We start from the raw sequence: 56104 nt of genomic DNA, 5'->3' as shown, positions 1-56104 counted from the left end.
ACTTCGCCATCCAGACCTTCGAGTACGACGGCTACCCGGACGTCGTCAGCATCGACTTCCTTACCTTCCAGGATCTCGGCAACGGGCGGTGCCGGCTCCTGGGCCACTCCGTCTATCCGACCCAGGAGGCCCGCGACGGCATGGCACAGTCCGGCATGGAAGGCGGCATGACCGAGGGCTACGAGCGCCTCGACGAACTGCTGAGCAAATAGCGCGAACGGACACCTGGGGCCCCTCCGCCGAGTGGGCCACAGCTGTCCGTTCGCGCCGCAGTCGTACTCAACGCCGTCGTACTCACTGCAGAGGCGAACTCAACGCAAAAGCGGGGCCACCCGGTCCGTCCCGTAGGACGGCAGGTGACCCCGCTTTTTCTTAGCGGCAGAACTTAGAGGGCTGCGAAGACTTCGCGCAGCAGTTTGGCGGTCTCGGACGGCGTCTTGCCGACCTTCACGCCGGCAGCCTCAAGGGCTTCCTTCTTGGCCTGGGCGGTGCCCGCGGAGCCGGAGACGATGGCGCCTGCGTGGCCCATGGTCTTGCCTTCCGGAGCGGTGAAGCCTGCCACGTAGCCAACAACCGGCTTGGTGACGTTGGCCTTGATGTAGTCCGCGGCACGCTCTTCAGCGTCACCGCCGATCTCGCCGATCATCACGATCGCCTTGGTCTCAGGGTCGGCTTCGAAGGCCTCAAGGGCATCGATGTGCGTGGTGCCGATGACCGGGTCGCCGCCGATGCCGATGGCGGTGGAGAAGCCCAGGTCCCGCAGCTCGTACATCATCTGGTAGGTCAGGGTGCCTGACTTGGAGACCAGGCCGATGGGGCCCTTGCCCGTGATGTTTGCCGGGGTGATGCCAACCAGGGCTTCGCCCGGGGTGATGATGCCGGGGCAGTTCGGTCCGATGATGCGGGTGACCTGCTTGCCGTTGGCGTCAACCTTGGACTGCGCCAGTGCCCAGAACTCAGCGGAGTCCTGGACCGGAACGCCTTCGGTGATGACGACGACCAGGCCGATGCCGGCCTCGATTGCTTCGACAACAGCGTCCTTGGTGAACGCCGGCGGCACGAAGACGATGGACACGTCGGCGCCGGTCTCGGCAATGGCTTCCTTGACGGTGCCGAAAACGGTGATTTCGTTATCGCCGTGGAGGACGGTGGTGCCGGCCTTGCGGGCGTTGACGCCGCCCACCACGTTGGTGCCGGCCTTGAGCATCAGGGCGGTGTGCTTGGTGCCTTCGCCGCCGGTGATGCCCTGGACGATGACCTTGGAGTCCTTGTTCAGATAGATAGACATGGTGCGTCCCTTTACTTAGCTGCGTTGGCGAGCTCGGCGGCCTTGTCGGCGCCCTCGTCCATGGTGGCGGCCAGGGTAACCAGCGGGTGGTTGGCCTCGGCCAGGATGCGGCGGCCTTCTTCGACGTTGTTGCCGTCGAGACGGACAACCAGCGGCTTGTTGGCGGAGTGACCCAGTTCGGCCAGTGCACCCACGATGCCCTTAGCCACCGCGTCACACGCGGTGATGCCACCGAAGACGTTCACGAACACGGCCTTGACCTGCTCGTCGCCCAGGATGACGTCCAGACCGGCAGCCATGACCTCGGCGGACGCTCCACCGCCGATGTCCAGGAAGTTGGCGGGCTTGACGTTGCCGTGCTTTTCGCCGGCGTAGGCAACGACGTCAAGGGTGGACATGACCAGGCCGGCGCCGTTGCCGATGATGCCAACTTCGCCGTCCAGCTTGACGTAGTTGAGGTCCTGCGCCTTGGCCTTGGCCTCGAGCGGGTCAGCAGCATCCTTGTCTTCAAGGTGTGCGTGCTTGGGGTGGCGGAAATCGGCGTTCTCGTCCAGGGTGACCTTGCCGTCAAGGGCAACGATCTCACCGGCGCCGGTCTTAACCAGCGGGTTGACCTCTACCAGGGTGGCGTCTTCCTTCTTGAAGACGTCCCACAGCTTCAGGATTACGTCGGCGACTTTGCCGCGCAGTTCCTCAGCGAAGCCTGCAGCGGCGACGATTTCATCGGCCTTGGCCTGGTCGATTCCCACAGCGGGATCGATGGCAACCTTGGCCAGGGCTTCGGGGCGTTCGACGGCGAGCTGTTCGATTTCCATGCCGCCTTCAACCGAGCACATGGCCAGGTAGTTGCGGTTGGCCCGGTCCAGCAGGACGGAGAAGTAGTATTCCTCGGCGATGTCCGCGCCCTGGGCGATCATGACCTTTTTGACCGTGTGGCCTTTGATGTCCATGCCCAGGATGTTGGTGGAGTGTTCCAGCGCCTCATCGGCGGTCTTAGCGACCTTAACGCCGCCGGCCTTTCCGCGGCCACCGACCTTAACCTGTGCCTTGACGACAGTTACGCCGCCGATCTTCTCGGCAGCTGCCTTTGCTTCTTCAGGGGTGTGCGCCACGATGCCAGCAAGCACGGGTACACCGTGCGCCTCGAACATATCGCGCGCCTGATATTCAAACAGGTCCACGGTTTAGTGTCCTTCTACGTCGAAGTAGTTTCTGTACAGCCGGAAGCCACGTAATCGTGGTTACCGGGCTGCGGAATAAACGCGCCCTGCGACAGGTTTGGAAACGAGCCACACGGCGCAATGCTCCTCTGGGAACTCTAGTCCTTTCTGCGGACCGGCCCGTTCCAGAGTACCTGTTATGTGAGTAAGGACACTATTCTATGGGGCGTAGAAAATCCCCTAGATTACGGGGTTTTTGGGGCTTCTGACGGCGTCACGGAGGCGTTTTGGCTGCCCCCGGAAACTAGTTCGTAATGGTCCCGCGAAATGAAGAAGGCAATGCCCGCCGATACGTTTCCGCATGCCACGCCGTCGTGGTAGGCCGAGCAGCGCAGGCCGTTCCGTTCCAGGTTCTGGCCGTCCTCCAGTACCGGCAGCCGGGAGACGGGACCGGTCCTGGTGCCCTTGGGGCCGAATTCGGCTTCCATCTGGGTCACGCCGGAGCGGCATTCGCCGTAGTTCGCCTTGTCCGGAGTGAGCAGTGCTGCGCCGCCCAGGTAGCCGAAGCCGGTGCCGGCGCAGTCGTCAGTGACATCCCCGGCCTCAGGTTTGGGGTACACCGCCAGCTCGCAGTGCGCCACCGGGACGATCGCCAGCTTGTTGTTGGCGGTGTCACTGTACGCGTTCTGCTCATAGGGCACGTTGATGTGCTCGCCCCGTGCCGAGGTCAGCGAGCAGACGGCGCTGTGATCCGCGGTGACGAAGCTGAGCACGTCGTCGCCCGCGGAAAACCGGGCCGGGTCAGTCAGCGGGGCCTGCTTGAGCTGCTCCAACACGGGAAGCGGCGGCGGAGGAACGTAGTCGGGGTCTTCCTGGGTGATGGTGCACCCCGTGCAGGCCATCAGGAGGGCGGCCAGGATCCCCAGTACAGTCCGTCGCATGGCACCCATTATGCCCGGGCCGGCGCCCCGCTTCAGCCCGCGGTGCGCTTCAGCCCGAAGCCGGACGGCCAGCGCGCTCGACGACGGCGGCGGCCGCCTCTGCGGGGTCCCCCGTGTCGAATTGTTCACGCATCTTCTGGGCGCGCTGCTTCCAGCCGGGGTCGGCCAGGACGTCCGCAACGGCCTTCGCTATGTCCGCCGGCTTGGGGGACTCGGTTCCGAGGCTGATCCCGACGCCGGCATATTCCACCCGGGCGTTGACGTCGCTTTTGCCTTCGTTGATGCCGGCCACCACCAAGGGAACGCCCTTGGACAGGCTCAGCTGGACGCCGCCGAATCCGCCGTTGGTGACGAAGACGTCGGTGAATTCGAAGGCCTTGGCGAAATCAACGTAGTCCCGCACCACGACGTTGGGCTGCGGATACCGTGCCTGCAGGGCTTCGGTGCCGCGGCCCCCGGTGGCAACGATCACCAGTGCATCCATGTCCTTGAGGGCTTCCAGGGCCGGAACAATGAGTTTGTCCTGGTCCGCGTTGTCCACGGTTCCCTGGGTGACCAGAAAGGTCGCGGGATAGGAGCGCGGAAACTCCCCGTCGCCGTCGGGGCCGGACTGCCCGGGCGCGCGGTACGGCAGCAGAGCTCCGACGTAGTGGACTTTGGGATTGACGTGCCGCCGCGGGAAGTCCAGGGATTCCGGTCCTGTCTGGATGATGGCCGCCGAGCACCGGTAGGGCTCGTCCGTCAGCCGGCCCTGCCTCGGGACGGTCTGCCCATAGGCGGCGTGCTGCCTGCGGTAGCTTTGGCTGGCCGGCCGGAGGATGACTTTGTCCGAGAGCAGCCCTGCCAACGTTTGGAGGCCTTTTTCGAGGGGATTGCGGGGCGGCCGGAACCCGAAGAAGAGCGGCGGCACCTGCGGGTCGCTTTCCATGTTCGGGATGGCGACAAAATTCACCACCGGCTTGCCGATCAGGTGGCACACAAGCCGGTGGATGAACATGGAACTGTCAGCCACCACGACATCAAACGGGAAGTCCGCCTGCACCTCCCGGATGTCCTCAAAGAAGTTGCTGATGTTGCTGGCAAAGATCTTTTCGCCGTCGAATCCGATGGCCCTGGGGCCCTTGAGCCTGGCGCGATCCGGGTAGAGCTCGTTCAGGTTGTCCGCCCGGTGTTCAACGGCCCGGCGGAAGGGAAAAAGGGGAATGCCAAGGCTTTGAAGCTTCGCGGTGAACACGGGGCCCGTGTACCAGCGGACGTCGTGGCCGGCGTCCTTCAGGCGCATGGCAACGCCGCTCATGGGATTGAAATGCCCGTCAATGGCCTGGCTGGCGAATAGAATCTTCACGGTCCCCCTCCGAGTTCTGTTTTGCTAGGCGTCCAGCTTTGTCAGCGGGGCGTACCTCAGCAGCAGGCGCTTTTCGCCCACGCTGAACTTCACCTTGGCCACGGTCTTGTCCCCCGCACCTTCAACAGCCAGGACAGTTCCGTTGCCGAAGCTCGTGTGGTTCACCTTATCCCCCACGCTGACCGCCACGACTTCCTTTTGCGGCTGGACGCGGTTCTTGGCGACGGCGGCGGGCACGTCGGCGTTGAAGCCGGCGGTCGGGCTTGCACCATTGCCGCGGGCGGTGCCGGCGCCCCAGAACGAGCCGCCGTACCGGCTGGACCCGATGGAAGCACCGCTCCCCCAGCCGCCCACCTGCCGGCTGGTTCCTTCACGCCGCCACTCCACCAGGTCAGCCGGGATCTCCTCGATGAACTGGCTGGCCGGGTTGTACTGGCTCTGGCCCCACATGCTGCGGACTTCCGAGCGGGTCACGTAGAGGCGTTTCCGGGCACGGGTGAGGCCCACATAGGCCAGCCGCCGTTCCTCGGCGAGTTCCTTGGGATCGGTGGCCGAACGCTGGTGCGGGAAGAGCCCGTGCTCCATGCCGGTGAGGAACACCACGGGGAACTCCAGGCCCTTGGCCGTGTGGAGGGTCATCAGCGTCACCACGCCCAGCCGCTTGGCCTCCGCCACGGCGGCGTCAATATCACCGCCGGGGGCGTCCGGGATCTGGTCGGCGTCCGCGACGAGCGACACCTGCTCCAGGAAGGCGCCCAGGGAACCGTCGGGGTTCTCCTGTTCATATTCACGCACGACGGCGACAAGTTCGGCGAGGTTCTCCACCCGGGACTCGTCCTGGGGATCCGTGCTGGACCGCAGCCCGGCAAGGTAGCCGGTCTGCTCCAGGACGGCTTCCAGAGCGGCCGCAGCACCGGAACCGCTGGCCACCTCGGCGAGGTCATCGAGGAGCTTCACGAAGCCCAGCACTGCGTTGACGGAGCGGGTGGCCATGCCGGGTGCCTGATCCGCCCGTCGGGCGGCTGCCATGAACGAGGTCCGTTCGCGTTCTGCCAATGCTGCCACGGCGCCCTCGGCGCGGTCGCCGATGCCGCGTTTGGGTTCGTTGAGCACCCGGCGAAGGTTGACGTCGTCGTCGGGATTTACCAGCACGCGCAGGTAGGCGAGGGCGTCCTTGATTTCCTTGCGCTCGTAGAAGCGCGTGCCACCCACCACCTTGTACGGCAGTCCTACGCGCACCAAAACGTCTTCAATGGAACGCGACTGGGCGTTGGTGCGGTAGAAGATGGCGACGTCGCCGGGGCGCAGGTTGTCCTCGTCCTGCAGCCTGTCGATTTCCTTGGCAATGAACTGGGCTTCGTCGTGTTCGTTCTCGCCCACGTAGCCGATGATCTTCTCGCCGTCCCCCTCGGCGGTCCAGAGCCGCTTCTCCGGCCGGTTGGGGTTCCGGGAGATCACCGAGTTGGCTGCGGTGAGGATGTTCTGGGTGGAACGGTAGTTCTGTTCAAGCTTGATGGTGCGGGCGTTGGGATAGTCCTTTTCGAACTCCACGATGTTGCGGATGTCCGCCCCGCGGAACGCGTAGATGGACTGGTCGGAATCGCCCACCACGGTGAGTTCGGATGCACCGGGCCCCTCCCCCACAATCTCGCGGACCAGTGCGTACTGTGCATGGTTAGTGTCCTGGTATTCGTCCACCAGGACGTGCCGGAAGCGGCGACGGTACGACTCGGCGAGGGCCGGGAAGGCGCGGAACATGTAAACGGTTTCGGCGATGAGGTCGTCAAAGTCCATGGCGTTGGCCTGGCGCAGCCGCTGGGTGTAGCCCTTGAAGACCTCGGCCACTGCCTGCTCGAAGGGGTCGTTGTAATTGACGGAGGACGCGTAGGAATCGGCGTCGATCAGCTCGTTCTTCAGCGCCGAGATCTTGTGCTGGATGGCCTTGGGCGGAAACTTCTTGGGATCCAGGTCCAGGCCTTTGGCCACCTGGGTGACAAGCCGCAGGGAGTCGGCGGAGTCATAGATGGAGAAATTGGACTTGAGCCCAACGTTGGCGGCTTCCTGGCGGAGGATGCGCACGCAGGACGAGTGGAAGGTGGAAATCCACATGATCTTGGCCCGGCCGCCTACCAGCGCCTCGATGCGCTCGCGCATTTCCGCGGCCGCCTTGTTGGTGAAGGTGATGGCCAGGATCTCGCCGTGATGGGCGCGCTTGGTGGCGATGAGGTACGCGATCCGGTTGCTGAGGACACGGGTCTTTCCCGACCCTGCGCCGGCAACGATCAGCAGCGCGCTGCCGGCATGCTTGACTGCTTCTTCCTGCTGGGGGTTCAGGCCCTGCAGGAGTTCTTCCGCACCGGGCAGCCTGGGACGCGCCCATTCTCCCTCGGATCGCGGCCCGCCGTTCCCATAGTGCACCGCCTCGTCCCCGAGCCCGGGGCGCGACTTGGTGAGCGCTGCCGCCTTCGGGGCAGCCTTGAACGGTCCGTCGGCATAGGGGTCAAACAACATATCCATGGTGCTATAAGTCTAGGCGGTGGGGCCGACACTAACGTCCGGCTTCACTCCACCGAGCCGGATTGCAGCGCCGCACGAAGCTGCCGCACCGCCGTCGCGCCTCCCGCCATGAACCATTCCAGTCCGTTGACGCGGACGGTCTCGGCGGCTCCGCCGGCGGCGAGGACGATTGCCTTCCCCGGCAGCCAGTCCCATTCGGGGCAGCTGTGCTGGTACCAGCAGTCCAGCTCGCCGTCCGCCACCCGGCCGAGGTCGCAGGATCCGGAACCGAACATCCGCAACGCGGCGGCGGCGGTGGCGGCGGCATGCCACGGCATGGCGCACAGCGGGTCCGCGAGCCAGGTGGGGTGGATGTAGGTCGCGGCGCCCTGGTCAGCGAGCGGCTTCAGCGGCCGGGCGCCGTTGTCCGTGTGGAAGGAAGCCAGCCGGTCCCCGTTCAGGGTGGCGGGCCGCTTGGTGCCGCCCAGCCACAGCTTGTCCTCCTCGGGCTGGAAAATGGCGCCAAGAACCGTGCCGGAAGTGTCTTTGAGTGCCAGCGCGGAGCACCAGTACGTGGACCCGTGCAGGAAGTTGTAGGTGCCGTCCACGGGGTCGATCACCCAGGTCCGGCCGCTGCTCCCGCCGACGGAGGCGCCCTCCTCCCCCAGGATGCCGTCGTCCGGGCGGCAGCGCCGCAGTTGGTCGAGCACGTAGGCTTCCGCAGCGTGGTCGGCCGCCGTGACGACGTCCGACACTGACGTTTTCTGCTGGCCTTCCAGGCCGCCCTGGCGCATCATCAGTGCCAGCATTCCGGCTTCGCGTACCAGGGCTTCGGCCAGCTGGTAATCGTCCAGGCCGGCGTTCAGTTCCGCCGCGCTGTGCCTGCCAAGTTTGTGTCTTCCGAGTTCCGTCACGCGTCCCAGCCTATCTGCGGCCGCAGGCATAGAACAGGCGGGGAACAGGAGCCGAACAGGAAGCGATGCACAGGAGCGACGATAATGTACCCATGGCCAAGACCCCAGCACAGCGGATCAAGAAACACGGCGCGAACGCTTCCGTTCCCCAGCACCACCTGCCGCCGGTGATCAACCCCACCACCCGGCGGACCCCGGAGAAGGCGCAGAACAACAGCAGCCTGATCCTCATCGCGGGCGTGGTGGCCAGCCTGTTCCTGTTCTGGTACCTGCATTTGCTGACACTGAACCAGCTCACCCAGCTCTCCGGCGGCCTGCCGATGCCAGATTCGCTGGTGGGCGGCTTCGACCAGGGTTTCGTAGAGCAGCTGCGGGCAGCGATGGACGGGGACGCCAGGGGCCAGCTCAACTACCTCCACAAGACGGCGGGCACCCTGTTTCCGCTGATTTTCGGCTTTACGTGGCTGCTGCTGATCGGCACCAACGTCGCGCGGAAAGCGTTTCGCTGGGCACTCTGGGCGCTGCCGCTCCTGTTCGCTGCCGTCCGGCTCTGGGGAAACGCCGCCATCGATTCCATGATGTCCGCGGCAACGGTCGACGGCGGCCAGGTGTCGCTCGCTTCGGCCCTCACCGTTGCCGGCTGGGTGCTCCTGGTGCTGAGCCTGCTGGCGGGCGGCGCCGCGGTTTTCCTGGGTCGGCGACGGAAACAGCCCTAGTCACCCCCGCAACTTCCCGCGGACCGGCCGCGCCGGGAAGTACTCCCCATTCCGCTTTGCCTGGCCGCTGATTACTGTGGGCACCAGCTGTCCAACATCAGGACAACTTGGCATTGGGGGAACCATGGGGGGAAGTACTGTCCAGTCCGCATCTCAACATTTTCGAGATCAGCGGTCTAGCCTGGGCCACAACAGTCCACCGGGCGGCAGCTGTCATGGCACCCGAACCGGGCGGGAGCTTCGGCAGCCCGGCAGATATCGCGGCGGCCAAGGCCATCGGGGAAATAAGTCGGGAGGACTCCCGGAGCGTCGAAGCTGAACTGGCACAGGCCGGAATTGTGGATTCAGGCGGCAACATTTCCAGCCAGTGGGTGCTGGCGGCATGGATCTCGGCGTTCGCCCCCGTCAAGGTCACCACGGTCGCGCAAACGGAGGCGCTGTCCTCGCATTGCGAGCTCGCCCTCGCTGCCGGCCGCGGCGTCGGAGCCTCCTACCGGCGAACGCTAAGCCGCACTGCGGGCAGCGTTGAGGTGGCGGAAGTGCCCAACGTCGTCGAAGTTTCCTTCTTCAAGGAGGAACATGCCTGGGCGGCCGTGGCCCGCAGCCTGCCGGCCTTGTCCGAACTGCAGGCAAGCGCGTCGGAAGCGTCCGGTTTCGACGCCCGCCGCACGACAGTTGCGCCCGGCGGCGGCACGTCCTCGTCCGAGTCGGCCGGACGCGGCGGAGTGCCTGCAGCCCTGGCCAATGCGCGCTGCACGGTGCGCATGGAGGTGACTGCGTCCGCTGCGGAGGCCGAACCGAGCCGCTACAGCGCCGATGTCTGGGCACTGGCCGGGCAGCTGTACTCGCTCCGCACGGCGGCGGACCCGGCGACCCTGCTCGCCGTCGAAGTTCCACCGGGCGACATCTGCCGCGAGTTCGCCTGGCGGATCCTGGGTGTCCGCGGATTCCTGGCGAGCGCCTCGGCTCAGGCGGCATAACAATGGCACTTTACGGGATGGACACCGAGTCCGGCCGGCGCCTCAGCGAGGACTTGGCGCGGGCCAGCGAACGGCTCCTTTCACTGAGGGGCAGCCTAACGCCGCTGATCACCAAGACACCCTGGGAGGGGCCTGACGGGCGGAAGTTCCACGGTGAGTGGTCCGGACACCGGCAGCAGCTGATTGGAACTGCGCACGCGCTCAATGCGGCCTCGAACGCGGTAAAACGCAATGTCGAGGAGCAGCTTGTTGCCAGCGGACACCAAGGCCTGGAAGCCGGACCGCAAGGGAAGCCGGACCTCCCTTCATTGTTTGACCCTCTGATTGGCACCCTCGCCGGCAACGTCGATGATCTCTGGGATGGCACCGCCGGATTCCTCAGCACTGTCGATGAATCAGCCAGGGCTGGATGGAACCTGTTGCGGGACGTGGCACCGCCTCCTTGGGGAAACCTCATGGACGCCTCCGACAATGCCGGTGACAAGCTTGGCCACTTCGGCGCCATGGGCTGGCGCTGGATCACGGAAGGGGAGCCACCGTCCGTTACCGAATTCGCTTCCAACACCTTGTTGCTCGCGGGGGCGACAGCCACCCTGGTCATCACCACCGGGACTATGGGCACGCACAACCCGCACGTATTCGACGACGGAAGGCCCGTGGCCGGAGATCCGATCCGTGTGGACGTCGGATCGGGTCGCGGCTCAGACGGGCGGATGAACACGCCGGTGCCGGCGTCCATCAGCGCGATTGTGCAGACAACCAACGCAGCTTACGATGATGCAGGCCGGCCGGGAACCCCGGATACGGGTATCCGCATTACCACCGTGCAGAAGCCCGGGGAACCGCCGGCTTTCATTGTGAGCATTCCCGGCACCACCCGCTGGCTGCCGGACGGTGCCGGGAACGCAACGGACCTGACGGGCAACCTCGAACCGGCCGGCGGAAACCTCTCCACCGCGGCCGAAGCCGTCAGGATAGCCATGGAACAGGCCGGGATTCCGCCCGGCGCGCCGGTCATGCTGTCGGGACACTCCCAAGGCGGGATGATCGCGGTGGCCCTGGCCGCGGACGGGAGCTTCACGGACCGCTTCAACGTCACCAACGTGGTGACCTACGGGTCTCCGGTGGACTCCGCTCCCGTCCCCGCGACCATTGACGTCCTCGCTTTGCAGCATGCGGGCGATCCTGTGCCCAAGCTGGACCTGAACGACGTGGCCGTTGGGCCGGGAGGCGCTGTATCCGCCAGCCCCGACAATTCTGCTGTGCGGGTCACCTTGCCCAATCCTGACGTCAAGCCGGACATTGGCGGGATCGGCTATCACGCGGGTGACCTGTATGCGGAGTCGGCGGCCAAGTACGGCGGAAGCGGTCCTATTGCCGAGTACAGTCAAAAGAGCTCAACGCAGCAGTTCCTCACCCCAGATCCAGCGCAAGCGAAATCGATCGTATCCAATGTCTCCCGAAAGCAGTGACATGAGGCGTCTCAAACGACTGTTCCAGTGGGCCGCCCCCATAGTTGTTGCGGCCGTGTTCCTGAGTGGATGCGGCTTCGGGGGACCGTCCAGGGAGGAGCAGCTCAAGGCCACTCTGGACGACGCAGCCACGTCCGTACCGGGCGTCGTGTCCTCCACAGCGACGGCCAAAGTCAACACCTCCGGCAACTTCCTCGGAGCCGTTGTTGTCGCCGACACGCAGGATCCCGCTGAACTCAAGGAAATTCTTCGAACCGTCATCACCGCAATGCTGGAACGCACTGCGGACCTGGAGAGCGGCACCCTTTCCGTCAGTGTGTTCTCACCGGACAAAACGCAGTCCGTGTCAGTGGACGATCTTGGCTACACCGGGCTGGAAAACCTCAGGCCGCTGCGCGAGTATTTCGCTTCGTAGCCCAGGCCCTCACATCGCGACCCCGGTCCTCACATCACGCCGGTCGGGCGGGCGTGTGCTGCCGCCCGCGCCGCCTTCCGCACCTTCAGTTCCCTGCGGACGCGCTGGGCGATCACAAGTCCCGCCGCGGCCAGGCCGGTGGTGACGGGGTAGCCCGTAAAGCGCTCCAGCGTGCCCGGCTCCGGGACACGCATTCCGGTGATTCCGCCGAGGGCCAGCGCCACCAGGGAGACAGCTCCGCAGGACAGGATGAACCAGCCCAGGGGTGACTGCCTCAGCCACAGCGCCCCCAACAGCAGCAGTGCCAGCGCTCCGCCGAGGAAGAACATCACGGCACCGGTCAGATGCACGGCGAACCAGCCGACATCCTCGGGCACCAGCCCCACAATGACAGTCCCGGCTCCGGCCGTGAAGGTCAGGACCTTGGCCGCGAGGGCGGTGAACCAGGGACCACGGTGGCCGGCACCAAAGGCGAGCCGGACACCGGGCCGCGCTGCGACGCACAGGAGCGCCGAACTGAGGAACAGCGCCCCCAGCACCATGCCCAGGCCCTGCAGCACGAACGACGCATTCATCAGCGCGTGCAGCGGCGAGCACACATCCCTGTCTTCGTGGATACCGCACTGCACGGCACCAAGATCGCTGATGAAGCCGGTCCGGCGGTCGTAGGGTTCCGGTCCCGCCCAGGCAGCGATCACTGCCGCTTCGGCCACGAAATACTGCAGCACGCTCAGCTTGGCCCACGCCCCGAAATACTCCCGGGTGGAGGCGATGTCCGGAAGGAACCCGGCCCGGTAGGAAGTTGCTGGTGTTGCTGCGGTCATGCCATGAGCGTATACGCGCCAGCACCTTGTATGCTTGTATCCGTGCCCGAACAGGACGGCCTGGTGCCAACCGCTTCGGACGCCCGCCCTCGTAGCTCAGTGGATAGAGCACGGCTCTCCTAAAGCCGGTGTCGTTGGTTCGATTCCAATCGAGGGCACTTGAACTTTGATCTGCGCGCCTACCTGCTGGGCAGCTGGTCCGTGGAGCGCACCCTGTGGGACCGCAGCTCGGACGCCCGGGGAACCTTCACCGGCGTCGCGCGCTTTTCCCCAAAAAACGACGACGGCGGCCTCGCCTTTCACGAAGAGGGCACCATGCGCTGGCCTACTCCCGCCGGGGACACGTACACCGGCCCGGCAAGCCGGGACTACCTCCTTCATCCCGCGGACTCCCCCGATGCGATGGACATGACGTTTCCGGACGGCCGGCCGTTCCACCGGATGAGCTTCCGGACAGAAGCCAGCCAGGACCGGCACTGGTGCGACCCCGACAGCTACCGCGTCACGTATGCCCTCCGCGGGCCGCATGAATTCAGCTACGCCTGGGACGTTCGGGGGCCGCGGAAGGACCTGCTCCTGGAATCCGTGCTCCGGCGGCTGGACGCTGATGACCCGGCCCCAAATGGCCCGCCCCCAAATGAACGCGGCACGGATGGGCTAGGGTCGTAGCCGTGAAAGACCGCATAGTTGTGTCCGCCGTTTGCGTCTATGACGAGGCCGGCCGCCTGCTGACCGTCCGCAAGCGCGGCACCGACAAATTCATGCACCCTGGCGGCAAACCCGAACCCGGCGAAACCGCTGCCCAGGCCGCCTCGCGCGAACTGCTGGAAGAGGTGGGCATCAACGTGGCGCCGGACCATCTCCGGCTCATGGGCGTGTGGCTGGCCGACGCCGCCAATGAGGCCGCCACGGACATCGAAGCAACCGTCTTCAGCGCCCCGGGCACCTGGAGCGCGCGTCCTTCCGCGGAGATCGCCGAAATCCGCTGGCTGGACCTGGCCGCAGAACTCCCGGCCGACCTCGCCCCGCTGCTGACGGGCCACATCCTGCCCGCGCTGGCCGCAGACCGGGTCTAGTACTCCGGGACGGCTTCTTTGACCACCGCTGTCGCTTCCGCGAACTGCGTGCGGTAAAGCTCCGCGTACCGGCCTTCCGCCTCGAGCAGCGCGGCGTGGGTGCCGCGTTCCACGATGGCGCCGTCCTCCACCACCAGGATCATGTCCGCGGCGCGGATGGTGGACAGCCGGTGGGCAATCACGACGGCGGTGCGGCCTTCGAGCGCTGCCCCCAGCGCGGCCTGGACGGCCGCTTCGTTGGTGGAATCCAGGGCGGCCGTGGCTTCGTCCAGGATGACCACTCGGGGCTGCGCAATCAGCAGCCGGGCGATGGTGAGGCGCTGGCGTTCACCGCCGGAGAGCCGGTAGCCGCGCTCCCCCACCACGGTGTCCAGGCCGTCAGGCAGCGCACGGATCATGGACTCGAGCCGGGCCTGGCGCAGCACGTCCCACATGTCCTCTTCGGTGGCGTCCGGACGGGCCAGCCGCAGGTTGGAGGCGATGGATTCGTGGAACAGGTGGCCGTCCTGGGTCACCATGCCCAGCGTCGCCCGCATCGAATCGAAAGTGACGTCGCGGACGTCCAAACCGCTGCCGGGAACGGAACCGCCAAGTCGCACGGCGCCGGAATCGACGTCGTACAGCCGGGACAGCAGCTGGGCGATCGTGGACTTGCCGGCGCCCGAGGAACCCACCAGGGCAACTGTCTGGCCCGGCTCCACCCGGAAACTGACACCGTGCAGCACTTCCTCGCCGCCGCGGGTGTCCAGCGTGGACACGTCCTCGAGCGAGGCCAGGGACACCTTGTCAGCCGAGGGGTAGGCGAACCTGACGTCGTCGAATTCAACCGAAACGGGTCCCGGCGGAACGTCCACGGCGTCGGGTTTTTGCTGGATGAGGGGCTTGAGGTCAAGGATCTCGAAGACCCGCTCGAAGCTCACCAGGGCGCTCATGATTTCCACGCGCGCGTTGGAGAGCGCTGTGAGCGGCGCGTAAAGGCGGGTGAGCAGCAGTGCCAGCACCACGACGTCGCCCGCGGCCAGCTGGCCTGACAGCGCAAGCCAGCCGCCCAACCCGTACACCAGGGCGAGCGCCAGCGCCGAGACCAGGGTCAGCGCGGTGACGAAGGTGAACTGGAGCATCGCGGTGCGGACGCCGATGTCCCGGACTCGTCCGGCACGCACGGCGAACTCGCGGGACTCCTCATCGGGGCGTCCGAAGAGCTTGACCAGCGTGGCACCCGGCGCGGAGAAGCGTTCGGTCATCTGGGTGCCCATGGCGGCGTTGTGTTCGGCCGCCTCGCGCCGCAGGTCGGCCAGCTTCGAACCCATCCGGCGGGCCGGGATGAGGAAGATCGGCAGCAGGATCATGGCCAGCACGGTCACAAGCCAGGACTTGCCCAGCATTACGGCGAGCGTGAGCGCCAGGGCCACCACGTTGCTCACCACGCCGGAGAGCGTTCCGGCGAAGGCGGACTGCGCGCCGATGACGTCGTTGTTGAGCCTGCTGACCAGGGCCCCGGTCCGGGTGCGGGTGAAGAAGGCGATGGGCATTTTCTGGACGTGGTCGAACACTTTGGTCCGCAGGTCCACGATCACGCCCTCGCCGATGGTGGAGGACAGCCAGCGCGTCACAAGTCCCAGCCCGGCTTCCGCCACGGCCACGACGGCGATGAGCGCAGCCAGCCCGATCACGACGTCGGCCCCGACGCCGGCAATGATGGCGTCCACCACCTGCCCGGCGAGGACCGGCGTGGCCACGGCGAGGACCGCCATGGCGATGGACAGCAGCACGAAGGCGATCAGCTTGCCCCGGTGCGGGCGCGCAAAACCGAACACCCGCTTCAGCGTCGCCTTGGAGAACGGCTTGGAGCCGCTTGAGGCCCGCGTGATGTTGTAAAGGGAGCTCCAGGCAACCCGGTCCATGCTCATCGGGACTGACCTTTCGTGACGGGTCCGGCTGCGGCCGCGGAAGTTCCGGCGACGGCGAGCAGTTCGGTGACCACGCCGTCCTCGACGTTCCAGCGGACATCCAGCCGAACGTTTTCCAGCAGCCGGCGGTCATGGGTCACCAGGAGCAGGGCGCCGTCGTAGCTTTCGAGTGCTTCCTCGAGCTGCTCGATGGCGGGCAGGTCCAGGTGGTTGGTGGGCTCGTCGAGGACCAGCAGGTTCACGCCCCTCGCCTGCAGCAGCGCCAGCGCCGCGCGCGTCCGTTCCCCCGGGGACAGCGAGTCGACCGGCCGCGATGTGTGGTCCGCCTTCAGGCCGAACTTGGCCAGCAGCGTCCGGACCTCCGCCGGTGTCAGCTCCGTCAGCACGGCCTCGACGGCGTCGCCCAGTTTGAGGTGGCCAGCCAGCAGGCCGCGGGCCTGGTCGATTTCGCCGGTGGCCACCGAGGCGCCCATGGCGGCATTGCCGTCATCAGGCTGCCGCACACCGAGCAGCAGCCGGAGCAGGGTGGATTTGCCGGCACCGTTGGGGCCGGTGATGCCGATCCGTTCTCCGGCGTTGAGCTGCAGGTTCACCGGGCCCAGGGTGAAGTCCCCCTGCCGCACGACGGCGTCCCTCAGCGTTGCCACCACGGCGCTGGAGCGCGGGGCCTGGCCAATGCTGAACTGGAGCTGCCATTCCTTGCGGGGCTCCTCCACTTCGTCCAGCCGGGCGATGCGGGACTCCATCTGGCGCACCTTCTGCGCCTGTTTCTCCGACGATTCGGTGGAAGCTGCCCGGCGGATCTTGTCATTGTCCGGGCTTTTCTTCATGGCGTTGCGGACGCCCTGCGAGCTCCACTCGCGCTGGGTCCGGGCGCGGGAGACGAGGTCGGCCTTGGTGGAGGCGTACTCTTCATAACGCTCCCTGGCGTGGCGGCGTGCCACGGCCCGTTCCTCCAGGAAGGACTCGTAACCGCCGTCGTAGACCGAGACGGAGTTCTGGGCCAGGTCCAGTTCCACGATGGTGGTGACACAGCGGGCCAGGAATTCACGGTCGTGGGACACCAGGACCACACCGCCCCGCAGCCCCTGCACGAACGCTTCCAGCTTGGCCAGTCCGTTGAGGTCCAGGTCATTGGTGGGCTCGTCGAGCAGGACCACGTCGAAGCGGCTCAGCAGCAGGGCGGCCAGGGCTACCCGGGCGGCCTGTCCGCCGGAAAGTCCGGTCATGAGCGCGTCGGGTCCCACGTCCAGCCCAAGATCGGCAAGGACCGGGGCAATGCGTTCGTCCATGTCCGCCGCGCCGGAGGCCATCCAGCGGTCGAAGGCCAGCGAGTAGGCGTCGTCAGCGCCGGCTGCTCCCGAGCCCAGCGCTTCGGCGGTGGACTCCATCTCTGCGGTGGCCTGCGCGCAGCCAGTGCGCCTGGCAATGTAGGCAGCCACAGTTTCACCGGCAACCCGCTCGTGTTCCTGCGGCAACCAGCCCACGAAGGCATCGGCCGGGGCTAGGCTCACCGAGCCGGACAAAGGCTGGTCCACACCGGCCAGCAGGCGGAGCAGGGTGGATTTGCCGGCACCGTTGGCGCCCACGACGCCGACGACGTCGCCCGGGGCCACCGTGAGGGAAAGTTTTGAGAAGAGTGTGCGGTGGTCGTGACCACCGGAAAGATCTTTGGCAACAAGGGTTGCAGTCATTAGTCCATCCTCTCACTGCGGCCCAAACGGGCCGGAAATCCCCCGGGCATGGAAGAACCCGCTGGTCCGGACTTGGGGGGTGTACGGACCAACGGGTTCGACCATCTAGCATAGTTCATATACCCGCCGCCGTACAATCGGGCTGATGATACCCAGATAGCCCACCTGCAGGAAGTCGTCGATGCCACTCCCCGCCAAGGCGTTCCAACGCTGGCTGCAAGGAATTGCGCCCGAGGCGAGCACTGCCGATATCTGCAGGATTTCCGGAGTCAAGCGGACCACCCTGGCGCAGCAGCTGGTCCGGGGGAAGGTGGCGGAAAGCACCGTCGTCGCCATCAGCCGGGCGTTCAACATCAACCCGGTAGCGGCGCTCGCCACCTTTGACGCATATAGCGATCTTGCCGGGGGCCAGTTGCCGCCCACCGCCGCGGAGCTGGTCAGCCAGATCGCCACCATGGATCTTCTAAGGGCAGTCATTGCCCGCTCCGCCGCGGCAGCGGAGGGGACTGAAACAGCCCGGGCCACGCCCCCCGCCCCGCAGCTCACGCCGGCTCCGCATGCCACCTCGGTGAGGAACTGGGTGGACGCGATTGACGACGGCGAACTCCGGCATCGGGTTTCCGCAGCCACCGGGATCGCACCGCAGAATTACTCGGCGCAGCTGTCGGCCAACAGGCTGACCCCGGAACTGGCCATCGCCACGTCCAGGGCGGCCGGCACAGGCCTGACGGGCGGGCTGGTGGCCACGGGAATGATCACCGAGTCCGAGGCAGGCTGGGAGCCGGGCGCCAGGCAGGCGGCCCTGGATGCCATGTCCGACGGCGAGCTTGCCGCGTTGGCCGGCGACCGGCTCCAGGCTTTGGGAAAGACCCTTAAGCGCCAGGAACAAGACCATGAAGAAACCAGAACGATTTGGGAGAACCTCGGATGATCGAGATCCTGCAGTGGTCCACCCTTGCTGTCTGCTGCGCCGCTGCGGTGGCACGGATCCCCAGTGCCTTAAGGGGTGAGAACAGGTCGCTCTTCTACATCTTTCTGCTGGCCACGCTCGCGATCCTTCTGAGCATCGATGGCCCGTACGTTGCCATCGACAGCGTCCTTGGCGGCACTAACATCACCAACCTCATCCTGCGGTTCATCGTCTTCGCCGTCATCTTTTTCATCGGGCTGCGCAGCATGAAGGCGTTCGGTGCACATCAGTACCGGCGCTGGCTGCTGGGATGGCCCGGGATGCTGGTGTTTGGGGTGATATCCGCCGTTATGATCCTTTTCTTCATCATGATGGATTCATCCGGCTCATCTGCAGGACTCGCCGGTGTTGCCCGGCGCAGTGTCCGGGATGCCCACCTGGTGGAGTACTACGGTGCCGCAGGGCGCGCCTACCCGGCCTACGTTTCCTTGGTCCTCCTCCCCGCAATAGCGAAGGCAGTGGCCAGCCGGCTGCCGGTGCTGGTCCGGGTGGGAGCCCTGCTGCTGGGCATCGGCGGCGCCTCCCTGACGGTGAGCCTGCTGTTCCCCTTCATTCCGCCCCAGTGGAGCTCGCTGAAATTCATCATCAATTACGGGGCCGCGCTGTGCTTCGTCCTGGGCCTGGCGGTGTTCTGGACCGGGAGGGTCCGCGCCACCCGGGTTGCCGCCCGGAAGTCATCTACCGCCCAGTAGGCTAATTTCTTTCACAAAATCATTAGAACGTGAGAGAATCATGAATGTGTGAAAGTGATTTGGACGGGGAAATCCGTTGGATGCCGGGCAGTCACTGAGCGCTATTGGGGGGATGAGTGGTGGCGGGCCGTTGGGGACCGCCCCCACTCAGCCTTTTAACGGCTCTTTCCCCTAACGCCCGGTCTGCCTCAGCGGACAAACCGCAGGGTGACAAGCTGGAACGGGCGAAGCCTCAGCTTTGCCGAATCCCGACCCGCTTCAATGCCGGGGCCTTCAACAGGACGCTCAAGCAGGTCCACCGCGTGCACCTCCTTGGTGTCAAAGTTCGCCGTCACCATTCCCTCCGACCGCTCTCCCAGCGATTCGTAAAGGCGGACAATCACGTCGCCGGACCCGTCCTCCGCCAGTTTGACTGCTTCGACAACGATCCCCTGATTGAAGACCGTGAACAGCGGGCTAACCGGGTTGGCGCCTTGGACCATACGGGGGGCAAGGTTGGTCCGGTAGCCTTCTTCCACCGCATCGGCGATGGCGGCCCCGGGCATCACGGTCACCAGGAGTTCGTGCCGGCCGCGGTCCGCGGCGGGGTCCGGGTACTTGGGTGCACGCAGCAGGGAGGTGCGAACGGTCGTTGTGGTGCCGCCGTCGTCCCTGACGCTGCGGGTGACATCGTGCCCGTAGCTGGAGGCGTTGGAGACGGCCACACCGTAACCCGGCTCGCCCACGTGGATCCAGCGGTGGGCGCAGATTTCGAACTTGGCCGCTTCCCAGGACGTGTTGGTGTGGGTCGGCCGGAATACGTGCCCGAACTGCGTCTCCGACGCCGAGCGGTCGGCGCGCACATCCAGCGGGAAGCCGATCTTGAGAAGCTTCTCGCGCTCCTGCCAGTCGACTGAGGTCAGGATGCTCAGTGACCCGGACCCTGCCTCCAGCGAAATTCGCTGTGTGATCGCCGATGCTCCGGCCAGCCGTTCCACAACCACGACGGCGTCGGCGCTCTCCAAGCGGGGGTCCCGCTCCAGCGTCACCGAGCGTGCTTCAGCCAACGAGGTGACGTTCCGCCGGTAGAACTCGTCGATGTCCCAGGCGTCCCATTCGTTGGGCGTATCACGGTGGAGTTCCAGGTGGTTTCCGAACTGGCCCGGAGCAATCGCTTCGCGGCCGGTCGCGTGGTCGATCAGCGAGACAAGGAGTCCGTTGGCGTCCAGCACGGCCCTGACCCGGCCGTTGTCCAGGATGTAGCCCCCGCCCGATTCGGTGACCGCCACCGGGCTGTCGGCGCGGACCGGTTCAGCGGCAGCGAGCGCCGGTACGCCGTTCCGTTCGTGGGGTGCGGCGTTGAGCAGGAACTGACGCTCGCCCTCACCGAGCAAGGCCCGCGCGGCACCGGCAATGATGGCCTCCAGCCCCTCCGAGATGGCCGCGTAGTTCCGCTCCGCATCCTGGTGGACCCAGGCAATCGAGCTGCCCGGCAGGATGTCATGGAACTGCTGAAGCAGGACCAGCCGCCACAGGCGCTTCAGTTCCGCCGCAGGGTAGGCGTAGCCGCCGGCGGTGCGGACGGCGGCGGTGGCGCACCAAAGTTCGGCTTCCCGGAGCAGGTGTTCGCTGCGCCGGTTGCCGCGCTTGGTTTTCGCCTGGCTGGTGTAGGTGCCGCGGTGCAGCTCGAGGTACATCTCCCCCACCCACACGGGCAGCGAGGCGTATTCGTCCTGGGCCTGGGCAAAGAAGCTCGCGGCGGTGCCGATCCGCACCTTCGGGGACCCTTCGAGGTCGGCCGTGCGGCGGGCGGCGGCGATCATCTCCCGGGTGGGTCCGCCGCCGCCGTCGCCATAGCCAAAGGGGATCAGCGATACCGTGCCCCGGCCGTGATCCCGGTAGTTCCGCTCGGCGTGCGCCAGTTCCCGGCCGCTCAGCTCGGAGTTGTAGGTGTCAACCGGAGGGAAGTGCGTGAACAGGCGCGTGCCGTCGATTCCCTCCCAGTTGAACGTGTGGTGCGGCATCCGGTTGACCTGGTTCCAGGAGATCTTCTGGGTCAGGAACCATTTGCTGCCGGCTGCCTTGACGATCTGCGGCAGTGCGGCCGAGTAGCCAAAGGAATCAGGCAGCCACGCTTCGCGGCATTCCACGCCCAGCTCGTCGAGGAAGAACTTCTTTCCTTCGATAAACTGCCGCGCCATGGCCTCGCCGCCGGGCATGTTGGTGTCGGACTCCACCCACATACCGCCCACCGGCACGAACTGGCCGGCATTGACCTTCTCGCGGATCCGGCCGAACAGCTCGGGGTAGAACTCCTTCATCCAGGCCAGCTGCTGCGCGGACGAACAGGAGAAAACAAAGTCGGGAAACTCGTCCATCAGTGCCACCACGTTGGAGAATGTCCGGGCGCACTTGCGGATGGTTTCCCGGACAGGCCACAGCCACGCCGAATCGATGTGCGCATGGCCCGTGGCAACCAACTGGTGGGCCGAGGCATACGCCGGCCGGGACAGCACCTCGGCCAGGGCGGCGCGGCCTGCCGCCGCGGTACCGGCAACATCGTCCGGGTCCATGACATCCAGCATCCGCTCCAACGCCCGCAGGATCTCGTGGCGGCGCGGCAGTTCCATGGGGAGCTCGTGCATGAGCCCGCTGAGGGTCCAGACGTCCTGCTGGAGTTCCCAGACGGTCTGGTTCAGTTCGGCGATGGCGATGGTGCCGAGCCGGTATTGGGGATCGCGTCCCGCCGTTGCCTTGTCGCCGTACGGCATGGCTGCGAAGACCCAGCCCTGCGCCACATCGGGGTTGGCGGCAGCCTCCACATAAAAGTCCACTGCCATTCCGCTGCCCAGGAGCTTCAACGGAATGTACTGGTTCCGCGGCGAGATCGCCTTGATGATGGTCCCGTCCGGCCGCCACGCAATTCCCTCGCACTGGAAGCCCGGCAGCTCCCGGGTGAAGCCCAGGTCCACCACAATCTCGACGGCGGTATCAGGGGCGGTGCCCCACGAATCAGGCACTTCACCCCGCAGCCTCAACCACTTGGTGCCCCAGGGCTGACCCCACGGCGCCCCATGTTCCAGCGGGGTGAAGTCGTGCCGCAGTGCTTCCATCACGGAAACGGGCTCGTCCGGAACGTCCCAGCTGGTCAGGGTCAAGGGAACACTGCGGGTGTACACCGCGGGTTCCACGCGTTCGCGCATGAATCGGTCGAGGCGGACTTCCGTAATGCGGCGGTCGTCGTGCAATGTGGTCCTCTTTAATGCCTGTGGCTTGGAAGCTGACAGCGGGTTCGCGAAACGTGCCTGGGCCTTGTCTTCAGCTTAGGTGAACCCCTGGAACTCGGCCGAAGGAAGGGGTCGGCGCGTCCATTCGATGGATAAAATCTACTGCCCCGCGTCCGATAATCCAAGCATTTAGCGCTATCCCGGGACCGGTGCCGGAGCGATGATGCGATGCTGCCCGGCGTAGACATTCAGGGTGGTGCCCCTGCTGAAACCGGCGAGTGTCATGCCGCTGGCCTCGGCCAGTTCGACTGCCAGGCTGGATGGTGCACTGACGGCGGCCAGCACCGGAATGCCGGCGAGGGCAGCCTTCTGCACGAGTTCGAACGAAGCCCGGCCCGAAACCTGCAGGACCGTGCCTGCCAGCGGCAGCAGCCGTTCCCGGAGCGCCCAGCCCACCACTTTGTCCACGGCATTGTGCCGCCCCACGTCCTCCCGCAGGCACAGCAGCTCCGTGCCGCCGTCGTCAGTGATCCGGAAGAGCCCGGCCGCGTGGACACCTCCGGTGGCCTCGAAGACGGCCTGCGCCGCCCGGAGTTTGTCAGGCAGCCCGGACAACGTCTCCACGGGGACGGTCAGCGGGTCCTTGGCAGGGCTGAAGTGCGACGACTTGCGCACGGCGTCGATGGAGTCAGTCCCGCAGATGCCGCACGAACTGGAGGTGAAGATATTGCGTCCCCTGTCGGGAAGGACGACGTCGGGCCGCAGCTGCGCTTCCACAACATTGAAGGTCTGCACGCCGTTTTCGTCCTCGCCCGCGCAAAACCGCAGGGAAACGAGCTGCTCCGGGGTCCAGATGATGCCCTCGGACACCAGGAATCCGGCCACGAGGTCAAAATCGTCGCCGGGCGTCCGCATGGTGACGGTAAAAGGAAGGGACCCGAGCCGCACCTCCAAGGGTTCCTCCACCGCCAGCACGTCTTCACGGTGCCGCACGGGGAATTCGAGGGACTGCGGTGAGCCGTCGAGGACAAACCGGTGGATCTTGCGCCGTTGCGTCATGCGGGCCACGATGTGCTCCTTAAGGTGCGTGATACGACCATCATTGCAAGCCTGGACCGCCTTCACCAGCGGGGACGGCACTAACCCAACAGCGCGCTCCAGTCCACCGGCCCGTCCGAGGCCGCGGGCTTCCTGGCGGCCCTGCGGGGAGCAGTCTTGGCCTTCGCCGCAGCCGGTTCGGCCTGCCCGATGGCTGCGCCCCAGGGCAGGGCGAAGGCGGGCACCGCCTCACCCAGCTGGACACCGTGGGGCGGAACGACAAGGACGCCGTCCGCGGACGCAAGGCCCCGCATCATGCCTGGTCCGGCATGCTGGGCCGGGGATGCCATCCCGTACAGGAGCCGGAACGGCATCAGCCGGGTCCGCCCCGGATCAGGATCGATCATCGTTCCGGAGGGCACTTCACCCACCGGCGGAAGTGTGCCGTGGCCAAGCGCTGCCAGCAGCGGCGCCCCCACTGTGCACAGGGCCATCATCGCTGCAAGGGGGTTCCCCGGCAGGCCGAGGATGAAGCGGCCGTCCGGCAGTTCAGCGAGGACCGCCGGGTGCCCCGGGCGCATGGCGATGCCATCGATCAACAGGCGCCCACCCAGTTCCTCGACCGCCCGGCGAAGGTGGTCCGTGCCGGACCTGCCGGTTCCGCCCGTGGTGATAACGACGTCGGCAGGAGCCTCTTCGTTGACCGCCTCCCCCGCGTCTTGCACCGGTGCGGGGATATCCGGAGAGCCGGGGTCATCAGCCGGGCCTTCCACCCAGGTGCCTTCCCCCGGACCGGGGGCTTCCTCCGGCCCGTCGTCTTCCAGGGCAGCAAGCCATTCGTGATAGTGGTCCCCGATTTTCTCCTGCCCGGCGAAGATGCCGCCGAGCATCTCCACCACAGCTCCGAGCTGCGGCCCGAAGGTGTCGCGCACCTTGCCCGGGGCGGGCAGGCCGGCGGCCACCACCTCGGATCCCGTCAGCAGAATCCTCACCACGGGCTTCCCCTGGACCTGGAGGAAATCGTGGCCGGCCAGTGCGGCCAAGGCGAGGTGGGCAGGGTTGAGGACGGCGCCCTGCTTGACGAGGACGTCCCCGGCGGCGGCCTCCTCGCCTGCTTTCCGGATGTGCTGGCCGTTCTTTGGTTCGCCCGGCCGCGCTCCGCCGCCGAGGGCCAGGACGGGCAGCCCTTCGTCGTCCGTTGTTATTACGCCGCTTTCGCTTCGGAGCACAGCCTTTGCGCCCGGCGGAATAAGGCCGCCGGTCACGATGGGGCTGGCCTGGTGGGGTGCCAGCCGGTGGCCGGGCTCCGCCAGGATCCACGGCCCCGACCCATTGACTGCCCAGCCGTCCATGGCAGATGAAGGGTAGTGCGGCATGTCCTGGAGCGCGGTGATATCGGCCGCAAGCGTCCGCCCCAGGGCCTTCCTGAGCGACACCGGCCCCGGCGGGATGGGTGTTGCGCAGTCAAAGGACAGCTGCCGTGCTTCCTGCCAGGTGTGCGCCAAGTGTGCGTGGCCAGGGGAAGCCGTGTGTTCAGGCACGTCGCTGGCGGCGTCACCGCCGTCCGGCGGCGCAGGCGTCATGCGCCGGTGTTCCTGCTGTTGATGGCCTGGTCGGGTGCAAAACCTGACTGCTCTGCTCCGGAGGTCGCAGCCGGGTGGGACGCACCGGCTGCCGGGGGCTCCGCGTAGTCCATCGCCAGTGCCCGTGCGACTCCCAGGGCTGCCTGCATGGAGACCGCGTCCGGGGCCTGCCCCGAGCCTGATGCCATGCCTGCCGCGAAGCCGGCGATGAAGGTGGTCAGCGGCGCCGCCGGCCGCACAACGGAGTGGGCTGCGACGCCCGCCAGCGCCAGGACTTCATTGACGTCCACCTCGACATCCTCCAGTTGGAAGGCCTGCAGCAGCGCGCGGCACCAGTCCTCAAGCGTCTCATCCTGGCTTTTCACTGTTGCCTCCAAAACTCAAATTCAGTTGCGGTGCCACTGCGCTCCCCACCGGCGGTGGGTCATCGCTCCTGGCGGGACACCCCTAATGCGGCGGCATCGTCCCATGTGTCCACATCGTCCGTGGCACCTGCGGGGACGGTAACTGTCCGCACGTCAAGCCTAGCAAGGAGGGCGAAGACTGATGCGCCCGTTAGGCCTCCGCTCCGTTCCATTTCGCCCGCTGCGCGATGTAGCGCGGTTGTGCTATAAAAGCCGGCGAGCGGTTGTTTGCGGCCGTCCGGGGAGGTGGACATGACTCCCTCGCATTCCGGGTTTCCCAGGCCGCCGGCCGCGAGGGCGCGCTGCAGGGCGGCAACGGCCTGCCCGGCTTCAGGCATGTCGCAGGCCAGGATCAGTGTGATTGCCGCGCGGAGCGGCCCGCGGGCCCGGTCCAGAGCCGCCAGGCCTGCAGCTATGGCTGCCGCCGGTCCGGCAAAAGCAGGCTCCTCGCGGCAGATGAGGACCCCGGCGGGAAGACCGCCGGGGTCGGGACCCACCACCACCACGGACGCGGCACCGGCGCAGGCCGCGAGCGACCGCGAGAGGAGGGTCCCGCCGTCGTACATCAACTGGCACTTGGGCACACCGCCGAGCCGGGACGACCGCCCGCCTGCAAGGATTAAGGCATCAAACTCCACGGGACCAGCCTAGCCAAGGAGGCTGGTCCCGTGCACCCGGAATGCCTCAGGCAGCGGATTCAGGAAGGAGGAAAGGGTCCCACGCGGGCGTGGGCTTTTCCAGTTCCTTAATCTGCCAGATGGTGCCATGGGGAGGCGCGGGCACAAAGCGCAGCTTCCAGCCCATCTCCGCCGGCGTGTGGTCACCCTTGACGTTGTTGCAGCGAAGGCAGGCGGCCACCAGGTTCTCCCAGGAATCGGCACCGCCCCGCGATTTCGGGTGGACGTGGTCAATGGTGTGTGCTGCCTTGCCGCAGTAGGCGCAGCGGTGGCCGTCGCGGCGCAGGACGCCCCGGCGGCTCACAGCCGTGATGGTGTTGTATCTAGGCCGGATGTAACGGTTCAGGAGAATCACGGACGGACGGCCCAGAATCTCCTGCGGCCCGACGACAGGATCGTCGCCCTCGGCCACCACGCTAGCTTTTCCGGTCAGCACAAGAACCAGCGCCCGGCGGAAGGTCACAACCGCCAGCGGTTCATATCCAGCATTCAGAACGAGAGTGCGCATGCACATACCTCTTCACGGCCGCACCCGTCAGGGGCTCGAGGGCCGGCTGCCCTCTGCTTGTCCGGGCTATGGATCGACAACACAAGAGTAAACACTCAAGTGGCCGATCACCGAATTGGGTCACTACCCTACACTCCGTGTCGGCGAAAATTCATCTGCCGGAAACGCAAAAGAACCCCCGCCCGGAGGCAGGGGTTCTTCTGGCAAACGTTAGCCGGAGGCTTTAGCCGCCGACGCGGATGAAGACCGGGCCGGAGCCGACGTTGACGCTGAACAGTGCGGTGGTTCCGCCGTTCCAGCCGCCGTGTACTGCCTGGCCGTTGCCGACGTAGACAGCGATGTGGGCCAAGCCCATGCCGCCGTTTTCGTAGTAGGCGAGGTCGCCCGGCTGTGCCTCGGCGGCGCTGACGGTGCGGCCGAGGGACAGGTAACCTGCCGGCCAGCCGTGGTAGTTGATGCCGACGGCTGCAAGTGCGTTGGTGGCAAGGGCGGTGCAGTCCTGGGCAACGCCGAGCTGGGCGTAGGCCGCGGCTGCGATCGAAGCGCCGTTTCCGCTGGCGGCAGCGGCGGGGGCGGCCGGCGCGGCGGGGGCGGAGACGGTCGCGGCAGCAGCAACCGGAGCGGCTTCTGCCTCGGGAGCGGCAGCTTCCTGGACCTCAACAACGGGCTTCGGTTCCTCAACCGGAGCCGGGGAGGTGGAAACAGCCGGCTTCTCGTAGGAGATGGCGATGCTGGAAGCAGCGGAGATGTTGGCCGGAGCAGCAGACTGAACTTCCAGGGTGGAAGCGGAGGTTGCTTCGCGCTGAACGTTAGTGTCGGCAGCGTTGGCCGCGATACCACTGGTCAGGACCAGGCCGGAAGCAGCAGCGATAACCGCAGCCTGACGGCCCATGCCGCCGGCGTTGTCGCCGACAGCCTTGGCAATGACAGCAAGCGAGTTGGTCTTCGGAGCCGCGGCGCGGTGCCGCGCGATCGCACGAGTAGTCATTATTTCTCTCTTTCGTTTTCCTCAGACTGCATAGCAGGCCGCGGTTTTTGGACGCTCCGGCATCTTGGGGGTAAGCCGGAACGGCCCGAACGGATTTTTTAGCGAAGGACGCGCGCTTCAGTGAGGGAAGCGCGTGTTTTAGCGAAGCGTGTAGTACGCAGACGTGCCCGTGGCGGACACAGCGTGCAGGATGGTGCCCTGCGACGGGTTCAGCGCGCTGATCATCATGCCGTTGCCGACGTAGATGCCCACGTGCGCACCGCCGTTTTGCATGACCAAGTCGCCCGGCGCCGGAGTGGCGGTGGGCTTCATAGCGGTCCATGCGTTGACGCGGGGGATGCTGATGCCGGCCTGGGCGTAAACCCACTGCGTGAAACCTGAGCAGTCCCAGCCGCTGGGAGTGGTGCCGCCCCAGACGTAGGGGCTGCCGATTCCGGTGTACGCGATGGCGGCGAGGCCCGATGCCGCTGCAGAGGAAGCGGCGTCGGCAAGCTTGTCTGCCGTCCCTTCGCTGTCAGCTTCGGTGGTGGTCTCGCTGGCATCCGTACCGGTGGACTGTGCCCGGACGGCTTCAACCTTGGGCGCTGCCTCCGTGGTCACTGCCGGACGCTCGAAGGAAACAGTCGCTGTCGGTTCTGCGGTAACGGCCAGCTGAGCCGACTGTGAGCCGGACTCCGTGGAAGCGGAAACACCCAGGTTGGTATCTGCGGCGTTAGCCGGCATTCCAACGCTGAGGATCATTCCGGACGCGGCTGCAATAACAGCCGCCTGGCGGCCTACGGTCCCGGCGTTGGCAGTCACAGCCCTGGACACGGAGTTCAACGGGTTCGTACGAACCGTTTGCGCGCGATGGCGCGCAGAGTTGTGGCGTGAAGACACGAAGGTAGCCTCTCCCAATGCCTACGAGGTGAGCTGTCGGATTCGGATGGGAGTCACCCGGCCACTCGGCTTCCTGGGAAGCGTTGCGACTTAACCCCAAGGTCTTCTTGCGAAGACCAAAATTGGTTCCCCCGCCTCTGCCAGACGATGTAATGCGAACGGACCTTGAGCGGTGGCAGAGTTAGGCAATCCACTCAAGAGCGCCAACTTCGGAAAAGTTGGCGTGCTTTAGACGGTACAGGAATCCGGAGCGAATGTCACATTCAGGTCACGGCGTGTCACAGGAACTCGAGAGTGACCCATCATTTTTGGGATCAGAGCCAGCCGGTGGGGTCAACGACTTCGCCGTTGACCATCACTTCAAAGTGGAGGTGGCAGCCGGTGGAGGCGCCAGTGGTCCCACTGAGTGCAATAACGTCGCCCCGGCTGACCTTCTGGCCTACCTGCACGCTGGACGACGAGAGATGGTTGTACGTGGTCTCCAGGCCGTTGCCATGGTCGACCACGATGCGGTTTCCGCCGCCGTAAGGATGCCATCCCGAGAATGTCACAGTTCCGCTGGCAGCCGCCAGAACGTTTGTGCCGCACTCGGCCGCGTAGTCCTGGCCGCGGTGGAACTCTCCGGCACCGCCTGTGATGGGACTGACCCGGAAGCCGAAGGGGGAAGCCGAGACCAGGTGTTCCAGCGGAGCCCCCAGGCTGCCCGCGGACGCCGCGCGGGTGATGGTGCTTGCAGATTGCGCGCTCAGCAGCTGTTTGAGCTTGCCGTCGGGGTCGCCCTTGGTGGCAACGGAGGTTCGGTTGAAGTCGATTTTGGCGCCGGCAGCAGCGGAAACTTCCGGCTGCGGCGCAACTGCGGCAGCCCCGGCGGTGCCGGTTTCCGCTGTCGCCATCATGGGGCCGGTCGAGGGCACGGTTACCGTGAGGACCAGGCCGGTGGCGGCGAGCGCGATGCCGGCCTTCTGGCCCACACCGCTCGCCGCGGCAAAGTCTGTGATCTGACTGAAGAGGCTTCGGCGCCGCCGCGCGTCGCGATGCGCATCGCGTGGCCTGACCGTCAGAACGGCTTCGGCCACTGGGTACTCCGAAGCGGGACCTGACGCCCTGCGGCGGCCCCTGACGGTCTGCGTGGTCAAGAAAAATCCTCTCTGGATAGCCTGCGAAGTTAGCTGTCGGATTCGGGTCAGAGAGATCAAAGACCCGGTCCGCCAATGCAAGGCATCCGACACAGGGGTATCCCCTGGAATCCTTCGTCGGAATGTCTCGCCGCTGACGGACTTCACCCCAAGGCCGTCTTTCAACGGCCGATTGTGGTTCCTCCGCCTCTGCCAGGAGGTGATTCGTACGCTGATCCGCTGGCAGAGCTCGGCTTCGGATCAGGTAACGCTTTAGTATCGGCGCTAGTCCTCAACTATAGGGGATTAATCAGCGCGGTAATAATTCCGTTATCTACGTCTCAGTGGAGGAAGGTGGTCCTACAAGGTGCGCAGTTAGCTGACCGTAACAAATACATGGGCCGCTACTTCCGGCGGCAACTCGAGGGCCCCTTCGATCTCGGGCACCCGCACCGAGATGTACTCGCCCACGCGCTCCAGGGCCAGGGACGCTCCGGGCCGGATGCCACCCTCATCGAGCTGCACCAGGAGCTCCGGTTCCACCTGGATGGGCTCGGCCAGTCGGCTCACGATGACACGCGAGTCGGCCCCGTACCCGGACATGGCGTCGAGGAGGTTCACCACACCGGCCGCGAACCCCGGAGACGGCTGTCCGCCGAGCGCTGCTAGGCCGGGGATGGGATTGCCGTAGGGGGAAACCGTGGGGTGGTCCAGGAGTTCAAAGATGCGCCGTTCAACGCGCTCACTCATGACGTGTTCCCAGCGGCACGCTTCGTCGTGGACGTACGCCCAGTCCAGGCCGATGACGTCGGCCAGGAGCCGCTCCGCGAGCCGGTGCTTGCGCATTACTTCCGTGGCCCGTTTCCGGCCTGTTTCGGTGAGCTCAAGGTGGCGGTCGCCCGAAACAACAACCAGTCCGTCCCGCTCCATCCGGCCGATGGTCTGCGAAACAGTCGGCCCGGAGTGGCGCAACCGTTCTGCAATCCGGGCACGGAGAGCCACGATGTTCTCTTCCTCAAGCTCCAAGATTGTCCGAAGATACATCTCCGTGGTGTCGATCAGATCCGTCATCCAGCTCAGCTCCTCGAGCACAGTCCTTGCGTCAGTCCCACCGTACCGTGCGGAGGCGTTCCCGGTGGCCTCGGCGGGGTGGACCTGCATCCGCCGATCAGCCGTGGGAACAGCTCGCGGGGATCAGCCCGGCCGGCATTGCGGCCCCCTGTACGTCAGGGAACAGCTTAGCCTATTTTGAATTACTCCGGATAATCTTTAGCGGGACGAGCCCCGCACAACCCTCCTTGCAGCCGGGACGTCTCAGTGACTGGACTATGACGGATGCCGTTCCGTCCCGCGGAGGCGCTTCAGGCAGAATATAGGAGATTCCCCCTGCAGGATTCCCTGTACTGCCGGGGCCCTCCCACGTCCACGCCGAAAAATTGGAGCCATTGTGAGCGACACCAGCATCACTATCCCCGCCAACCTCCTGCCCAAGGACGGGCGGTTCGGCGCCGGGCCTTCGAAGGTCCGTCCGGAGCAGATCGAGGCAGTGTCCGCCGCGTCCGCCACGCTTCTGGGCACTTCGCACCGTCAGGCCCCCGTTAAGAACCTCGTGGGTTCCGTCCGCAGCGGCCTGAGCGAGTTTTTCCGTGCCCCGGAAGGCTATGAGGTCATCCTCGGCGTGGGCGGCTCCACCGCATTCTGGGATGTCGCCGCGTTCGGACTGGTTGACAGCAAGGCGCAGCACCTTTCCTTCGGCGAATTCGGCTCCAAGTTCGCGGCAGCGACCAATAAGGCTCCGTTCCTTGATGCATCCTCCATCATCAAGGCCGAGCCCGGAACCCGTCCTGCAGCGCAGGCGGAAGCCGGCGTGGATGTGTACGCCTGGCCCCAGAACGAGACCTCCACGGGCGTGGCCGCTCCGGTCAAGCGGGTTTCCGGCGCGGATGACGGGTCGCTGGTGCTGGTGGATGCCACTTCCGCCGCGGGCGGCCTGGACGTGGACGTGGCTGAAGCAGACGTGTACTACTTTGCGCCGCAGAAGAACTTCGCGTCGGACGGCGGACTGTGGCTGGGCCTTTTCTCCCCCGCCGCCCTGGAGCGCGCTGCACGGATCAAGGAAAGCGGGCGGTGGATCCCCGACTTCCTGGACCTGCAGACCGCGATCGACAACTCCCGGCTCAACCAGACCTACAACACCCCGGCGCTGGCCACCCTGGTGACGCTGGACGCGCAGGTGCAGTGGCTGAACGCCAGCGGCGGCCTTGATTTCGCGGCAGCACGCACGGCCGACTCCGCCGGCCGCATCTATTCCTGGGCCGAGGCCTCCGAATATGCCACCCCGTTCGTTGCCAAGGCCGAAGACCGCTCCAACGTGATCGCCACCATCGACTTCGACGATTCGATCGATGCAGCGGCGATCGCGAAGATCCTGCGCGCCAACGGCATTCTGGATACGGAGCCGTACCGCAAGCTGGGACGCAACCAGCTGCGCATCGCCACCTTCGTCGCGATCGAGCCGGACGACATCTCGGCTCTCCTGTCCAGCATCGACTACGTAGTAGGCCAACTGCGAAAGTAAGGAATCGACTGACGCGTTGGCGTTCGACGGCGTCGTCCGGGCTTTGGTCCCGGACGGCGCCTTTTTCGTTGAGCGCCTTTCGTTGCGGGGCTTTCGTTGCGGGGCCGGCTGGTGTGCCGCCGTTTTTTACGTGACCGGTGGCTAGTCGCCCTCGCCGGTCGAAGTGCCGGTGCCTGATTCCGGATTGCCCGCGTCAGCGCCGTCGTCGGAAACGGCCACCTGGCTGGCTTCGGCTTCGTCCTCCGGCGCCTCGCTGGTGCCGTCCTCGGAAACGGCCACTTCGCCGTCGAGCGCCGCGTCCGTTGCTTCCTCTTCCCGGGCGTCCTCAGGGCGCACGCGTTCGGCCCACGGCACCCACTCGGGCGCAAGGATCGAATCCTCCGAGGGCAACAAACCAAGTTCGTTCACGGTGATGAGCTTGGAACGCGAATTGCGGGTGATCACTGCATACCACTGCCAGCCCTGGTAACCGGTGAGCTTGGACTCAAAGAGGTGCGTGACAACACGGTCGCCTTCGGTTTTGGCGCCCAGGTGCCGTCCGATCTGCGCGGCGGGGGCAATGCCCTCGATGGCGTCCCGGGCAAAGTCCACGGCCGCCGCGAGCACCGCATCCGGCTTGCCGGTACGCCAAGCAGGGACGCCGGCACGGGGCTTTGAAACCGGTTTGGGTGTGCTCTGGTCAGGTTGGGAAGTCATGCCGGATGCCTAGGCGTCCAGCTCGTCGGCAACCTTACGGAGGGCGGCGGCTATCGCCTTGGCCTTGTTGCCTTCCGGGTACTTTCCGGCGGACAGCGTTCCGGACAGGTTGTCCAGTACGGTCACCAGGTCCTGGACGAGCGGTGCCAGGTCCTTGGCGCTGGGCCGCTTTGCCTTGGCGATGGACGGTGTCTTGTCCAGCACGCGCAGGCCGAGGGCCTGGGCGCCCTTGCGGCCGTCAGCAACGCCAAACTCCACCCGGGTGCCGGCCTTCAGCTCCGATACGCCCTCGGGCAGCGCGGATTTGGGCAGGAATACTTCCTGGCCGTCCTCGCCCGCGAGGAATCCGAAGCCTTTTTCCTTGTCATACCACTTGACCTTGCCGGTAGGCACGTAATCAACCTTCTTCGTTCTGGACTTCCTGAGACACGGCCGGCGGCCACCGCATCCGCACTGATATGCGGGTTCAAGGTATGACTGCCTGGACCATGTTGGTCTGTACCTTCAAGGTTATCCTGCCGGGCCCCTGTTTCCCGCTTTGCGGCACGGGCACGGCCGGGCTGTTAGCGTTACGTGCATGACACCCTCCCGCTACCGGCGGCCACTGATGATAGTTGCGGTGGTTATCGCCGTCCTTTCCCTGGCTGCCGTCGGCGCCGTCATGGCCGTTGCCTTTGCCGGCGGCGCCGCCCCGGTGTGGGTGACCTCCTTTGCCTTGTACGGCCTGCCGCTGGCATTCCTGCTGATGATCGTCCTGGTGATCGACGGCGTTGCCGCACGCCGCAGGGCAGGAAAGTCCGGCGGGCGGTAACGTTGGACTGATGTCCTTTATTCGCGCGCTCAGCAAGGAACTGGAGGCACGCAGCGACGACTCGTTGCGGGCCTTGTTCTCCGCGCGACCGGACCTCATTTCACCAAACGTTCCGGATTTTGCCGCCCTCGCAGCCAGGGCCAGCGCGCGGGTCAGTGTGCAACGGGCGCTGGAGCGGCTGAACCGGCCGCAGATGCAGGTTCTGGAGACCCTCCACCTCTGCACCAACACGGACACGGCTCACAGCGCGTCTGCCCCCGGACTGAAGAAGCTCATCAACGGCGCCTCGCTGTCAGCCATCGAACGGATCCTGCACTCCCTGGAGGAGCTGGCCCTGGTGCACCGCGCCGAGCCGCCGCACGGCACCCTGCTTTCCGCCGGCCCGCGCCAGCGGTTCTACCTTCCGGTGGGGAGCCTTCGTGACGTCGTGGGGATTTACCCGGCCGGACTGGGCCGGAACTATACAGAACTGGTCCGGCTGCAGCCGGCCTTTGCGCAACGGGTGGTGCAACTCGTGGGCGAACTGCACCACAGCGGCGCCGCCATCCATCCCGCCACAACACCCATGGAAGCAGCGCTGTCGCTGCAGCACTGGACAGCGACCCCCGAGGCCCTGAACCATATCCTCGCGACCGCCCCGGACCGGACCATCGCGCTCCTGGCCCGCTTCGGAAACTGGGCCATGGGCGCCGTCCCCCAGGCGCAGCGGCGGGCGTCTGTCCTGAACGAAGGGCCCGACGTCGGCCCTGTTGACTGGCTCCTGGCGCGGGGCCTGCTGGTACCGCTGGACGCCGCCCACGTGGAGTTGCCGCACAGCGTGGGGATCTCGCTCCGTGGCGGTGCCGTGATCGAGGACTTCACGCTTGCTCCTCCGGTCCCGAGGCTGGGACAGACGACGGCGGCGCTGCGCCGGAATGCCGCGCTCGGCGCCATCGCGGAAACCCTCCGCCTCACCGGCGAACTTCTGTACAGCGTCCGTGAACAGCCGCTCGTTACGTTGCGCAGCGGCGGCGTCGGGGTCCGCGAGATGAAGCGGCTGGCCGATTCGCTCCGGATCGACCTGCACAGCGCCGGGCTGCTGGTGGAGCTGTGTGCACTGGCCGGGCTGGTCCGGCTGGACGTTGACAGCTCCGCCTGGGTGCAACCCGAGCAGCTGGAGTGGCTCACGCTGCCGCGCCAGGAACAGTGGCTGTGGCTGGTGAATGCCTGGCTGGCCAGCGAGCGCGCCCCGTCGCTGGTGGGCCAGCCCGTCACCGGTCCCGGCGCAGGCCCGGCCCCGCACCGTGCAGCGGCCGGCGCCACCATCAACGCATTGTCCGCCGAAGCCCAGCGCCCTGACGCACCCGTGATCAGGAAGCGGATCCTGGAGATCCTCCACGAACTTACGCTGGAGGCCGCCGAGGCGGACGGCAAGGCGCCGGTGCTGGACGCGGCAGCGGTGCTTCAGCGGGCCGAATGGGCCCAGCCGCGCATGGCCAGGCGCTTCAGTTCGCTGATCCGCGGCGTCCTGGCCGAAGCGGAAATGCTGGGCCTCATCGGTTCGGGTGCGCTCAGCCAGCTGGGCTCGGCCATTGCGGCGGAACGGCCGGACGAAGCGTTGGACATCCTGGGCGAGCACCTGCCGGCCGCCCTCAACCATGTGTTGCTGCAGGCTGACCTGACCGCCGTGGCGCCGGGCTACCTGGCGCCCGAGCTGAGCGAAAAACTCCTGGTGATGGCCGATGCCGAAGGCCAGGGCCCCGCCACCATCTACCGGTTCTCCGTGGCGTCCGTCCGCCGCGCCCTGGACGCCGGCCACGACGCCGCCAGCCTGTTGGGATTTCTGCGCGAACACTCGGCCACCGCAGTGCCGCAGCCGCTCGAATACCTTATCGAGGACACCGCCGCAAGGCACGGCAGGCTGCGGGTGGGTACGGCCTCCAGCTTCATCCAGAGCGACGACGAGGATGCCCTCCTGGAGCTGGTCAGGGAATCCAGCGCGTCCGGGCTGGGGCTGGTCCGCATCGCGCCCACCGTCCTCATTTCCCACGCGGGCCCCAAGGAAACCGCCCAGGCGTTGCGTGCACTGGGTCTGTCACCGGCCGTGGAGGAAGCGGAATCAGCACTTCTCCGGCTGCGCCGCACCACGGCCGTTCCGGGAAGCGGACGCCCGGTGTACAGCGCACCGCGGACGGCACCGCCCCAGGCAGACCTCGACGCCCAGCTGGCGATTCTCCGCAGCCACAATGACCCGCACGGTGCCAGCGGCAACGGAAGCCACCGGCCGCCGGCAGGAACAACCGGCGAAGCAGCAACGCAGCTCGGACTCGAGACGCTGCAGAAGGCCATCCGGCTCCGGCAGGCCGTGGTGATGAGCGTTGTGGACAGCCAAGGGAATTCCAGCCGGGAAACGGTTGTTCCGGTTTCTGTGAACGGCGGCCGGGTCAGGGTTTTCGACCCCGCCCGCGACACGGAAAGAGTGCTCTCCATCCACCGGATCATCGACATTGAGGCGGAAGAGGAATTTCAACAGTGACCAGCACCCCGGGAATCCGCGGCACGAGGACTCTTAAGCCGTGAATGACGGACCCCTGATCGTCCAGAGTGACAAAACAATCCTGCTCGAGGTGGACCATGAGCAGGCAACGGAAGCAAGGCACGCGATCGCCGCCTTCGCCGAACTGGAGCGCGCGCCGGAACACGTGCACAGCTACCGGCTCACCCCCTTGGGCCTGTGGAACGCCCGCGCCGCGGGGCTGGACGCCGAACGCGTGCTGGACACCCTGCTGACGTATTCACGCTTCCCCGTGCCGCATTCACTGCTGATCGATATCGAAGAAACCATGTCCCGGTACGGCCGGCTGCGGCTGGAAAAGGATCCCCAGCACGGGCTGGTGATGCGGACCAACGACTACCCCGTGCTCGAAGAGGTCTGCCGGGCCAAGAAGATCCAGCCGTTGCTGGGGCCGCGCATCGACGGGGAGACCGTGGTGGTCCACTCCTCACAGCGGGGGCAGCTGAAGCAACTCCTTCTCAAGATCGGCTGGCCCGCTGAGGACCTGGCCGGTTACGTGGACGGCACACCGCATCCCATCATGCTTAACGAATCAGGCTGGAAGCTGCGTCCGTACCAGAAACTGGCCACGGAGAACTTCTGGGCCGGCGGCAGCGGCGTCGTCGTGCTCCCCTGCGGTGCCGGCAAAACGCTGGTGGGCGCGGCGGCGATGGCCACAAGCTCCACCACGGTGCTGATCCTGGTGACCAACACGGTGTCAGCCCGGCAATGGAAGGATGAGTTGATCAAGCGGACGTCCCTGACGGCGGACGAGATCGGCGAGTACTCCGGCTCGGTCAAGGAAGTCCGCCCGGTGACGATTGCAACGTATCAGGTCCTGACCACGAAACGCGGCGGGCTCTACCCCCACCTTGAGCTGGTGGACGGGCACGACTGGGGCCTTATCATCTACGACGAAGTCCACTTGCTTCCGGCGCCCATCTTCCGGATGACGGCCGACCTGCAGGCGCGGCGCCGGCTCGGCCTGACGGCAACCCTGGTACGGGAGGACGGCCGTGAAGGGGAGGTCTTCAGCCTGATCGGTCCCAAGCGCTACGACGCCCCATGGAAGGACATCGAGGCACAGGGCTACATCGCGCCGGTGGACTGCGTGGAAGTCCGGGTGGACCTTCCGCATGACGAACGTGTGGCGTATGCCATGGCCGAGGACGCCGACAAATACCGGCTGTGTGCCACTTCCGAAACCAAGAACGCCGTGGTGGAGCAGCTGGTGGAACAGCACCGGGGCGAGCAGCTCCTAGTGATCGGCCAGTACATCGACCAGCTGGACGAACTGGGTGAACGGCTCCAGGCCCCGGTCATCAAGGGTGACACGTCCGTGAAGGAGCGGCAGAAACTGTTCGATGCCTTCCGCTCCGGCGAAGTGAAGATGCTGGTGGTTTCGAAAGTGGCCAACTTCTCCATTGACCTTCCGGAAGCTTCGGTGGCCATCCAGGTGTCCGGCTCGTTCGGCTCCCGCCAGGAGGAAGCCCAGCGCCTGGGCCGCCTGTTGCGGCCCAAGCAGGACGGCCGTGCGGCCCGCTTCTATTCACTGGTGGCACGGGACACCCTGGACCAGGACTTCGCCGCGAAGCGCCAGCGGTTCCTGGCGGAGCAGGGCTACGCCTACCGGATCATGGATGCCAAGGACGTGGGACGCAATCCCACGGCGAGCTGACGCCGGGATCCCACCCATGGGACACCCAACATCCATTCAGAAAACTCCCAGATACTGGGAGCATCATGGGAAGTATGAAAAAGAACGGTCCCGAAGCCAAGCTGCTCGTCGTCGATGACGAACCCAACATCCGCGAGCTGCTCTCCACCTCGTTGAGGTTCGCGGGCTTCGAGGTCGTCTCGGCCGGCAACGGACGCGACGCCCTCGCCGCCGCCGAGCTCCACGCCCCCGACCTTGCCGTGCTCGACGTCATGCTGCCGGACATGGACGGTTTCACCGTCACGCGCCGGCTGCGAGCCTCCGGCAAGCACTTCCCCGTGCTGTTCCTCACCGCCAAGGACGACACTGAAGACAAGGTCACCGGACTCACGGTCGGCGGCGACGACTATGTCACCAAGCCCTTCAGCCTGGACGAGGTGGTGGCCCGGATCCGCGCCGTCCTCCGGCGCACCCAGCCCCTCCTTGACGACGACGCCGTGATCCGGGTGGATGACCTCGAGCTCGACGACGACGCCCACGAAGTGCGCCGCGGCGGCACCGTCATTGAACTCTCCCCCACCGAGTTCAAGCTCCTTCGCTACCTGATGCTGAACCCTAACCGGGTCCTGTCCAAATCCCAGATCCTGGACCATGTCTGGGAGTACGACTTCAACGGCGACGCCTCCATCGTGGAGTCCTACATCTCCTACCTCCGCCGCAAGGTGGACATCGACCCCGATGCCCCTGCCCTGATCCAGACCAAGCGCGGGGTGGGATACGTACTGCGGACAGCTGAGAAGCGCTGACCTTGCTGCACCGTTGGAAGTCGGCCTCGCTGCGTTCGCAGCTGGTGGCCATCATGATGGCGCTGATGCTTGTAGCACTCGCCGTGACGGGTTCCGGCACGCTGACACTCCTGCACAGCTATCTTCAGGGCCAGGTGGACGACAAGCTCAAAGTCGCCGTCAACTCGGTTAAGCAGCAGCAATCCTTCAGCCAGTTGCAGGAGCAGAACCCGAACATCCCGACCGATTACTCCCTGATGCTCCTGCGCCCGGGCCAGCAGGCCTTCCCCTTCGGCGGCAGCAAGGACTCGCACCCGGACATTGAGAGCCTTACTCCCGCGGAAGCCAACAGGCTCGATGAGGAGCCCTTCCAGGTGCGCGGTACCGACGGGCGCAATTGGCGCGTTGTGGCGCTGAATGTACTGGACGGCAACCAGCGCAACGCCGTGGTGACCATCGGACTCCCGCTGGCCCCAGTGGATTCGGTCGTGGAACATGCTGCCCTGGTGGTGATCGGCGTTGGTTTCCTGACGTTGGTGCTGGCCTTTTTCATAGCCACCTGGACGGTATCCAGGTCCTTCCGGCCGCTTGCGCGCGTGGAAAAGACAGCAGCGGCCATCGCCGCGGGTGACCTCTCCCGCCGCGTTGAGGTGGAGAACCCCGCCACGGAAGTGGGCAGGCTGGGCGGCTCCCTCAACGCCATGCTCAGCCACATCGAGTCCGCCTTCGCGGCCAGGATGGCCTCGGAAGAACGCATGCGCCGCTTTGCCGCTGACGCTTCCCATGAGCTTCGCACTCCGCTCGTTACAATCCGGGGCTTCTCCGAGCTCTACCGCCAGGGTGCGCTAACCAAGGAAGAGGACGTGGCCACCGCGATGGGGCGGATCGAAAGCGAGGCGAAACGCATGGGTTCCATGGTGGAGGACCTCCTGCTCCTCGCCCGGCTGGACGAGCAGCGCCCCCTGCAGCAGAAGCCCGTGGACCTTCTGCTTCTCGCCAACGACGCCGTGGTGGACACCCAGGCCAGTGCCCGGGACCGGACCATCTCGCTGACCGGCCTCGACGGCGCTCCGCCCTCGCCTGCGCCCGTGCTGGGCGATGAGGCGAAGCTGCGCCAAGTGGTGGGCAACCTGATGGGCAACGCCCTGCGGTACACACCGGCCGGAACCCCCATCGAGCTCGCCGTAGGGGTGCGGACCGGCGAGGCGGGCCGCCGCTCCTCCGTCATCGAGGTGCGCGACCATGGCGCCGGGATCCCCCAGGACGAAGCCCCGCGGATCTTTGAGCGCTTCTACCGGTCCGATACCTCGCGGACCCGGGAAACGGGCGGCAGTGGCCTGGGACTGGCCATCGTCGCTGCCATCGTGGGCTCGCACTCGGGCTCGGTCCGCGTCCTCGAGACCGAGGGCGGCGGCGCCACCCTGGTTGTCAGCCTCCCGTTCCAGGACGCAACAGCAGGCAGTGCAAACGCTGCGGACAACAAGCACGACGACGGCTACGACGAGGTAGGCAGCTTCGACGACGGCGACGGCAGCGGAGTTGTCCACATCTAGGCGTTCTTCACATACGGGCTGCGGCTGTAGCGCCGCTTTCCGCCCTCTTCCTAGGCTCGACGTAGCGGTCCGAACACCCGTGCCGCCCGCAAGCTTGACCAAAGCTTCGAACAGCGTCGAAGGGCACTAACCATGAGCATCATCTCTGTTGATACCGAAATGCTTCAGCTCAAATCAGCCAACGTCAAAGCCACTGTCGACCGCATCAGCGCGGACGTCCAGGCGATGAAGCGCGGCCTGGATGAGCTGCAGGGCACGTGGCGCGGATCAGCGGCCACCAACTTCCAGGCGCTGATCACCGAGTGGACGCTCACCCAGGGCAAAGTGGAGGCCTCGCTGGCCTCGATCAACATGGCCCTCAACTCGGCGGCCGCGACGTATGCCCAGGCGGAGCAGGGCAATACTCAGCGATTCAGCTGACCATGGCTGTGAATTGCGCTGCGGCCCGCGGCAGCCTAGGCTTCCGGCGTTTCCTGGTGGAAGCGCAGGCGCCACTGGGTGCCGTCGAGAATCCAGAGGGAGCTGCGGAGCGAGGATCCTTCGCGGCCCCGGCTGCGGTAGGTCAGAAGGACTGTTTCAGGGCCGATTCTGTCGGCCCCGATCATCTCCGGTTCTGTTCCGCCGCCAGGGTTCTCCTCGAGCGCCATCATCATTGAATCCCGCGTCCATAGCCGCCCTGAACTGCCGATCTCGGTAAATTCCGGGTGCAGCAGCACTCCGGTACGCCCGATGTCGGCCCGGGTATCCGGCCGGAGGAGCTCCCGTTCCAGTGCCTCGACTACGGCTTCGGGAGCTGCTTCCGTCCCCGCCTCCGGTGTGAAGGGATCAGCATCCAGCTCACTGAAGAGGTCAGGCTCGGCGAACAGGTCCAGCTGGCTAGCGCTGCCCGGCGGGGCGGCGACTTCCTGCCGCCCGGCACGGACGGCGGAGGGCGCCGCTGCGGCGGCGTTGCGTGTGGCGCTTGGCATGGCTGTGGCGGCGTTGCGTGTGGCGCTTGGCATGGCTGTGGCGGCGTTGGGTGCGGCGGCATTGCGTGTGGCGGCGCGGGCCTCGTCGCCGCGGACAAACCCGGGTCCTGAGCGCGCCGCGACGCCCTGCTGGTATGCGGTCGCCGCTGCCCTGGCGCGCTCGTCCGCAGCTTCGTTCAGGTCGTGCCCGGCGTGGCCCCTAACCCACTCAAAGCGGTATTTCCGCCCGGCCAGTGCCTGGTCGATTTCCCGCAGGATCTCGACGTTCAGGACCGGTTTGCCGTCAGCCTTCCGCCAGCCCTTGCGCTTCCAGCCCGGCATCCACTTGGTCACCGAGTTGATGACATATTGGCTGTCGCACAGGATGTGAAGTTCCTCGTCCGGGAGGTGTGCCGTGCAGCGGAAGAGATCCAGCACGGCCATCAGCTCGCCCTGGTTGTTGGTTCCATGCGGCCAGCCGCCGGCCCGCCAGCAGTCGTCGTTCACGTACCAGGCCCATCCGGCCGGACCGGGATTTCCTAAAGCCGAACCGTCGGCTGCTGCAGTAATCGTCACCGCACTATCCTGCCAGACCGGCCCGACATTTGTAGTTCCGCGCCCTTCCGCGCCCTTGGGAGACTGCCGTTCGGGCGGTGGGGCAGGCCTTGAGGCTGTACCTGTGGTGGGGGCCGGAAGACGCGTGCAAAGCAAAAATGCGGCCCCCTCGAATCGAGGGAGCCGCATTTATCTGCGCGTGGCGCGGTTGGGTGGTTAGAAACCGCCCATGCCGCCCATCTCGTCGCCGCCACCCATGGCCGGAGCGTTCTTCTCCGGCTTGTCGGCCACAACGGCCTCGGTGGTGAGGAACAGACCGGCGATGGAAGCCGCGTTCTGCAGTGCAGAGCGGGTTACCTTCACGGGGTCGTTCACGCCGGCAGCCAGCAGGTCAACGTACTGTCCGGTTGCAGCGTTCAGGCCGTGGCCTGCAGGCAGGCCGCGGACCTTGTCGACAACAACGCCCGGCTCGAGACCGGCGTTGAACGCGATCTGCTTCAGCGGGGCGTCGATTGCAACGCGGACGATGTTGGCGCCCGTTGCTTCGTCGCCTTCGAGCTGCAGGTTTGCGAATGCCTTGGCACCGGCCTGGATGAGGGCAACGCCACCACCGGCAACGATGCCTTCTTCAACAGCAGCCTTGGCGTTGCGGACAGCGTCCTCAATGCGGTGCTTGCGTTCCTTGAGCTCAACTTCGGTAGCGGCACCGGCCTTGATGACTGCAACGCCGCCGGCCAGCTTGGCCAGGCGTTCCTGCAGCTTCTCGCGGTCGTAGTCCGAGTCGGAGTTCTCGATCTCGGCGCGGATCTGGGAAACGCGGCCGGCGATCTGGTCGGCGTCGCCTGCACCTTCGACGATGGTGGTCTCGTCCTTGGTGACAACAACCTTGCGTGCCTTGCCGAGGAGTTCGAGGCCGGCGGTCTCAAGCTTGAGGCCGACTTCCTCGGAGATGACCTGGCCACCGGTGAGGATGGCGATGTCTGCCAGCTGGGCCTTGCGGCGGTCGCCGAAGCCCGGAGCCTTGACGGCGACGGACTTGAAGGTGCCACGGATCTTGTTGACGATCAGGGTGGCCAGGGCCTCGCCCTCGATGTCTTCGGCAATGATCAGCAGCGGCTTGCTGGACTGCATGACCTTTTCGAGGACAGCAACCAGTTCCTTGACGTTGGAGATCTTCGAGTTGACGATCAGGATGTACGGATCCTCGAGGACCGTTTCCTGGCGCTCAGCGTCGGTGACGAAGTAAGCGGAGATGTAGCCCTTGTCGAAGCGCATGCCCTCGGTGAGCTCAAGCTCGAGGCCGAAGGTGTTGGACTCCTCGACGGTGATAACACCTTCCTTGCCGACCTTGTCCAGTGCTTCAGCGATCAGCGCGCCGATTTCGTCGTCGCCGGCGGAGATGGATGCGGTAGCAGCGATCTCTTCCTTGGTTTCGATTTCCTTGGCGGAAGCCAGCAGCTCGGTGGTGACGGCTTCAACAGCCTTCTCGATGCCGCGCTTCAGGGACAGCGGGTCGGCGCCGGCCGCGACGTTGCGCAGGCCTTCCTTGACCAGGGCCTGGGCGAGAACGGTTGCCGTGGTGGTGCCGTCGCCTGCGACGTCATCAGTCTTCTTGGCAACTTCCTTGACCAGCTCGGCGCCGATCTTCTCGTAGGGATCGTCCAGCTCGATCTCCTTGGCGATGGACACACCATCGTTGGTGATCGTGGGCGCACCCCACTTCTTTTCGAGGACGACGTTGCGTCCACGCGGGCCGAGGGTGACCTTGACGGCGTCGGCGAGGATGTTCAGGCCCCGCTCAAGACCGCGGCGTGCCTCTTCATCAAATGCAATGATCTTGGCCATAACGGCAGTAGTCCTTTCGGGACAGTCGTTAAGAATGAACCTCCACTGCGGTGCCCGCGACGGACGACCCTTCACCGAGCGGCCTCTGTATGCCGCGCGGATGGGATCTCACCCCAGCAAGGTATTTCTTTCGCTCCTCGTCCTGCCAGCGTCCTCCGCAACCGGCCGGAACCGGGTGTCGAATTAGCAGTCAGTCCGTGGGAGTGCTAAGTCAATAATTAGCACTCCCCCGGGGAGAGTGCAAGCAGACATTCACGGAAGTGCAAGGAGACATTGCCGTAAAAGCCGGTGTGCGGCCGCCGATACGCCGGGAGCGATCAGCCTGCGGCGCGGGCGGCAGTCTCGCGTCCGCTCATCCGCGCCGTGTTATTTGCGGCATAAGTGAACACCATATAGTTCGCGGACGTGACGTCCCCGTTGGAATCGAACCCGACCCGCCCGGACTCGCCGTCGTAATCCGCAGCTTTTCCTGCCTTGATGGCGTCGGCACATTCTTTATAGCTCTTGCACGGCGCGGCCCCTTCGCTCCCGCCCGAGACCGCCATCAGCTTTGCCGCGATGGAGGAACCGGCGTCGTCCTGGGCAGCGGCAGCCGCGATGGCAGCCAGGTTCACGGCGTCGTACGCCTCCGCGGCGAAGGTCATGTCCTTCAGCTCGGGGTCGACTGCCACCAGTTCGCCCTGGAAGTGCGCCGACGAGAAGACGCCCGGCAGGATTCCGCGTGCGCCGTCGAGCGCATTGGACCCGAGGGCGGAGCCGTACTGGTTGATCGCGCCGTCACTGAGGATGAGTTTGCTGCCGGCCAGCCCTTGGTTGTTGAGTTCGGCGATCGCGCCCTGCGCGCCTGCGCGTGCCACCAGGACGACGGCGTCCGGAGCGGCGGCTGCGGCGGCGGCTGCTGCCTGTTGCGCCTGGCCTGACGGGAAGGCAGCGTCCGCCACGATGCCAAGGCCGGCCGCCTTGGCTGCGGCGGCGACCGCCGCGGAGACATCCTTGCCGTACAAGCCTTCCTCGTGGACGATCGCCAGCGTCCGGGCGCCGCTGTCGTTGGCCATCTTGACCAGCACGGGCGCCTGGGCAACGTCCGCTGCCGAAGTGCGGAAGTAGTAACCGCCGCTCTTGTACCGGGTGATGCCGTGCGCGGTATTCGCGGGCGAGATGATGGCCACTTTGGCGTTAGCCAGGACGTCAATTGCCCCGGGCGCGCGGCTGGAGTCAGTGGGGCCGATGACTACGTCAGCCTTGGCTGCCACGAGAGCCTTGGCTTGCGCAGCGGTGTCCTCGCCGATTTCCTCGGGAAGCAGCTCCACGGGCCGCCCTTTGTGGCCGCCGGCGGCGTTGATCTCCTGGACCGCGAGCTTGGCTGCCGCGAGCTGTGAGGCGTTGAGGAATGACTGCTTTCCGGTGTTGTCCAGGATCAGGCCTACGCGCAGGGTGCCGTCGCCGGCGGCGTCCGCAGCATCAACACGGGCGTTCCCCGTCTGGCCGGAGCAGCCGGCCAGCACGAGCGCCGTTCCGGCTGCAAGGGCCGCCGCTGCAGAAAACCGCAGCCGCGATCGACCGGAGCGGGCCGGGGTTCCTGTGACATGCCGTGCCGCGGAAGGAAGCATCAGGCCGGCCGGACGTTCTCTGCCTGGGGACCCTTCTCGCCTTCGCCGACTTCGAACTGCACCCGCTGCCCTTCATCCAGTGCACGGTAGCCCTCGCCCTCAATGGCGGACCAGTGGACGAAGACATCGTCGCCGGAGTCGTCAACAGTGATGAAGCCATAGCCTTTTTCGGCGTTGAACCATTTGACGGATCCCAATGCCATGTTGCCCACACTTTCCGGTTGCTTCTGTTCGGCCCACGTCGCTGTGTGCCGTCGGGACGGTCCGCGCCTTTACGGGCGGCGTCCGGAATCACTCTAGCGATTGCCGTTTGCCGGGTGCAGGACGACCGCCTGCGAGCCCTCAATAGTTATTCAGGCGTAACCGAAATCCCTTACTGGAACCCTGGGCCCAGAACCACCACGATCGGCTGCTGGATATCAGCGGAGTCCACCACCGACGTGATGTTCAGCAACTCGCCCAGGGCCTCGGCATTGACCTTTTGCCCAGGCCCGCTGTAGTAGATCACGGATGACTGCTGCGGCATTCCGCCCCAGTTTCCGACCGGGCCGAGGGTCCAGCCGTCGGCCACAACGGTGCTGCTCACCCGGCCGGCGAGCCCGGCAGTTGTGGTCCCGTTGTAGACGGCCACGGGCTGGGTCTTGTCAACAGCTTCGGGCCCGCCCTCCGGGACGATGGCGGGAGTGGCATCGGCAGAGGGCGCCTCGCTGGCTGAAGGGGCCGTACTCGGCTCAGCACTTGGCTGAGCACCCTCGGAGGCGGCGGCCTGCGGTGCCTCAGTGGAAGGCGAAGCAGCGGCGCTTTCCACTGCGGATCCCGCAGCCAGCAGCGGGCTGCCGGTCGGAGCGAATCCCAGCTTGGGAAAGAACAGGAAGGCCACGAGTCCGATGGCGAGCGCCGTGATGCCGACGGCCAGAATGGGTCCCAGCCGGCGCCGGGGAGCATCGGACGCGACCCGGTGGACACCCTGTCGCGAGGAGGCCTCCGGGACCCTGTCGAATTCGTCCCGAGCGTATTTGGTCATGGTAAAACGGTGTCCTTGCTGGTTTTTTGCTAATTGCTCAGCCTTGACTCTTACGCGTCCGAGCCCAAGCGGCGGGCAGTTCGTGCCCGCTGACGGGACGTACGTAGTCTACGCAGTCTCTTTACGAGCATGGGGTCATGGGCCAGGGCGTCCTCGGTGTCAATGAGCGTGTTGAGGATCTGGTAATAGTGCGTGGCTGACAGGTCGAACAGCTCCCGGATGGCCTGTTCCTTGGCGCCTGCATACTTCCACCATTGCCGTTCGAGGGCCAGCATCTGCTGGTCCCGGTTGCTCAGCCGGGAGCCCGGCTGCAGGGCGGACCCCAAGTCCGCTGTCAGCGCGGTTTCGCGCCCGGTGTCCCCAAGTGGCAGGTTATCGTGCACTGGTTCGGCCACGGCTACCTCCTCCACTTGATCCAGTCAAAAGCTCTTTCCATGGTACGGGCGAATAACACGCCTGTCATTTACGCAGCGTTGCGGGGCGATGAGGCTGGAGGCGCCATTCACCGGCTCCTGCGAGAATGGACTCGTGTTTGATTCTGAAGCCTTGTTCGAGCTGGAGCCTGCCGTTGAGGTCGTGGGGTTTGCTGAGATGGCACGGCTGCCGCTCGAGGAACTGGTGGCTGCCGACTGGGCGATCGCGCTGGCCCGTGTCGAAGCGCAGCTGCGCCGCGTTCTATCGTTCCTCGCGGCAGAAGTTGCTGACGGGCACCAGGTGCTGCCGGCGCCGTCGAACGTTTTGCGGGCCTTCCAGCGCCCCCTGGCCGACGTCAAAGTGCTGATCGTGGGCCAGGATCCGTACCCCACCCTCGGCCATCCCATCGGATTGTCCTTTGCCGTGGACGGGCACACCAGGCCCATTCCCCGAAGCCTGGCCAACATCTACAAGGAACTTGAATCCGACGTCGGCCTTCCCGCCCGCGTCCACGGTGACCTCACAGGCTGGGCGGACCAGGGCGTCCTCCTCCTGAACCGCGTCCTGACAGTCCGCGCCGGCGCTGCAGGATCCCACCGGGGCAAAGGGTGGGAAATTATTACGACGGCGGCAATCGCCGCCGTCGCCGGGCGCCGCGCCGCAGACGGCAACCCCGCGCCGCTGGTCGCGATGCTCTGGGGCAAGGACGCCGAGAGCGTCCGCCCGCTGCTCGGCGAAGCTCCGGTGCTGGCCAGCGCCCATCCCAGCCCCTTGTCGGCTGCCCGCGGATTCTTTGGGTCCCGCCCCTTCAGCCGGGCCAACGAGCTGCTGCGTTCGCAGGGTTCGGAGCCCGTCGATTGGCAGTTGCCGCCGGTCTGAGGCATGGCCGGGAAGTGTGGGCGTCCCGCAACTTAGCCTAGGCTTACTTCCATGACTTCCCTCCCCGCCGCCACGTCAGCAACCCGACAATCGCGTCCGCAGACCAACCTCACGGTTCTTCGGCGCGAGGAATTGTCTCCTCACATGGTCCGCATCGTGGCCGGCGGCGAAGGCTTCTCCGGCTACGTGAACAACGGCTACGTGGACCGATACGTGAAGATCGCCTTCCCGCAGCCGGGGGTGGCCTACCCTGAGCCGCTGGATCTCTGGGCTGTCCGGGAATCCCTGCCGCGCGAGCAGTGGCCGTACACCCGGACATACACGGTCCGCTGGGTGGATGAAGCGGCCGGTGAGCTTGCCATTGACTTCGTGATTCACGGCGACGAAGGCCTGGCCGGGCCCTGGGCAGCGAAAGCCCAGCCCGGCGACAGCCTTGTGTTCACCGGGCCGGGCGGCGCCTACAACCCTGACCCGGCAGCCGACTGGCACCTCTTTGCCGGCGACGAGGCCGCACTGCCGGCCATCGCCGCTGCCATTGAGTCGCTGCCGCCACACGCCCGGGGGCTCGCCTTCCTGGAAGTGGACAGCGAGGCCGAGATCCAGCCCATCGCAGCACCGGCCGGCCTGCCGATCCACTGGCTGCCCCGGAACGGCGTTCCTGCCGGAAGCAGCGAACTCCTGGTCAGCGCGGTGCGCAACGCTGTGTGGCCCGAAGGCCGGGTGCAGGTGTTTGCCCATGGCGAGCGGGGCTACATGAAGTCCCTCCGGGAAGTCCTCTACCGTGAGCGGGGCCTGGACCGGGCGCAGGTCTCACTGTCCGGCTATTGGGCCAAGGGACGCGTGGAGGACGACTTCCAGGCCGAAAAGAAACTCCCCATCGGCCAGATCTAGGGCCCGGGCTCCCGGCTAGCGCCGGCGGGCGCGGCGGCGTTCGTTGCTGGCGAGGCTCTGGGTGAGGGGCCGCGCCAAAGTGTCGCCCAGGACAATCCCGGCGGCCACGCCCAGCACAATTGCGCCGGCGTTCAGCATGCCGCCGGCGCCCATGAGAATTTCGGACTCTTCGATGGTCAAGACATACATCGAACGGAATATGGTGAGGCCGGGAAGCAGGATCAGGGCGGCAGGAACAGCCACCACCAGTTGCGGCGCACCCATCTTCAGGGCGATAACCCTGGCCAGGAGGCCGATGACCACGGCCGCCACAGCCGGTGAAAACCTGGCTCCCAGACCGAGCAGGTCCGCGCCCAGCAGCACAAGATGGCCTACGACACCCACTGCCGCAGTAGGCAGCAGCAGCTTCCAGTCGGTCTGTTCGGTGACGCCGATGGCCACCACGGCCAGAGCGACCATAAGGATCAGCGCCCACAACGGGTACGCCGGCGGGAATGTCTCGGTGACGTCGATTTCTTCCATGCCCATCTTCGCGCCCACCATGAAGGCAACGGAGATTCCGGACACGATCGCGCCGAAGGTGAGCATGGTGGACAGGAACCGGCCCGCCGCCGTCACGGGGAAGCCGTTGATGGCGTCCTGCACCGACGAGACAAGCCGTCCGGTGGGCAGGAGCAGCAGGATGCCTCCCACCACCACGATCGCCGGAGCGATCTGGATCCCGATCGGACTTCCGAACCGCCACAGCAGCAGCGCAATGAAGGTGACCAGGAACGCGCATGAAGCAGTGGTGAAGAAGTCCGGGACCCGCCAGCGTCCCAGTTGCCGGGCGAGCAGGCTGACCAACAGGTTCGAGACGAACGCGACGGCCGAAGCACCCGGTCCCCCGCCCAGCACGCCCACGAACATCGCCGAGAAAACTCCGAACGCCACCGTCACCATCCAGCGCGGGAAGGGTTTGGAACTGCGGATGATCTCGTCCAGCCGGCGGACTGCCTCGTCACGGCCGACGCCGCCTGCCACGATGTCGGTGACCAGCTGGTGCACCTGGGCCAGGCCGGCGTAGTTATTCGTCCAGGACCGGACCACCCGAAGCAGCGTGATGGGGGTCTGGTCCTTCGGTGCGTAGTTGATGGCCACCGACTGGTTGGTGATATCCACTTCGATGTGTTTCAGCCCCAGGGCGGCCGTGACCGCGATGATGCTGGTTTCCACTTCCAGGGCGCCGGCGCCGTAGCGGAACATGGACTCGGCCAGGTGGAGCGCGAAGTCGATGGTTTTCCGCGCAGAGGTGTCCACCCCGCCTACCTGGATCATGGGGTTGGCATACGGGCTTCCCGCAAGCCTGTCCACGATGCTCATGGGAGCCGTTGGCGGGCTTTCACTTTGCACCAGCCTGCGCAGCATTCGTTTGGCGGCGGCGTTCTGCCGCACCTGCGCGGCAGTGAGTGGTTCAGTCGGGGGCAGCGCCCCCGTGGGCGGCCTGCGGCGACCGTCCGGTGCTTTGGTCATTCCGGCCTCCTCAAGGGCATCACGAGTTTTAGTAGAACTGCTGGCCTGTTCGCCGGGTGTAGAGCTGGCGGGCGATGCGTTCGCCAGCAGCCGTCCAGGCTTTGTATTTCAGCGGGCTAAGGACCTGGTCGTAGCAGCCCACGAAGTCGGTGACGGTTTTGCTGAAGCTGGTCTTGAACAGCCCCAGCCCATGGAAAGGGTTGGAAGTGTCCTTGAGTTTGTCGCTCGGAGGCGTGCCACAGAAGTCGTACTCGGTGCAGCCAAGCGCCTTGACCTGGTTGATGGCCGTCCATTGGACCAGGTGGGAGTCACCGTACTGGCTGCGCTTCTGGAGCGAGCCGCCGTCCTTGTAGGTGCCTTTCCTGCCGTAGTTGATCACAAAGGCACCCACGGACGGGACCCCGTTTTCATAGACGAACAGGAGCCTGCCTTGGCCGCGGTCGATGAAGTTCGTCCAGAACTGCCGGTAGTACTCGTACTCACGGACCCGCACCTGCGATTTCGTTTGGACGGTGTCGGTCATGAGCGCGTACATGGCGTGGAAGTTCTCCTCGGTGGGTTCCACGTTGTGAACTTCCACCTCCTCCCGGATGGCCCGGCGGACGGCGTTCCGGCCGCGGGAATGCAGGTTGCGGAGCAGCTGGTTTTCGTCCGGCGAGATGTCGAGCAGCGCGGTGGAGTCGTTGGGCTGCAGGTTGTGCGTCTTGACCAGGCCGGCTTCCTCGATCACCCGCTTTGCATCCTCGGACAGGACGATGTCCGGCTCAATCTTAATGGCAAAGACGCCCAACCTGGCACGCTGCACAAACTCGGCGTTCGCCTTCGCGATGCCCGGGATGTCCTCCACTGCCGCGACGTCCGGTCCCTTGATGAGGTACCAGAGCTTGCCCAGTACCGGAAAGGACTTCTCCAGCACCAGGTTGTAGCTCGTGTAGTCCGGGGTTTCATAGACCAAGTGGAGGGGTTTCCAGCCGAAGTGTTGTTTGACCTCCGCGAAGGCCTCGGACTGAAGCAGGTTTCCGCCGTTCGGGTTCGCGGTGACGTGGTTGTCCCAGTTGGCGACCTCCTCGGCGGAGGCAAAGCGGGCGGTAAATTCTCGCAAGTGCGCGGTGTCCAATCTTTGCGGGCTGTGCTTCGCTTGCATGCCGGGGCATGCAAAGAACAAGTCTATCGGCCCTCCCTAGGAGGACGCTGACGCCCTGCCGCCCGGGCCGCTTCGCGGTGAGAGCCGGGGCTGCTCCACGGTCAGAGCCGGATCTGGTCCAGGGACTCGAGCCGTACGGCCAGCGGCTCCTTGCCCAGGTCACGTTGGCTTTTTGCCAGCCGGTCCGCGTTCTCCAGCCTGGCCAGGCTCAGCCCGGTCATCTCCGCGATGCGGGCCACCGGTACCTGGAAAGTGCGGTACGGGCCCAGCGGCGGCGGTTCGTCGGCGAGGAGCCGCTCCCGGATCGCTTTCTTGAGCTCCACTTTCTCGAGTAACGGGGACTGGTCCAGCACGAACCCGGTGGCCGCGAGTTTTCCGTCCGTGGTCCAGGCCGCGATCTTCCAGAACCTCCGGGGTATCTGGACGCCCCGGTAGGGCAGGTCGTCCTCCTCCAGGACCGGCCCGGTAAAGACGCTAAGCCTGGCGTCGTGGAGGTCCGCATGGTTGAGGACGTGGTTCTCCAGCCCCACCCACAGCTCCTTGCCCTGATTGAAGTCGTCGATCTGCGGAGCGGCATTAGTGAAGGCGAAGGTGGCCTGGTTGGCGGCTTTGGCCGTAGCTTCGTCGCCCCAGACCGGATCCAGCCGCCGCACCAGATGCCCCCGGTCGAAGGCGTTGTTTTTGTAGACCTCCGGCCCCGCCTGCTGGTCCTGCGGAATCCGGGGGTCGAAATGCCACGTTCCCTCGCGCGCCAGCGGGACGAGTTCGCGCCCGTTGATGTTCACGCCGACGACGACGGCCAGCTTGCGCGCGGGGCGGAGCCGGACGGAAAAGTGAACGTAGTCGAGCAAAACCGTTGCCACCGGCGGACTGGGCAGCTCAAGGCGTGCCCGCAAGAAGTCCCGGTCGTATCCCCCAGTCATAGCTCCATAGTGGCACTGCCCCCTTGAGGTGAACAGAGGAGGTGAACAGAGGATGTGACCAGAGAATGTGAAGCTTGACTCGGCATGCCGCACTGGCAAGGGTTGAAGCATGCAGGCTCACCACGAACGATCTTTGGCCCGGCCCGGGGCCGGGTCCGCCGCCGGTCCTGGAATCCGCGGCAGCGGTGTTCAGCTGCTCGGGCTGGCCGTCTTCCTTGGGGCTTCCGCGTTGGTGGCATGGCTCGGCGCGCAAGCAACCCTGAACAACGTGGAGGGTTGGTATGCCACGGCGGACAAGGCGCCGTGGTCGCCGCCCAACTGGGTTTTCGGCCCCGTATGGACTCTGCTCTACACCGCCATGGCGGTGGCCGCGTGGCTCGTTTGGCGCTCCGGCGCTGAACGCTTCAAACCCGCGCTGATCGCCTACGAAATCCAGCTAATGCTGAACCTTTCCTGGACGCCTGTATTCTTCGGCCTCTACCCAGTGATGGGGACGGCGGCGCTCTGGCTGGGCCTCGTTATCTTCATCGCCCTGACAGTGGCCGTCGCCGTGACCGTGCTGTATTTCGGTCCCATCAGCCGGACCGCCGGCCTCCTGCTGCTGCCCTACATCTCGTGGCTGGTTTTCGCCGCCAGCCTGAACTGGTGGGCGGCCCTGCACAACTGACCCAGGGGTTTATCAGGACCAAGCCTTCGGCCGCGATTCAGCATTCCACGACGTTGACGGCGAGGCCGCCCATCGCGGTTTCCTTGTACTTGGAGGACATGTCCTTGCCGGTCTCGCGCATAGTCACGATCACCTCATCCAGCGAGACCCGGTGCGTGCCGTCACCCCAGAGCGCCATCTTGGCCGCGTTGATCGCCTTCGCCGCGGCGATCGCGTTCCGTTCGATGCAGGGGATCTGGACCAGCCCGCCGATCGGGTCGCAGGTCAGGCCCAGGTTGTGCTCCATCGCGATTTCCGCGGCGTTCTCCACCTGCGCCGGGGTGCCGCCCATCACCTCCGCAAGCCCGGCCGCGGCCATCGACGACGCCGAGCCCACCTCGCCCTGGCAGCCCACCTCGGCGCCGGAGATCGAGGCCTGCTCCTTGTACAGCACCCCGACGGCGCCGGCGGCGAGCAGGAACTTCACCACGACGTCGTCACGGTCCTGCTGGGTGGCTTTGTCCATCCCGGGCGCGAAGTGCAGCGCGTAGTACAGCACGGCCGGGATGATGCCCGCCGCACCGTTCGTCGGGGCAGTGACCACCCGCCCGCCGGACGCGTTCTCCTCATTGACAGCCAGTGCGATCAGGTTCACCCACTCTTGCCAGTACCGGGGGTCGCGGTCCTTGTCCTCTTTCAGGAGGCGTTCGTGCCAGTCGGGCGCACGACGGCGGACCTTCAGTCCGCCGGGCAGCAGGCCCTCCCGCTTGAGGCTGACTGCCACGCAGCCTTCCATCACCGAGTAGATGTGCAGGAGTCCCTCGCGGATCTCCTCCTCCGAACGGCTGTCTTCTTCATTCACCCGCATCACGTCGCTGATGCTCAACGAGGTGTTCTCACAGTGCTTCAGGAGTTCCGCTCCGGTGCGGAAGGGCAGCGGGAGTTCCTTCTTGGACTCGTCGAGCTCCTGCTGGGCTGCGTCTTCTTCGCCTTCACGGACGATGAAGCCTCCGCCGACGGAGAAAAACGTGGCACTGTGCAGGACCCCGCCGTCGGCGTCCGACACCGTGAAGGTCATACCGTTCGTGTGCCGCGGCAGGATGGTCAGCGGGCGCAGGACCATGTCCTTCACACCGTAAGGCAAAGGCATGCCATTGCCCTCCCCCGCGCCGGCCAGCTGGAGCGTCCCGGTTTCGGCGATCGAGGCCAACCGCTCCTCAACTTCCTCCGGCAGGATCTTCTCCGGGTGGAAGCCCTCCAGGCCAAGCAGGATCGCCGTCATGGTGCCGTGGCCGTGCCCGGTGGCCGCCAGCGAACCATAGAGGTCCACCCGCAGCGAGGCCACTTTCTTCAGCGTCCCCGCAGCCTTGAGCTCCTCGGCGAACACAGCAGCAGCCCGCATCGGACCCACCGTGTGGGAACTGGATGGGCCTATTCCTATGGAGAAGAGGTCGAAGACTCCAACAGCCATTGTCGGTTCCTTACTAGGTCATGACTAGGTCATGCTCGGTCCGGCAGATGGTCCTGCCGGATGGCTGCAGGGCCGCGGTTGGCGGCGGTGCAGCCGGAACGCGCGACGGCGGGCGGCGGCTTGTGGCGGCCGCACGCCGTCTTGCGTGTGTTAATTCAACGCTACGCGGTTTTTTAGAGTTCGCCGCCGTTGGCTGCCGCGTACTCTTCAGCGGACATCAGCGGTCCCGCTTCGGTCACAGCGACCTTGAACAGCCAGCCTGCACCGTACGGGTCGCTGTTGATCAGTGCCGGGTCATCGACGACGGCGGTGTTGATCTCGGTGACCTCGCCGGTCACCGGCGCGTACAGGTCCGAGACGGACTTCGTGGACTCCACCTCGCCGCAGGTCTCCCCCGCCGTCACCGAGGAACCGACCTCGGGCAGGTCCACGTACACAATGTCGCCCAGCGCATCGGCAGCCACAGCAGAAATCCCAACCCCCACCGGCCCACCACCATCAACAGCAACCCACTCATGCTCCGCCGAGTACTCCAGCCCAGCAACAACCTTGCTCATATGTTTTGTCCTTTACGTTTGACTAAGAAAATTCGTGTCGGGTGCCAGTTCAGCCCCGGAGCCCGCGACTGGTCCGAAAAAACATGCAGTGGCTCGAGGAACGAGCGAGCACGCAGAGGATGTCGGTCCCGACGGGACGCGGTTACCGGGCTACTTGGAGCGCTTGTAGAAAGGCAGCGCGACGACTTCGAACGCCTCGGCCTTGCCCCGCAAATCAACGTCCAGGGCGGTGCCCGGCTCGGCGAATTCGACGTCGACATACGCCATCGCAACCGGGTAGCCCAGGGTGGGGCTCGGCTGGCCGGAGGTCACTTCGCCCACCACGTTGCCTTCCTTCAGGACCGGGTAGTGGCTGCGGCCGGCGCGCCGGCCCAGGCCTTTGAGGCCCACCAGCTTGCGGCCGCTGGTGGAGCCGGCGCCTGCTGCCTTCAGTGCTTCCAGGGCTGCGCGGCCGACGAAGTCGGACTCCTTCGCGAGGGACACCACCGGGCCCAGGCCAGCGGAGAACGGGTTGCCCTCGCGCGACAGCTCGTTGCCATAGAGCGGCATCCCGGCTTCGAGGCGCAGCGAGTCCCGGCAGGCCAGACCCGCAGGAACGAGCTCGCCTTCCTCGGCAACGGCGGCGATGGCCTGCCACAGGGCGGGGGCATCGAGGTTGTCCACGAAGATCTCGAAGCCGTCTTCACCGGTGTACCCGGTGCGGGCCAGCAGCAGTTCCCTGCTGGTGCCGGCCACGAGGAAGGGAACCTCCACGGCGGCGTAGTACTTCAGGCCTGTGACCAGCTCGTGCTGTGCAGCCGGAACCAGGCGAAGCAGGATGGCTTCGGCCTTGGGTCCCTGCACGGCAATCAGCGAGGTGGTACCGGAAGCGTCCTCCACTGCAACGTCGAAGCCTGCTGCCCGTTCAGCCAGGGCTGCCGCCACCACCACCGCGTTGCCGGCGTTCGGAACCACCAGGAACCTGTCGGTTCCGTCTGCAGCCGCAGGACGGCGGTAGGTGATGAGGTCGTCGATGATGCCGCCGTCTTCCTGGCAGATCAGCGAGTACTTTGCCTTGCCGACGGCGACTGCCGAAATTTTGCCTACCAGGGCGTAGTCCAGGAAGGCTGCGGCGTCCGGGCCGGTGACCCAGACTTCGCCCATGTGGGAGAGGTCGAACAGGCCGGCAGCGTTGCGCACGGCGTGGTGCTCGGCGAGTTCCGATTCGTATTTGAGGGGCATCTGCCATCCGCCGAAGTCGGTGAAGGACGCGCCGGCCTTTTTGTGCTGTTCGTAGAGCGCTGTGTAGTTCTCAGTCATCGCGGAATTCCTAGCTCTCGAACGCTTCGATGGGAGGGCAGGAGCAGACGAGGTTGCGGTCGCCGGCTGCGCCGTCGATGCGGCCCACGGGCGGGAAGTACTTGTCCTGCTTGTGGTGGGCCGGGAAGGCGGCCTGCTCCCGGGGGTACTGGCGGTTCCAGTCGGAAGACACGACGGCGGCCGCGGTGTGCGGTGCGTTCCGCAGCGGGGAGTCCTCCACCGTGAAGTCGCCGGCAGCGACCTGCTCGATCTCGGCGTGGATGGTGATCATCGCGTCGATGAAACGGTCGATCTCGCCCAGGTCCTCGGACTCGGTCGGCTCCACCATCAGGGTGCCGGCGACCGGGAAGGCCAGGGTGGGGGCGTGGAAACCGAAGTCGATCAGGCGCTTGGCCACGTCCTCGGCCGTGACACCGGTCCGGGCCGTGAGCTCACGCAGGTCCAGGATGCACTCGTGCGCAACCAGCCCGCCCTCACCGGTGT

General features: G+C 65.8%; 52 protein-coding genes, 1 tRNA gene, 1 pseudogene and 2 riboswitches (1 of these 56 cut by a window edge). Of the genes and pseudogenes, 20 read left to right on the top strand and 34 right to left on the bottom strand.

Annotated elements, in window-relative coordinates; translation table 11 throughout:
• Positions 1-212: the final stretch of an SRPBCC family protein gene (locus J7I92_RS12475; RefSeq protein ID WP_214840937.1), read on the top strand. 262 nt of this gene lie to the left of the window's left edge; only the last 212 of its 474 coding nucleotides appear in the window; its start codon lies off the left edge, out of view; it ends in the stop codon at positions 210-212.
• Positions 213-385: 173 nt separating this feature from the next.
• Here the strand turns inward: J7I92_RS12475 and sucD are convergent, their stop codons facing one another.
• The 6 genes from sucD to J7I92_RS12445 all read right to left on the bottom strand — a co-directional run bounded on the left by sucD (position 386) and on the right by J7I92_RS12445 (position 8174).
• Complete coding sequence (sucD, locus tag J7I92_RS12470; protein ID WP_214840935.1) at positions 386-1288, bottom strand: succinate--CoA ligase subunit alpha; 903 nt, start codon at positions 1286-1288, stop codon at positions 386-388.
• Between the two features lie 11 nt (positions 1289-1299).
• Entirely contained in the window at positions 1300-2469 is a 1170-nt protein-coding gene (gene sucC, locus J7I92_RS12465; RefSeq protein WP_214840933.1) for an ADP-forming succinate--CoA ligase subunit beta, read from the bottom strand.
• A 224-nt stretch (positions 2470-2693) separates the two neighbouring features.
• The gene (locus J7I92_RS12460; RefSeq protein ID WP_214840931.1) at positions 2694-3398 is read right to left on the bottom strand and encodes a hypothetical protein; all 705 of its coding nucleotides are present in this window, start codon (positions 3396-3398) and stop codon (positions 2694-2696) included.
• 40 nt (positions 3399-3438) lie between these two features.
• Complete coding sequence (locus J7I92_RS24395) at positions 3439-4734, bottom strand: glycosyltransferase (protein ID WP_214840929.1); 1296 nt, start codon at positions 4732-4734, stop codon at positions 3439-3441.
• Positions 4735-4758: 24 nt separating this feature from the next.
• A complete protein-coding gene (gene pcrA, locus J7I92_RS12450; protein ID WP_396020388.1) occupies positions 4759-7245 on the bottom strand; it encodes a DNA helicase PcrA in 2487 nt (828 codons plus the stop codon).
• Positions 7246-7295: 50 nt separating this feature from the next.
• Positions 7296-8174: an inositol monophosphatase family protein gene (locus tag J7I92_RS12445; RefSeq protein WP_214840925.1), complete on the bottom strand. Its 879-nt coding sequence runs from the start codon at positions 8172-8174 to the stop codon at positions 7296-7298.
• 62 nt (positions 8175-8236) lie between these two features.
• On the opposite strand from J7I92_RS12445, the gene J7I92_RS12440 reads away from it, so the two are divergent.
• The 4 genes from J7I92_RS12440 (at position 8237) to J7I92_RS12425 (ending at position 11727) form a co-directional block, all read left to right on the top strand.
• Positions 8237-8860, top strand: a complete 624-nt coding sequence (locus tag J7I92_RS12440; RefSeq protein ID WP_214840923.1) for a hypothetical protein — start codon at positions 8237-8239, stop codon at positions 8858-8860.
• A gap of 215 nt (positions 8861-9075) precedes the next feature.
• Entirely contained in the window at positions 9076-9840 is a 765-nt protein-coding gene (locus tag J7I92_RS12435) for a hypothetical protein (RefSeq protein ID WP_214840921.1), read from the top strand.
• Between the two features lie 2 nt (positions 9841-9842).
• Positions 9843-11312 carry a GPI inositol-deacylase gene (locus tag J7I92_RS12430; protein ID WP_214840919.1) on the top strand — a complete coding sequence of 490 codons (1470 nt, stop codon included), beginning with the start codon at positions 9843-9845 and terminating at the stop codon, positions 11310-11312.
• Position 11313: 1 nt separating this feature from the next.
• Positions 11314-11727: a hypothetical protein gene (locus J7I92_RS12425; RefSeq protein ID WP_214840917.1), complete on the top strand. Its 414-nt coding sequence runs from the start codon at positions 11314-11316 to the stop codon at positions 11725-11727.
• Positions 11728-11756: 29 nt separating this feature from the next.
• Here J7I92_RS12425 and J7I92_RS12420 read toward each other — a convergent pair whose 3' ends face one another.
• Positions 11757-12551 (bottom strand): DUF998 domain-containing protein, encoded by a 795-nt coding sequence (locus tag J7I92_RS12420; protein ID WP_214840915.1) that lies wholly within the window; start codon positions 12549-12551, stop codon positions 11757-11759.
• A gap of 85 nt (positions 12552-12636) precedes the next feature.
• Between J7I92_RS12420 and J7I92_RS12415 the strand changes: the two genes are divergently transcribed.
• The 3 genes from J7I92_RS12415 (at position 12637) to J7I92_RS12405 (ending at position 13627) form a co-directional block, all read left to right on the top strand.
• Positions 12637-12709 (top strand) — tRNA-Arg (locus J7I92_RS12415).
• A gap of 1 nt (position 12710) precedes the next feature.
• Positions 12711-13220 (top strand): DUF6314 family protein, encoded by a 510-nt coding sequence (locus J7I92_RS12410; protein WP_251039860.1) that lies wholly within the window; start codon positions 12711-12713, stop codon positions 13218-13220.
• A gap of 2 nt (positions 13221-13222) precedes the next feature.
• Positions 13223-13627: an NUDIX domain-containing protein gene (locus J7I92_RS12405; RefSeq protein WP_214840913.1), complete on the top strand. Its 405-nt coding sequence runs from the start codon at positions 13223-13225 to the stop codon at positions 13625-13627.
• Here the strand turns inward: J7I92_RS12405 and J7I92_RS12400 are convergent.
• Both J7I92_RS12400 and J7I92_RS12395 read right to left on the bottom strand, forming a co-directional pair.
• Positions 13624-15537, bottom strand: a complete 1914-nt coding sequence (locus J7I92_RS12400; protein ID WP_214840906.1) for an ABC transporter ATP-binding protein — start codon at positions 15535-15537, stop codon at positions 13624-13626. The two genes, J7I92_RS12405 and J7I92_RS12400, sit on opposite strands and share 4 nt — an antisense overlap.
• A complete protein-coding gene (locus J7I92_RS12395; protein ID WP_251039859.1) occupies positions 15534-17231 on the bottom strand; it encodes an ABC-F family ATP-binding cassette domain-containing protein in 1698 nt (565 codons plus the stop codon). The genes J7I92_RS12400 and J7I92_RS12395 overlap by 4 nt, the downstream gene beginning before the upstream one ends.
• Before the next feature lie 181 nt (positions 17232-17412).
• Here J7I92_RS12395 and J7I92_RS12390 point away from each other — a divergent pair, with 181 nt between their 5' ends.
• A complete protein-coding gene (locus tag J7I92_RS12390) occupies positions 17413-18162 on the top strand; it encodes a hypothetical protein (RefSeq protein WP_214840904.1) in 750 nt (249 codons plus the stop codon).
• A complete protein-coding gene (locus tag J7I92_RS12385; protein ID WP_214840902.1) occupies positions 18159-18893 on the top strand; it encodes a hypothetical protein in 735 nt (244 codons plus the stop codon). Before J7I92_RS12390 ends, J7I92_RS12385 begins: the two co-directional genes overlap by 4 nt.
• Before the next feature lie 188 nt (positions 18894-19081).
• Here the strand turns inward: J7I92_RS12385 and J7I92_RS12380 are convergent, their stop codons facing one another.
• From J7I92_RS12380 to J7I92_RS12335, 10 genes are all read right to left on the bottom strand, one after another.
• On the bottom strand, positions 19082-22120 hold the full coding sequence (locus tag J7I92_RS12380; RefSeq protein ID WP_214840900.1) for a glycoside hydrolase family 38 C-terminal domain-containing protein: 3039 nt from the start codon (positions 22118-22120) through the stop codon (positions 19082-19084).
• Between the two features lie 174 nt (positions 22121-22294).
• Positions 22295-23167: a formate dehydrogenase accessory sulfurtransferase FdhD gene (gene fdhD / locus J7I92_RS12375; protein WP_214840898.1), complete on the bottom strand. Its 873-nt coding sequence runs from the start codon at positions 23165-23167 to the stop codon at positions 22295-22297.
• Positions 23168-23238: 71 nt separating this feature from the next.
• Complete coding sequence (locus tag J7I92_RS12370) at positions 23239-24720, bottom strand: molybdopterin molybdotransferase MoeA (RefSeq protein WP_214840896.1); 1482 nt, start codon at positions 24718-24720, stop codon at positions 23239-23241.
• On the bottom strand, positions 24717-25085 hold the full coding sequence (locus J7I92_RS12365; RefSeq protein ID WP_214840894.1) for a DUF6457 domain-containing protein: 369 nt from the start codon (positions 25083-25085) through the stop codon (positions 24717-24719). The genes J7I92_RS12370 and J7I92_RS12365 overlap by 4 nt, the downstream gene beginning before the upstream one ends.
• 59 nt (positions 25086-25144) lie before the next feature.
• Positions 25145-25762: an NTP transferase domain-containing protein gene (locus tag J7I92_RS12360; RefSeq protein ID WP_214840892.1), complete on the bottom strand. Its 618-nt coding sequence runs from the start codon at positions 25760-25762 to the stop codon at positions 25145-25147.
• Positions 25763-25808: 46 nt separating this feature from the next.
• A complete protein-coding gene (locus tag J7I92_RS12355) occupies positions 25809-26309 on the bottom strand; it encodes an HNH endonuclease (protein ID WP_028271305.1) in 501 nt (166 codons plus the stop codon).
• A 223-nt stretch (positions 26310-26532) separates the two neighbouring features.
• A complete protein-coding gene (locus tag J7I92_RS12350; protein ID WP_214840890.1) occupies positions 26533-27297 on the bottom strand; it encodes an NlpC/P60 family protein in 765 nt (254 codons plus the stop codon).
• Between the two features lie 138 nt (positions 27298-27435).
• The gene (locus J7I92_RS12345; RefSeq protein WP_214840888.1) at positions 27436-28110 is read right to left on the bottom strand and encodes a C40 family peptidase; all 675 of its coding nucleotides are present in this window, start codon (positions 28108-28110) and stop codon (positions 27436-27438) included.
• 70 nt (positions 28111-28180) lie between these two features.
• Positions 28181-28374, bottom strand: a riboswitch (cyclic di-AMP (ydaO/yuaA leader).
• Between the two features lie 116 nt (positions 28375-28490).
• On the bottom strand, positions 28491-29312 hold the full coding sequence (locus J7I92_RS12340) for a M23 family metallopeptidase (RefSeq protein ID WP_214840886.1): 822 nt from the start codon (positions 29310-29312) through the stop codon (positions 28491-28493).
• A 3-nt stretch (positions 29313-29315) separates the two neighbouring features.
• Positions 29316-29557: riboswitch (cyclic di-AMP (ydaO/yuaA leader) on the bottom strand.
• A 109-nt stretch (positions 29558-29666) separates the two neighbouring features.
• The gene (locus tag J7I92_RS12335; protein ID WP_214840884.1) at positions 29667-30362 is read right to left on the bottom strand and encodes a metal-dependent transcriptional regulator; all 696 of its coding nucleotides are present in this window, start codon (positions 30360-30362) and stop codon (positions 29667-29669) included.
• Between the two features lie 376 nt (positions 30363-30738).
• Between J7I92_RS12335 and serC the strand changes: the two genes are divergently transcribed.
• Complete coding sequence (gene serC / locus J7I92_RS12330; RefSeq protein ID WP_214840882.1) at positions 30739-31869, top strand: phosphoserine transaminase; 1131 nt, start codon at positions 30739-30741, stop codon at positions 31867-31869.
• Between the two features lie 141 nt (positions 31870-32010).
• Here serC and J7I92_RS12325 read toward each other — a convergent pair whose 3' ends face one another.
• Positions 32011-32565 (bottom strand): DUF3027 domain-containing protein, encoded by a 555-nt coding sequence (locus tag J7I92_RS12325; RefSeq protein WP_214840880.1) that lies wholly within the window; start codon positions 32563-32565, stop codon positions 32011-32013.
• Between the two features lie 9 nt (positions 32566-32574).
• Positions 32575-32958 carry a cold-shock protein gene (locus tag J7I92_RS12320; protein ID WP_214840879.1) on the bottom strand — a complete coding sequence of 128 codons (384 nt, stop codon included), beginning with the start codon at positions 32956-32958 and terminating at the stop codon, positions 32575-32577.
• 184 nt (positions 32959-33142) lie between these two features.
• Between J7I92_RS12320 and J7I92_RS12315 the strand changes: the two genes are divergently transcribed.
• The 6 genes from J7I92_RS12315 (at position 33143) to J7I92_RS12290 (ending at position 40324) form a co-directional block, all read left to right on the top strand.
• Complete coding sequence (locus J7I92_RS12315) at positions 33143-33376, top strand: hypothetical protein (protein WP_214840877.1); 234 nt, start codon at positions 33143-33145, stop codon at positions 33374-33376.
• A 10-nt stretch (positions 33377-33386) separates the two neighbouring features.
• Positions 33387-35891, top strand: a complete 2505-nt coding sequence (locus tag J7I92_RS12310) for a helicase-associated domain-containing protein (RefSeq protein WP_214840875.1) — start codon at positions 33387-33389, stop codon at positions 35889-35891.
• A gap of 40 nt (positions 35892-35931) precedes the next feature.
• The gene (locus J7I92_RS12305) at positions 35932-37587 is read left to right on the top strand and encodes a DNA repair helicase XPB (RefSeq protein ID WP_214840873.1); all 1656 of its coding nucleotides are present in this window, start codon (positions 35932-35934) and stop codon (positions 37585-37587) included.
• Between the two features lie 74 nt (positions 37588-37661).
• Positions 37662-38372: a response regulator transcription factor gene (locus J7I92_RS12300; protein WP_028271318.1), complete on the top strand. Its 711-nt coding sequence runs from the start codon at positions 37662-37664 to the stop codon at positions 38370-38372.
• Between the two features lie 2 nt (positions 38373-38374).
• Positions 38375-39904: a cell wall metabolism sensor histidine kinase WalK gene (locus J7I92_RS12295; protein WP_214840871.1), complete on the top strand. Its 1530-nt coding sequence runs from the start codon at positions 38375-38377 to the stop codon at positions 39902-39904.
• Positions 39905-40036: 132 nt separating this feature from the next.
• Complete coding sequence (locus J7I92_RS12290) at positions 40037-40324, top strand: WXG100 family type VII secretion target (RefSeq protein WP_214840869.1); 288 nt, start codon at positions 40037-40039, stop codon at positions 40322-40324.
• Between the two features lie 35 nt (positions 40325-40359).
• Here J7I92_RS12290 and J7I92_RS12285 read toward each other — a convergent pair whose 3' ends face one another.
• The 6 genes from J7I92_RS12285 to J7I92_RS12260 all read right to left on the bottom strand — a co-directional run bounded on the left by J7I92_RS12285 (position 40360) and on the right by J7I92_RS12260 (position 46223).
• The gene (locus tag J7I92_RS12285; protein WP_214840867.1) at positions 40360-41427 is read right to left on the bottom strand and encodes a ribonuclease HI family protein; all 1068 of its coding nucleotides are present in this window, start codon (positions 41425-41427) and stop codon (positions 40360-40362) included.
• A 195-nt stretch (positions 41428-41622) separates the two neighbouring features.
• Positions 41623-43251, bottom strand: coding sequence for a chaperonin GroEL (groL, locus tag J7I92_RS12280; RefSeq protein ID WP_214840865.1), 1629 nt, complete (start codon positions 43249-43251; stop codon positions 41623-41625).
• 317 nt (positions 43252-43568) lie between these two features.
• On the bottom strand, positions 43569-44861 hold the full coding sequence (locus tag J7I92_RS12275; protein ID WP_214840863.1) for an ABC transporter substrate-binding protein: 1293 nt from the start codon (positions 44859-44861) through the stop codon (positions 43569-43571).
• The gene (locus tag J7I92_RS12270; protein ID WP_214840861.1) at positions 44861-45064 is read right to left on the bottom strand and encodes a cold-shock protein; all 204 of its coding nucleotides are present in this window, start codon (positions 45062-45064) and stop codon (positions 44861-44863) included. Before J7I92_RS12270 ends, J7I92_RS12275 begins: the two co-directional genes overlap by 1 nt.
• Before the next feature lie 170 nt (positions 45065-45234).
• Positions 45235-45885 carry a LytR C-terminal domain-containing protein gene (locus tag J7I92_RS12265; RefSeq protein WP_214840859.1) on the bottom strand — a complete coding sequence of 217 codons (651 nt, stop codon included), beginning with the start codon at positions 45883-45885 and terminating at the stop codon, positions 45235-45237.
• A gap of 50 nt (positions 45886-45935) precedes the next feature.
• Positions 45936-46223, bottom strand: a complete 288-nt coding sequence (locus tag J7I92_RS12260; RefSeq protein ID WP_251039881.1) for a DUF3263 domain-containing protein — start codon at positions 46221-46223, stop codon at positions 45936-45938.
• A 190-nt stretch (positions 46224-46413) separates the two neighbouring features.
• On the opposite strand from J7I92_RS12260, the gene J7I92_RS12255 reads away from it, so the two are divergent.
• Together J7I92_RS12255 and J7I92_RS12250 are read left to right on the top strand one after the other, a co-directional pair.
• On the top strand, positions 46414-47178 hold the full coding sequence (locus tag J7I92_RS12255) for a uracil-DNA glycosylase (protein WP_311380298.1): 765 nt from the start codon (positions 46414-46416) through the stop codon (positions 47176-47178).
• A gap of 51 nt (positions 47179-47229) precedes the next feature.
• Complete coding sequence (locus J7I92_RS12250) at positions 47230-48069, top strand: siderophore-interacting protein (RefSeq protein ID WP_214840856.1); 840 nt, start codon at positions 47230-47232, stop codon at positions 48067-48069.
• Positions 48070-48084: 15 nt separating this feature from the next.
• Here J7I92_RS12250 and J7I92_RS12245 read toward each other — a convergent pair whose 3' ends face one another.
• The 3 genes from J7I92_RS12245 to J7I92_RS12235 all read right to left on the bottom strand — a co-directional run bounded on the left by J7I92_RS12245 (position 48085) and on the right by J7I92_RS12235 (position 51648).
• Positions 48085-49581, bottom strand: coding sequence for a threonine/serine exporter ThrE family protein (locus J7I92_RS12245; RefSeq protein WP_214840854.1), 1497 nt, complete (start codon positions 49579-49581; stop codon positions 48085-48087).
• A 28-nt stretch (positions 49582-49609) separates the two neighbouring features.
• Positions 49610-50683 carry a peptidoglycan bridge formation glycyltransferase FemA/FemB family protein gene (locus J7I92_RS12240; protein ID WP_214840852.1) on the bottom strand — a complete coding sequence of 358 codons (1074 nt, stop codon included), beginning with the start codon at positions 50681-50683 and terminating at the stop codon, positions 49610-49612.
• 143 nt (positions 50684-50826) lie between these two features.
• Positions 50827-51648: a DNA/RNA non-specific endonuclease gene (locus J7I92_RS12235; RefSeq protein ID WP_214840850.1), complete on the bottom strand. Its 822-nt coding sequence runs from the start codon at positions 51646-51648 to the stop codon at positions 50827-50829.
• Between the two features lie 109 nt (positions 51649-51757).
• On the opposite strand from J7I92_RS12235, the gene J7I92_RS12230 reads away from it, so the two are divergent.
• On the top strand, positions 51758-52315 hold the full coding sequence (locus J7I92_RS12230) for a TspO/MBR family protein (protein ID WP_214840848.1): 558 nt from the start codon (positions 51758-51760) through the stop codon (positions 52313-52315).
• 37 nt (positions 52316-52352) lie between these two features.
• Here J7I92_RS12230 and J7I92_RS12225 read toward each other — a convergent pair whose 3' ends face one another.
• From J7I92_RS12225 to J7I92_RS12210, 4 genes and pseudogenes are all read right to left on the bottom strand, one after another.
• The gene (locus J7I92_RS12225; RefSeq protein WP_214840846.1) at positions 52353-53765 is read right to left on the bottom strand and encodes an L-serine ammonia-lyase; all 1413 of its coding nucleotides are present in this window, start codon (positions 53763-53765) and stop codon (positions 52353-52355) included.
• 173 nt (positions 53766-53938) lie between these two features.
• Positions 53939-54322, bottom strand: a complete 384-nt coding sequence (gene gcvH / locus J7I92_RS12220) for a glycine cleavage system protein GcvH (RefSeq protein ID WP_214840837.1) — start codon at positions 54320-54322, stop codon at positions 53939-53941.
• A gap of 150 nt (positions 54323-54472) precedes the next feature.
• A complete protein-coding gene (gcvT, locus tag J7I92_RS12215) occupies positions 54473-55621 on the bottom strand; it encodes a glycine cleavage system aminomethyltransferase GcvT (RefSeq protein WP_214840835.1) in 1149 nt (382 codons plus the stop codon).
• A 10-nt stretch (positions 55622-55631) separates the two neighbouring features.
• Positions 55632-56104 (bottom strand): annotated as a pseudogene (locus tag J7I92_RS12210) (glycine dehydrogenase (aminomethyl-transferring)); the annotation flags it as partial.

Origin of the sequence: Arthrobacter sp. ISL-72 (assembly GCF_018613755.1) — a bacterium.
Taxonomy (GTDB): Bacteria; Actinomycetota; Actinomycetes; order Actinomycetales; family Micrococcaceae; genus Arthrobacter.
The sequence above is the reverse complement of the archived record's forward strand: the minus strand, read 5'-3'. Positions and strand labels throughout refer to the sequence as shown.

What these genes read in the sequence shown, in the direction of transcription:
- J7I92_RS12390 (WP_214840904.1), top strand. Translation starts at nt 17,413, where the DNA reads ATGCCACTCCCCGCCAAGGCGTTCCAACGCTGGCTGCAAGGAATTGCG.
- J7I92_RS12235 (WP_214840850.1), bottom strand. Translation starts at nt 51,648, where the DNA reads ATGACTGGGGGATACGACCGGGACTTCTTGCGGGCACGCCTTGAGCTG.
- J7I92_RS12325 (WP_214840880.1), bottom strand. Translation starts at nt 32,565, where the DNA reads ATGACTTCCCAACCTGACCAGAGCACACCCAAACCGGTTTCAAAGCCC.
- J7I92_RS12420 (WP_214840915.1), bottom strand. Translation starts at nt 12,551, where the DNA reads ATGACCGCAGCAACACCAGCAACTTCCTACCGGGCCGGGTTCCTTCCG.
- J7I92_RS12225 (WP_214840846.1), bottom strand. Translation starts at nt 53,765, where the DNA reads ATGGCTGTTGGAGTCTTCGACCTCTTCTCCATAGGAATAGGCCCATCC.
- J7I92_RS12435 (WP_214840921.1), top strand. Translation starts at nt 9,076, where the DNA reads ATGGCACCCGAACCGGGCGGGAGCTTCGGCAGCCCGGCAGATATCGCG.
- J7I92_RS12440 (WP_214840923.1), top strand. Translation starts at nt 8,237, where the DNA reads ATGGCCAAGACCCCAGCACAGCGGATCAAGAAACACGGCGCGAACGCT.
- J7I92_RS12300 (WP_028271318.1), top strand. Translation starts at nt 37,662, where the DNA reads ATGAAAAAGAACGGTCCCGAAGCCAAGCTGCTCGTCGTCGATGACGAA.
- J7I92_RS12275 (WP_214840863.1), bottom strand. Translation starts at nt 44,861, where the DNA reads ATGCTTCCTTCCGCGGCACGGCATGTCACAGGAACCCCGGCCCGCTCC.
- J7I92_RS12265 (WP_214840859.1), bottom strand. Translation starts at nt 45,885, where the DNA reads ATGACCAAATACGCTCGGGACGAATTCGACAGGGTCCCGGAGGCCTCC.
- J7I92_RS12395 (WP_251039859.1), bottom strand. Translation starts at nt 17,231, where the DNA reads ATGACTGCAACCCTTGTTGCCAAAGATCTTTCCGGTGGTCACGACCAC.
- J7I92_RS12335 (WP_214840884.1), bottom strand. Translation starts at nt 30,362, where the DNA reads ATGACGGATCTGATCGACACCACGGAGATGTATCTTCGGACAATCTTG.
- J7I92_RS12290 (WP_214840869.1), top strand. Translation starts at nt 40,037, where the DNA reads ATGAGCATCATCTCTGTTGATACCGAAATGCTTCAGCTCAAATCAGCC.
- J7I92_RS12350 (WP_214840890.1), bottom strand. Translation starts at nt 27,297, where the DNA reads ATGACTACTCGTGCGATCGCGCGGCACCGCGCCGCGGCTCCGAAGACC.
- J7I92_RS12430 (WP_214840919.1), top strand. Translation starts at nt 9,843, where the DNA reads ATGGCACTTTACGGGATGGACACCGAGTCCGGCCGGCGCCTCAGCGAG.
- J7I92_RS12445 (WP_214840925.1), bottom strand. Translation starts at nt 8,174, where the DNA reads ATGCCTGCGGCCGCAGATAGGCTGGGACGCGTGACGGAACTCGGAAGA.
- gcvH (WP_214840837.1), bottom strand. Translation starts at nt 54,322, where the DNA reads ATGAGCAAGGTTGTTGCTGGGCTGGAGTACTCGGCGGAGCATGAGTGG.
- J7I92_RS12385 (WP_214840902.1), top strand. Translation starts at nt 18,159, where the DNA reads ATGATCGAGATCCTGCAGTGGTCCACCCTTGCTGTCTGCTGCGCCGCT.
- J7I92_RS12250 (WP_214840856.1), top strand. Translation starts at nt 47,230, where the DNA reads ATGACTTCCCTCCCCGCCGCCACGTCAGCAACCCGACAATCGCGTCCG.
- J7I92_RS12230 (WP_214840848.1), top strand. Translation starts at nt 51,758, where the DNA reads ATGCAGGCTCACCACGAACGATCTTTGGCCCGGCCCGGGGCCGGGTCC.
- J7I92_RS12245 (WP_214840854.1), bottom strand. Translation starts at nt 49,581, where the DNA reads ATGACCAAAGCACCGGACGGTCGCCGCAGGCCGCCCACGGGGGCGCTG.
- groL (WP_214840865.1), bottom strand. Translation starts at nt 43,251, where the DNA reads ATGGCCAAGATCATTGCATTTGATGAAGAGGCACGCCGCGGTCTTGAG.
- sucD (WP_214840935.1), bottom strand. Translation starts at nt 1,288, where the DNA reads ATGTCTATCTATCTGAACAAGGACTCCAAGGTCATCGTCCAGGGCATC.
- J7I92_RS12425 (WP_214840917.1), top strand. Translation starts at nt 11,314, where the DNA reads ATGAGGCGTCTCAAACGACTGTTCCAGTGGGCCGCCCCCATAGTTGTT.
- J7I92_RS12310 (WP_214840875.1), top strand. Translation starts at nt 33,387, where the DNA reads ATGTCCTTTATTCGCGCGCTCAGCAAGGAACTGGAGGCACGCAGCGAC.
- J7I92_RS12370 (WP_214840896.1), bottom strand. Translation starts at nt 24,720, where the DNA reads ATGACGCCTGCGCCGCCGGACGGCGGTGACGCCGCCAGCGACGTGCCT.
- pcrA (WP_396020388.1), bottom strand. Translation starts at nt 7,245, where the DNA reads ATGTTGTTTGACCCCTATGCCGACGGACCGTTCAAGGCTGCCCCGAAG.
- gcvT (WP_214840835.1), bottom strand. Translation starts at nt 55,621, where the DNA reads ATGACTGAGAACTACACAGCGCTCTACGAACAGCACAAAAAGGCCGGC.
- J7I92_RS12355 (WP_028271305.1), bottom strand. Translation starts at nt 26,309, where the DNA reads ATGCGCACTCTCGTTCTGAATGCTGGATATGAACCGCTGGCGGTTGTG.
- J7I92_RS12315 (WP_214840877.1), top strand. Translation starts at nt 33,143, where the DNA reads ATGACACCCTCCCGCTACCGGCGGCCACTGATGATAGTTGCGGTGGTT.
- J7I92_RS12400 (WP_214840906.1), bottom strand. Translation starts at nt 15,537, where the DNA reads ATGAGCATGGACCGGGTTGCCTGGAGCTCCCTTTACAACATCACGCGG.
- J7I92_RS12270 (WP_214840861.1), bottom strand. Translation starts at nt 45,064, where the DNA reads ATGGCATTGGGATCCGTCAAATGGTTCAACGCCGAAAAAGGCTATGGC.
- J7I92_RS12460 (WP_214840931.1), bottom strand. Translation starts at nt 3,398, where the DNA reads ATGGGTGCCATGCGACGGACTGTACTGGGGATCCTGGCCGCCCTCCTG.